This window comes from Pseudomonas sp. 05N433, assembly GCF_056396925.1.
Map to the genome: position 1 here is coordinate 1 of NZ_JBFTML010000032.1, position 56,390 is coordinate 56,390.

Genomic DNA, 56,390 nt, shown 5'->3' on the forward strand with positions numbered 1-56,390 from the left:
GCATTGAAGTCGAAGGCGCGGGTAACGTTAAGGAATCGACTGCGCCAGCGGCTGTTGTTAAAGAAGCACCTGTGGCGGCGCCGAAAGTTGAAGCCGTCGTAGAAAGCGCACCGGCTGCAGCGGCCCCGCGTCCGGCTGCCGCTTGCCAAGGACCGATGGTCGCCCGCGAAGCCGACGAACGTCCGCTGGCCTCCCCGGCCGTGCGCAAGCATGCGTTGGACCTTGGCATTCAACTGCGCCTGGTGCGTGGCAGCGGCCCTGCCGGGCGGATTCTGCACGAAGACCTCGAAGCTTATCTGGCTCAGGGTCAGTCGAACGCATCGACGGCCACCGCCGCTTACGCCCAGCGCAACGACGAACAGCAAATCCCGGTGATCGGCATGCGCCGCAAGATCGCCCAGCGTATGCAGGACGCCACCCAGCGTGCCGCCCACTTCAGTTACGTCGAAGAAATCGACGTCACCGCCGTCGAAGAGCTGCGTGCGCACCTGAACGAAAAACACGGCGCGACCCGTGGCAAGCTGACCTTGCTGCCGTTCCTGGTGCGCGCCCTGGTCGTGGCCCTGCGCGACTTCCCGCAGATCAACGCCCGTTACGACGACGAGGCCCAGGTCATCACCCGCCTCGGCGCGGTGCATGTGGGCGTCGCCACGCAAGCCGACATCGGTTTGATGGTGCCGGTGGTGCGTCACGCCGAAGCCCGCAGCCTGTGGGACAACGCCGCGGAAATCTCCCGCCTGGCAACTGCCGCACGCACTGGCAAGGCCAGCCGCGATGAGCTGTCCGGCTCGACCATCACGCTGACCAGCCTCGGCGCCCTGGGCGGCATCGTCAGCACGCCGGTGCTGAACCTGCCGGAGGTGGCGATCGTCGGCGTGAACAAAATCGTCGAACGGCCAATGGTGATCAAAGGCCAGATCGTGATCCGCAAGATGATGAACCTCTCCAGCTCCTTCGATCACCGCGTGGTCGATGGCATGGACGCGGCGCAATTCATCCAGGCCGTTCGTGGCTTGCTCGAACAACCCGCAACGCTGTTTGTGGAGTAAGGAATGCAACAGACTCTAAATACTACGCTGCTAATCATCGGCGGCRGCCCTGGCGGCTATGTGACGGCGATCCGTGCCGGTCAATTGGGCATTTCGACCATTCTGGTGGAAGGCCAATCGTTGGGCGGCACCTGCCTGAACATCGGCTGCATTCCGTCCAAGGCGTTGATCCACGTCGCCGAACAGTTCCATCAGACACAGCACCACAGCCAATACTCGGCGCTGGGCATCAGCGTATCGGCGCCGACCCTGGACATCGGCAAAAGCGTCGAGTGGAAGGACGGCATCGTTGATCGCCTGACCACTGGCGTCTCCGCGCTATTAAAGAAGCACAAGGTCCAGGTCATCCACGGCTGGGCGAAAGTGATCGACGGTAAAACCGTTGAGGTCGGCGACACGCGGATTCAGTGCGAGCACCTGGTGCTGGCCACCGGTTCGACAAGCGTCAACCTGCCGATGCTGCCGATTGGCGGGCCGATCATCTCCTCCACTGAAGCCCTGGCGCCGAAAAGCGTGCCTAAACGGTTGGTTGTGGTCGGCGGCGGTTACATCGGTCTGGAGCTGGGGATTGCTTATCGCAAGCTCGGCGCCGAGGTCAGCGTAGTCGAGGCGCAGGATCGTATTCTGCCGGCCTACGATGCCGAACTGACCCATCCGGTGCACGAAGCACTCAAACAACTCGATGTGAAGCTTTACTTGAAGCACAGCGTTGAAGGTTTTGACTCACAAAGAAATTCCCTGCAAGTTCGCGACCCGAATGGCGACATCCTGAATCTAGCAACCGATCAGGTGCTGGTGGCCGTTGGTCGCAAACCCAACACCCAGGGCTGGAACCTCGAAACCTTGAACCTGGACATGAACGGTTCGGCGATCAAGATCGACAACCGTTGCCAGACCAGCATGCGCAACGTCTACGCCATCGGCGACCTCAGCGGCGAACCGATGCTCGCCCACCGGGCCATGGCCCAGGGCGAGATGGTTGCCGAACTGATCAGCGGCAAACACCGCGAATTCAACCCGACCGCCATTGCCGCCGTGTGTTTCACCGACCCGGAACTGGTGGTGGTCGGCAAGACCCCGGACGAGGCCAAGGCTGCGGGGCTGGACTGCATCGTGTCCAGCTTCCCGTTCGCCGCCAATGGCCGGGCGATGACACTGGAGTCCAAAAGTGGCTTCGTGCGGGTCGTGGCGCGGCGTGACAATCATCTGATTATTGGCTGGCAGGCGGTGGGTGTGGGTGTTTCGGAGTTGTCGACGGCGTTCGGTCAGAGCCTGGAAATGGGCGCGCGGCTGGAAGACATCGCTGGCACCATCCACGCGCATCCGACGCTCGGCGAGGCGGTGCAGGAAGCGGCGTTGCGTGCGTTGGGTCACGCGCTGCATTTGTAACCGCTCAACTGTGGCGAGGGAGCTTGCTCCCGCTGGGCTGCGAAGCGGCCCCAACCGCGTCACTGCGATTTGCCTGATACACCGCAGTGTTCGGTTTTACCAGTGCTGCGCACCGGAACGGGAGCAAGCTCCCTCGCCACAGGGTTTCGAATGATGAAAGATCGGCGACAAGTTTCATGAGCTGGCTAAGAAATCTGCCAATCACCCGATAGTCCGGGCTGCGATTTAGGCCCGGAATGAAGTATTGTTGTCCCCATCCAGAAAAATGTCAGAAGCCTTGAACCGTTTCGACGGTTGTTAAGTGATAGAGGGTGTCATGGGTAACGAAAGCATCAATTGGGACAAGCTGGGTTTTGACTACATCAAGACAGACAAGCGCTATCTGTCGCACTGGCGTAATGGCGAGTGGGACAAAGGCACCCTGACCGAAGACAACGTGCTGCACATCAGCGAAGGCTCGACTGCCCTTCACTATGGCCAGCAGTGCTTCGAAGGCCTGAAGGCCTACCGTTGCAAGGACGGTTCGATCAACCTGTTCCGCCCGGACCAGAACGCCGCCCGCATGCAACGCAGCTGCGCGCGCCTGCTGATGCCGCAAGTGTCCACCGAACAGTTCATCGAAGCGTGCAAGGACGTGGTCCGCGCCAACGAGCGTTTCATTCCGCCTTACGGCACCGGCGGCGCGCTGTACCTGCGTCCGTTCGTGATCGGCGTGGGTGACAACATCGGCGTGCGTACCGCACCCGAGTTCATCTTCTCGATCTTCTGCATCCCGGTCGGCGCCTACTTCAAGGGCGGCCTGACCCCACACAACTTCCAGATCTCCAGCTACGACCGTGCCGCTCCACAAGGCACCGGCGCGGCCAAGGTCGGTGGCAACTACGCCGCCAGCCTGATGCCAGGCTCCCAGGCCAAGAAGGCGCACTTCGCCGACGCCATCTACCTGGACCCGATGACCCACACCAAAATCGAAGAAGTCGGCTCGGCCAACTTCTTCGGGATCACCCACGACAACAAGTTCGTCACCCCGAATTCCCCTTCGGTGTTGCCGGGCATCACCCGTCTGTCGTTGATCGAACTGGCCAAGACCCGTCTGGGCCTGGAAGTGGTTGAAGGTGACGTGTTCATCGACAAGCTGTCCGACTTCAAGGAAGCCGGTGCTTGCGGTACTGCCGCGGTGATCACCCCGATCGGCGGCATCAGCTACAACGACAAGCTGCACGTGTTCCACAGCGAAACCGAAGTCGGCCCGGTCACCCAGAAGCTCTACAAAGAGCTGACCGGTGTACAGACCGGCGACATCGAAGCGCCAGCGGGCTGGATCGTCAAGGTTTGATCTGACGCCACAGTCCGTTTGAACACAAAAGCCCGGCCATCACATTGAAGGCCGGGCTTTTTTTCGCCCGCGTTTCGTGCAAAACGCCACTAGACTTGCCACGTGCAACCGCCATCAACAGGTGCCACCACAACCATGGATAAATTCTGGCGAAAGTATCTGGCCTTGCTGGAAACCGACTTCACCACGCAGGTGTTCGACAACATCAAGAACCTGCTGGTGTGCGCCCTGCTATTCGCGGCGGGCACCAACGCGTTGCACGGCGGTCATCAGCTGTTCATGGGAATGCTCGCCTCAAACCTCGCCGGCTGGGGGTTGATTGCAATATCAGCACTGTTGATGCTGCTCAGTGTCAGCGACGGCTTGCGCCGGCTGTCCAGGTTGCCGTATCACACGGCGTTCCAGATCATCCTGGGTCTGGTTTACCTGGTGCTGGCGGTGCGGGTGGTGGAGATCGTCTGGGATTTCAGAGCGTAGCGGTCACGGCACGAGGTGTCTGCCAACTCAGCTCATCCTGAGCAATCCGGGCAAATAACCACTCCACAAAGATCCGCGTGTGAGCCGTCACGTCCGGCGCAACACCGTAGTAATAACGCGGCAACGGCATGCGCAACTCGGGTAACGGGCAGATCAGGCGTCCGCTCGAGATATGGCTGCCCAACAAAGAGGTCGGGCACAGGGCAACGCCCTGTCCATCCACTGCGGCCTGAAGCACCAGGTGCATGTGATCAAACTGCCGGGTGACCTGAGTGGCTGACTGGCTTTGACCAAAGTGCATGGCCCAATTGTGCCAGTCTTCGCGACGGGCCTTGGCGGTCAGTAACGTATGCCGACTCAGGGACGTGAGGTCTTCAAGTGGCAGGCGCTCGATCAGCGCAGGGGCCGCGACCAGCAACAGTTCGTCTTCGAACAGCGCTCGCGCCTCAATCGCCGGTGCCCAATCGTCACGACCACGGCGAATGACGATATCGAACCCGTCGCGTGCCTGATCGGGTGCCTGGGTCTGGGTGATCACCTGCGGCTTGATGCCGGGGTGCCGCGCAACGAAATCCGCCAGCCTGGGCGTCAGCCAAAGCATGGCGAAGGACGGACGTACATTGATCTTCACGGTAGGCAGCGAGGCATGCTGCTTGAGCGCAGTGGCGGCATTGGCGATCTGCGACAGCCCGGCGCTGACCTGCTCATAAAAGCGCTGGCCGGCCGGCGTCAGCACAGATTGCCGGATACGCCGCTCAAACAGCAGCACCCCCAGGTATTCCTCGAGCAATTTGATATGCCGGCTGACGGCACTGTGGCTGACATGCAGCTCTTCAGCCGCCAGGCTGAAGCTCTGATGACGAGCAGCAACGGCGAAGGCGCGAACAGCATTAAGAGGCGGTAGTGGATTCATGCGTCTAATTTAGTCACCTATGCGCTGTAATTAAAGCGTTTGTCACGCCCTCCTCGCCACGCCAATCTGCCAGCACGCAGCCAATGCCACCTGACGGAGCAAGCCATGAACAGTTACGGACTCTTTGTACTCTTCGCCACCCTGACCATTTTGAGCCCGGGACCTGGTGTGGTCCTGACCCTGTCCAACGCGGTGCGCCACGGTTGGAGGGGGGCCGTGCCGGGCATTCTGGGAATTGCGTCGGGGGCGTTTGTGGTCGCTGCCATCAGCGCCACCAGTGTTGGCCTGATACTCAGCACCTCCGCGAATGCCTTTACCGCATTGAAATACGCAGGGGCTGGCTATTTGTTGTACCTGGGCTACAAAAGCTGGCGCTCGGATCGTTTCAGCACGCTGCTTGAAACACGCCCCTCAAGCCCGGGTTATCGCTTCCTTGAAGCGGCTTCGATGCAGCTTCTGAACCCCAAGGCGGTGTTTTTCTTTTTGGCGGTGTTCCCGCAATTCATCGACACTTCGGCGCACTTCTACAGCCAGTTCATCAAGCTGGTCGCCTCCTACGGCGTACTGGTGATCCTGGTGCATGGCAGCTATGCCTTGCTCGCCAATGCCGCCAAAGGCTGGTTGTCGAGCCCGAAAGGTTCCTGGCTGACCGCAAAAGTTTCGGGCGTGACCTTCGCCGGTTTTGGCGTGCTCATGGCCTCGGCCAGTCGCTAAGTCGCAGGACTGGCGATCGCGCGGCGCCTGTTCCCGGTGAACGTGAGTGGCGCTGTCATTCCCTGAATCGGCAGTTCAACGGCGAACCGGTGACCGAGTTCCTTTCGCCCCACCGCCGTCAACGCCAACGCCCGACTGTCCAGATCCTGCGTCACCCATTGGCGTTTGATCGCCGTTTGCAGCAACGCCGCGCCCAAGGCACCGCCCAGGTGCGGCCGACGCATGCTCCAGTCCAGGCACGGGCAGGCAAAGCGGCGGCGCAAAGTGCCGAGGTCTTTGACGTCGATGCCCAATCCTTCGAACAACGCTTCACCACTGTCGCTCAATCGATAAGCCTGCTCATCGGTTTGCAGCAACCACCCCGCGTCGATCATCCGGTCATGCAGCACCACTGCCAACGTGCCGGCCATGTGGTCGTAGCAGGTGCGGGCGAATTGCAGGCGGTCCGGGGTGCGCGGGTTGAACGTCGGCGCTGCGTTCTGGCCGATCACCATCAGTGCTTCGAGTGCCTGGGCCACGCGTTTGTCCGCGAGGCTGTAATAGCGATGGCGGCCCTGAACGTGCAAACGCACCAGCGCCAGTTCCTTGAGCTTGGCCAGGTGTGCGCTGGCGGTCGAGGCGCTGACTTCGGCAACCGCCGCCAGCTCGGTGCTGGTGCGGGCATGGCCGTCCATCAGCGAACAGAGGATTTTCGTCCGCGCAGGCTCTGCAATCGCTGCGGCCACTTGAGAGATGCCAACGTCGTGTTGCTCTGCGTTCATATTTCGCTCCCGGACGAATCAAGGCCCCTTCGGACTGGAGATAGTAGCAACACTTTTCAACCATCGATAAGGCTGCGACCCATGGACCCGATCATCGCTGCGACTCACGCCGATCCTTACCCCTACTACGCGCAACTGCGTGCCGAGGGTGGACTGGTTTTTCATCAGGGACTGAAACTGTGGGTGGCCAGCAGCGCCCGAGCGGTCGCCGCCGTGCTGGCGCATCCGGATTGCCATGTGCGGCCGGCGCATGAGCCGGTGCCCAAGGCAATTGCTCAGGACATGGCGGGCAAAGTGTTCGGTCAGCTAATGCGGATGAACGAGGGTGAGCGGCAGCGTTGCCCGAGGGCAGCGATTGAGCCGGGGCTGACGCTGATTGATGGGAATGACGTCAATTCACTGGTCAGCGCTCGGTTGATTACCCCTGGAGCCGATGGGTTGTACGCGGCGATGTTTCGCGGGCCGGTCTGTGTAGTGGCGACGTTGCTGGGCTTTTCTCCGGCTCAGGGCCGGGCCATCAGCGAGCTGACCGCTGACTTCATCGCCTGCCTGTCACCCCTCAGCGACCAGGCCCAACTGGACGCTGCCCATGTTGCGGCAGAACAGCTGAAGGGATATTTCATCGAGCTTCTGGCTGATCCGAACAATCGAAGCGCCGTGCTCGCCGGTATCCGGCAGCGCTTCGCCACCTCGACCGACCCGGAAACCTTGATCGCCAACCTGATCGGCCTGTTCTCCCAGACCTACGAAGCCACCGCCGGGCTGATCGGCAATGCGCTACTGGCGTTGAGCCGAAACCCGCAGATCGACCCAACTCAAGCCAACGACCTGATCGCCGAAGTGCAGCGCTTCGATCCTTCGGTACAGAACACCCGCCGCTTCGTCGCAGCGCCCTGCGAAATCGACGGCGTGAACCTGAACCCCGGCGACGTCATTCTGGTACTGCTGGCCTCGGCCAATCGTGATCCGCTGCTCAATAACGATCCCGATACATTCCTGCTCGAACGCCCAAACCGCCGAAGCTTCACCTTCGGCGCCGGCCGTCACCAATGCCCGGGGCAGGTACTGGCCTTGAGCATTGCCAGCGCGACGCTGACTCAGATCCTGATGATGAAACCGGCTTTGGATCGGTTGACCTGGCACTACCGCCCTTCCCTTAACGGGCGCATTCCGCTCTTTGCCTGAAAAACACCTCAAGCGTTGCGATATTCGACCGTCAGGTGAGACAACTCATGAACCGGCGCCAGACGTTCGCGGATGGCGTCGGCACTGACGCTCGCCGCAGCCACGACACTGACAATCGCCGCCCGCGCCTGGGGCCCGACTTGCCAGACGTGAAGGTCGCTGATGCGAACATCGTCCGTCGATTCAAGCAGCTCACGAATTTCGGCGGCGACGTGCTCGTCGGTGGCGTCGAGCAATACCGCGGCGCTATCGCGCATCAAGCCATAGGCCCATTTCGCGATAACAAGGGCTCCGACGACGCCTATCACCGGGTCCAGCCAGACCCAACCCAAATAGCGCCCGGCCAACAATGCCGCGATAGCCAGTACCGACGTCAATGCATCGGCCAGCACATGGACATACGCCGAGCGCAGGTTGTTGTCGTGATGATGGTGACCGTGGTTATGGTTGTGATGATCATGGCCGTGATCCCCATGGTTGCCTGCCAGCAGCAATGCGCTGACGACATTCACCGCCAGCCCCACCACCGCAATCACCGTCGCTTCGGTGAAAGCCACGGTGATAGGTTGAAACAGCCGCAGGATCGATTCGCCGGCGATGCCGATCGACACCAGGCCCAGCACCATGGCAGAAGCAAAAGCCGCCAGATCCCCGACCTTGCCGGTACCGAAGCTGAAGCGCGAATTGTTGGCGTGTCGCCTGGCAAAACTGTAGGCCGCCGCGGCAATGCCCAAGGCCACGGCGTGGGTCGCCATATGAAAGCCGTCCGCCAGTAACGCCATGGAGCCGGTGATATAACCAGCGGCAATCTCGCCAATCATCATCACGAACGTCAGCGCCACCACCCACAACGTGCGGCGAGCATTTTCATCGTGGGCGGCCCCCAGAAACAGGTGATCGTGGGTAAAACGCGAAGCTTGAGGTGTCAGTGTCATGGGGCGGGCCTCTATTTCGAGTAACGGCGGATGGCTTGCAACAAGTCTTCCACGCCTTCGGCGCGCGCTTCGTCGCTGAGGCCGGGACGCGCCACATGTTCACGGGCATGGGCGTCGATGAACTGGTCCATCAAACCGTTGACCGCACCGCGAATTGCCGCGACCAGGTGCAGGGTTTTGGCGCACTCGGCATCGGACTCCAACGCCCGCTCCACCGCCTGAACCTGACCGGCAATGCGCCGGACGCGATTGAGCAAATCGTCTTTGTGTTCGTGGATGTGCGACATACCTATACCCCCTACCCCTATTTAGGTGGGCATGGTTACCGATATTGCCAGGGCTGGCAAGTCGGGTTGACTGCGTCATGGCTCATCGGCTTGTATCGCGGTAATAGCGGCTGAATTGTGGCGAGGGAGCTTGCTCCCGCTCGGGTGCGCAGCAGCCGCAAAACTGGCGAGTGGAGATTCCCTGACACGCCGCATGCACAGGTTTCAGGGTCGCTGCGCAACCCAACGGGGGCAAGCCCCTCGCCACAGATAGCAAAAACCCCGCTCTCTCCTCTCAGAAACAGCGGGGTTAATCATTTCAATTCACTCGCCCATCAATCATCCCGCGTCAGCACTTCTAGCAATTCAATCTCGAAAATCAGATTCGAATTCGGCGTAATCGCCCCCATCGAGCGCTCGCCGTAGGCCAGGTGCGCCGGCACCAGCAGCTTGCGCTTACCGCCGACCTGCATGCCCATGATTCCCTGGTCCCAGCCCTTGATTACCCGCCCGGTGCCAATCACGCATTGGAAAGGCTTGCCCCGGCTGTAGGAGGAGTCGAACTCAGTGCCGTCTTCCAGCCACCCACGATATTGGGTGGTGATCAGCGCGCCTTTGACGGCGGCTTTGCCGTCGCCCACTTCAAGGTCGATTACCTGCAACTCATCATTCATTACATTCACTCTATCTGTGCGCTTGCCCGAACGGGCTTGATGGGCGCCGTTTTCCCAGAAATGCGGGCCATTGGCAACCGTTTCGCTCTGTATCCGGCAGTGGTCGTGAACTAATATACCCGCCACCTCCCCCACGGTTCGATACGCCATGAGCGCAATTCCTCAATGAGTCAGCTCTGGACCGACGTCACCATCGGCTCGCTGACCCTTGCCCTGATCGTCGCGCTGATTTGGCGCGATCGTTCGCTGCAAAAGCAGTTGGCCGAGTGCCGCGCGCTGATCGACAGCCTCACCGAGGGACAAAGTATCCACCAGGAAGGCGACGCCGAGCGCTTCAAACGCAGCCAATACTTCGCCCGCATCGGCACCTGGGACTGGGAGGTTGATACCGACAAGCTCTATTGGTCGGATGCAATCTACGGGATGTTCGGGTTCAAGATCGGCGAGGTGACGCCCTCCTACGCCCTGTTCTGTTCCTGTGTGCACCCGGACGACCGGGTCAAGGTCCGCGCCGGTGAATTGCGTTGCCTGGAAACCGGCGAAAACCACGACGAGGAATACCGCGTGGTCTGGCCGGACGGCAGCATCCGCTGGCTGCGGGAGACCGGCAATGTGGTCAAGAATGAGCATGACGCAACGATCAAGATGATGGGCGTGGTCCGCGACATCACCGAGGAAAAAGCCTCCGCCAGCTACCTGCAACACCTGGCCCATTACGACCCGCTGACCGGCCTGCCCAATCGCCTGGTGCTCGAAGAGCGCCTGTCCGCTGCCCTGGAACACGCCCGCCTCAGCGCCACGCGGGTGGCACTGGTATTTGTCGACCTCAATGGTTTCAAGGCGATCAACGACCACTACGGCCATGCGGCCGGCGACCGCGTGCTGATCACCACCGCGACACGCCTGAAGAGAATCCTGCGCTCAACCGACACCGTTGCCCGGATCGGCGGCGACGAGTTCGTGGTCATCCTCCAAGGACTTCCCCAAGGCAACAGCCTGCAAGACGAAGCCCGCAGCATCTGCCAGAAAATCTTCATCGAACTCGCACCGCCAGTGACCATCGGCAACGACCAGCGCCACATCGGCAGCAGCCTTGGGGTCGCGGTGTTCCCGGACCATGCGCCGAGCATGGACCGGTTGATTCATATTGCCGACCTGGCGATGTATGAGGCCAAGCGCAGCGGGAATAATCAGTATCGGTTGGGGAACATCAGCCCGATACGCGTACACAGCGAATAGCCTTGGGTAAACGCCGCGTCTCTGGGTCGGCAGCATTGATCCGCTTCATGCATCAATACATACCAACTATGCAATTAACATATCGATGTCCCTGCTCCACTATCCACCCCAATAAGAACCGTGCACCGCGTCCAGGTAGTGCACGTCATAAAAGCGGTGGAGTACACGTCAATGACAGCATCAATCCATTCCGGTCGCTCCCGGACCAGTGCGATTTTCCGAGTGACCTCGGGCAACTTCCTCGAGCAATTCGATTTCTTCCTTTTCGGCTTCTATGCCACGCAGATCGCTGCCGTATTTTTCCCTGCCAGCAGCGAGTTTGCGTCCCTGATGATGACGTTCGCGGTGTTCGGCGCGGGCTTCCTGATGCGTCCGTTGGGCGCCGTGATACTGGGCGCTTACATCGATGATGTGGGGCGCCGCAAAGGGCTGATCGTCACCCTGTCGATCATGGCCAGCGGTACGATTCTGATTGTGCTGGTGCCCGGATACGAAACCATCGGGCTGTTCGCCCCGGCCATCGTGCTGATCGGCCGATTGCTGCAAGGCTTCTCGGCCGGTGCGGAACTGGGCGGTGTATCGGTGTACCTCGCGGAGATCGCCACTCCCGGCAACAAAGGTTTCTTCACCAGTTGGCAATCCGCGAGCCAGCAAGTGGCGATCATCGTCGCGGCGGCTTTGGGCTATGGTCTGAACCAATGGATGGCGCCGACGATGATTGCCGATTGGGGATGGCGGATTCCGTTTTTCGTCGGCTGCATGATCGTGCCTTTCATCTTCTTCCTGCGCCGTAACCTGGAAGAAACCGAAGAGTTCACCGCCCGTAAACACCGGCCAAGCATGGGCGACGTGTTCCGCACCCTGGGACAGAACTGGGTCATCGTGTTCGCCGGGATGATGATGGTCGCCCTGACCACTACCGCGTTCTATCTGATCACCGTGTACGCGCCGACCTTCGGCAAAACCGTGCTGCACCTCAATACCTCCGATGCGCTGTTGGTGACCTTGCTGGTGGGCGTTTCGAATTTTTTCTGGTTGCCGATTGGCGGCGCGCTTTCAGATCGCATCGGTCGTCGCCCGGTACTGATCGCCATGGCGTTGCTGACGTTAGCCACGGCCTACCCAGCGCTGACCTATCTGGTGCAAGCACCGAGTTTCATCAACATGCTGTTGGTGCTGCTGTGGCTGTCGTTCATTTATGGCTTGTACAACGGCGCAATGATCGCCGCACTGACGGAAATCATGCCGGTCGAGGTTCGGGTCGCAGGTTTCTCTTTGGCTTATAGCCTGGCGACGGCGGTGTTCGGCGGTTTCACACCGGCCATATCGACCTTCCTGATCCAGTACACCGGCGATAAGGCCGCACCCGGTTACTGGATGAGTTTCGCCGCGTTCTGTGCCCTGTGCGCGACGCTGTTTCTCTATCGCCGTGCCTCTGGCCGCCTGCAACCGGCCGTGTCGTGAACCACCCAACCTCTAACTGCGAGAGCTACTTGATGAAAAGGTTTTTCAACTTTACCGCCCTGGCCCTGGTGGCCAGTCTCGGTCTGAGTTCGATCGCCCAGGCTGAAGAAATCCGTGTAATGACCTCCGGTGGTTTCACGGCGGCCTACAAAATCCTCGGTCCGAAATTCGCCGAGTCTAGCGGCAACACCCTGGACACCGCCCTCGGTCCATCCATGGGAAAGGCCCCGGAAGCGATTCCCAATCGTCTGGCCCGCGGTGAGAAAGCCGACGTGGTCATCATGGTCGGCTATGCCCTCGACGACCTGATCAAGCAAGGCAAAGTCGATCCCGCTTCACGGGTCGAACTGGCGGATTMGCGGATCGGCATGGTGGTGCGTGAAGGTGCGCCGAAGCCGGACATCAGCTCGGTGGAAGGCCTGAAAAAAACCCTGCTCGACGCCAAGTCAGTCGCCTACTCCGACAGTGCCAGCGGCGTGTATATCGAGGATCAACTGTTCAAGCGTCTGGGCATCGAAAACCAGCTCAAACCCAAATCGAAGATGATCCCGAAAATCCCGGTGGGCTCGGTGGTTGCCACCGGCGATTATCAACTGGGCTTCCAGCAGGTCAGCGAATTGCTACCGGTGCCTGGGGTGAGTTTTGTGGCGAAAATTCCGGAATCGGTGCAATCGGTCACCCGTTTCGCCGCCGGTATTCCGGTCAATGCGCAACACCCGGCCGAGGCCAAGGCGCTGCTTGAGTACCTGGCCTCCAGCGCAGCCCAGCCGGACGTAAAAGCGACGGGGCTGGACTCAGTCAGCCACTGACCGAAGGTTGCTGGACTTTCATTTCCACTACAAGACGCTCCAACGCCAATGCCGCCGGGGTTAACGTACGACCCCGGCGCTTGATCAACCCGACATTGCGCATCACCTGCGGATCGGTCAACGGTACCCGCGTCAGAATCGGGTGGTCCGCCGCCGGCATCGCCATCAACGGCACGGCAGCCACGCCCAACCCGGCCTCCACCAGACCGATCATGGTCGTCACATGACGGGTTTCGCAGATGCTCGGCCGCTGCGGCACCACGCCAGCCAGCGCTTGATCCAGCAAAAAGCGATTGCCCGAAGTCTTGTCCAGCGAGATGTAATCCTGCTGATAAAACTCATCCCATGTCACGCTGCTGCGTCCTGCAAGGGGGTGATCTCGTCTGCACGCCACCACATAACCTTCCTGCACCAGCGGCTCGAATTCGACTTCGGCCTCCAGGGTGCCCATGAAGCTCAAGCCGAAGTCCGCTTCACCGTTGACCACGGCACTCAATACCTCGTGAGCACTGGAGTCGAGCACCTTGACCTTGATCCGCGGAAATTGCCGATGGTAGTGGGCGATCACACGCGGCATGAAGTAGTACGCCGCCGACGGCACACAGGCGACGGTGACATGCCCGAGCCGGGTCGAGGCGACTTCGCTGATGCCCAGTAGCGCCACGTCCAGGTCATCCAGCAGGCGTTCGACGCTGGGCATGAAACCACGCCCGGCCTGAGTCAGGCTGACCCGGCGAGTCGTGCGTTCGAACAATTTCACGCCCAGAGCGTCTTCGAGCTTTTCGATCCGCCGGCTGAGGGCTGGTTGGGAGATGCGTACGGTGTCCGCAGCCTTGCGAAAGCTGCCCTGCTCCACCACGGCGCGAAAGGCTTGCAGATCGTTAAGGTCGAAGTTGATGGTCATGGTGCGCACTCGGGAACGAACAGTTTGATCAGCTTATCCTATGAATGTCACTAATTGATGCTAAATGTAACGACATCTTGGGTGCCTGCAAAATTGCCATCGCGAGGCCCAAACATTTTCGTTCATGGCTGACGCATCCGGCTCCAGCCTTTATCCTTATCGCCCCCGCCGTATCGAGTTTTTGGAGTTTCACATGCCCCATGAAGGCAACCTGTTACAAGCCGCTGTCGTCTTTTTGTTCGCGGCGGTGCTCGCCGTTCCCTTGGCCAAGCGCCTGCAATTGGGGGCGGTGCTCGGCTATCTGTTTGCCGGGGTGATCATCGGGCCGTCGGTGCTGGGTTTGATCGGTAATCCACAAAGCGTCAGCCACATCTCCGAACTCGGGGTGGTGTTGTTGCTGTTCATCATCGGCCTTGAGCTGTCGCCGCGACGTTTGTGGGTGATGCGCAAATCGGTGTTCGGCGTGGGCCTTGCGCAGGTGCTGTTGACCGGTTCGGTGATTGGTGTGCTGGCGTTGTTCGTGTTCGGCCAGTCCCTGAACAGTGCCATCGTGTTGGGCCTCGGCCTGGCGTTGTCGTCCACCGCGTTTGGCTTGCAAAGCCTGGCCGAGCGCAAGGAGCTGACCAGCCCCCATGGGCGGTTGGCGTTCGCGATTTTGCTGTTCCAGGACATCGCCGCGATCCCTTTGATCGCGATGGTGCCGTTGCTGGCCGGCGGTGATCACACCAGCAGCGCGGCCGAAGATTTGAACCATGGCTTGCGGGTGCTGGGCAGCATCGCGGTGGTGGTGATCGGCGGGCGTTATCTGTTGCGTCCGGTGTTTCGCGTGGTGGCCAAGACCGGTCTGCCGGAGGTGTCCACCGCCACCGCATTGCTGGTGGTGATCGGCACGGCGTGGTTGATGGATCTGGTGGGCGTGTCCATGGCACTCGGCGCGTTCCTCGCCGGTTTGCTGCTGGCGGACTCCGAATACCGTCACGAACTGGAAGCGCAGATCGAACCGTTCAAGGGCCTGCTGCTGGGGCTGTTTTTCATCAGCGTCGGCATGGGTGCCAACTTGAGTCTGCTGCTCAGTGCGCCGGTCGTGGTGCTGGGGCTGACCCTGCTGCTGATCGCCATCAAGCTGCCGCTGCTGTTTGTGGTCGGTCGACTGGCCGGAGGGTTGGGCAAGGTCAATGCGATTCGTCTGGGGATCGTGCTGGCGGCCGGTGGTGAGTTTGCCTTCGTGGTGTTCAAGATCGGTCGGGACCAGGGCTTGTTCGAGCCGCGCCTGTACGACTTGCTGGTGCTGACCATCACCCTGTCGATGGCGCTGACGCCGCTGTTGCTGCTCGCCTGCGCACGCCTGGTCAAACCCAAGGTGCAACCGGTGGAGGTGCCGCAGAAGTTCCGCGAAATCGACGCCGACACGCCCCGCGTGGTCATCGCGGGCATGGGCCGCATGGGTCAGATCGTGGCGCGGATTCTGCGGGCGCAGAACATCAAGTTCATCGCCCTCGACACCTCGGTGGAAACCATCGAACTGTCCCGCAGCTTCGGCGGCGTGCCGGTGTTCTACGGCGACCCGATGCGCCCGGAAATCCTCAGCGCGGCCAAGGTCGAGCAAGCGGAGTTCTTTGTGATCGCCACCGATGATCCGGACACCAACATCAAGACGGCCGAGGTGGTGCACAAGCTGTATCCGCACATCAAAATCATCGCCCGCGCCCGTAACCGTCAGCATGTGCACCGTTTGGTGGATGTCGGGGCGCAGGCGGTGCGGGAAACCTATTACTCCAGCCTGGAAATGACCCGGCGCACCCTGGTTGGCCTGGGGCTGACCCAAGCCCAGGCGGATGCGCGGATCAAGCGCTTTACCCATCACGACGAACAGGTGCTGGAGGCTCAGCACGCGGTGTATGACGATGCGGCCAAGGTGATGCAGACGGCGCAGGAAGCGCGGGCGGAACTGGCGAAGTTGTTTGAATCGGATCAGCTGGAAGAGCAAGCGGGCAAGGTTTGAGGTGACAGTGATGACTTCATCGCGAGCAAGCTCGCGATGAACGATAACGCAGTGTTCGAGGCAGCCCGAACGTCCAGGGAAACTTATCGCTGACGCTCGTTGACACCCGCACCAAAGCCCTTGGGCAGCATGCGCGTGAGCGTGTTGTCGCGAACCCAGTAGTGATGGACCAACCCCGCCGCCGCGTGCAAACCGATCAGCCAGTAACCGGCACTGCCGAGCCACTCATGCCAATGCTTGAATTGCTTGGCCAGCACGGGATCAACCGCCACCGGCGCCGGCAGGAAGAAATCGAAATACGGCATTGGCTTGCCGCCGGCGGCCAGCATCAACCAGGCCAATAGCGGTGTTGCAATCATCAGCACATACAGCGCCAGGTGCATGAGGTGCGAGACGCCGGTCTGCCAGGTTGACAGAGCCGGGGTAATCGGTGGCCGGGGGGTGAGGCGCCCGAGCAGGCGGACCCAGACCAACGCAAAAATGCTCAATCCGAATAAGCCGTGAAGCCCCAGAAAAAGACCCCTCAAATCACTTCCACGGGGCAGTAGCCCTTTGATCTCGATGCAGCCATAAACGCCGACGAACAGCGCCAACATCAGCCAGTGCAAGGTGATCGAGAGTTTTCCATACCGGTGTACTGCTGAATCTCGGGTCATACAGAGCCTCTTGAAGATCGGTGGCGGCTGCCGACTCATTTCGTGCAGCCTGGATCCGGTTTCGTCGAACCGACCGGCGCCACCCTGCCTGTCCAGTCTTAAGACAATCTGAAGATAACCTTCAGACTTCGTTAAGAATCGCCTTTGATACTCCCCCCAAACTGACTCGGGGAGGCGTTCTTACCCATGCACGATTTTGACTGGAACATTCCTCTGCCCCTGCACTTCGGTCAAGCCGAAACCTCGCAGATGAGTCTGGYCAGGGCCTTGCCGGACGATACCCAGCGACCCGTCTTCGAAGCTTTTATCCAGCAGCGTTTTCGCAAGGCCCATGGCGCCGATATCCGCCATTTCATGCCACAACTRTTCGGCCTGAGCGATGAGTCCGACACGCTGTGTGCGGTGGCCGGCCTACGACTGGCCAGTGCCGAACCCTTGTTTCTGGAGCGTTACCTGGACGAGGCGATCGATCCGCTGATCAGCGCCGCTGCCGGCCAACCGGTGGACCGGGCCGGGATTGTCGAGGTCGGTAACCTCGCAGCCAGCGATACCGGTAGCGCGCGGCTGAGCATCGTCGCCATCACCTATCTGTTGGCCATGGGCGGGCTGGAATGGGTGGCGTTCACCGGCAACATCGGGCTGGTAAACAGTTTTCATCGCCTGGGTTTGAAGCCGGTGACGCTCTGCGCCGCCGATCCCGAGCGGTTGGGCGACGACCGTCACCACTGGGGCAGTTATTACGAGAGCCAGCCATGGGTGCATGTCGGCAACATCCGCGCCGGCTTCATTCATTTGCGCAACATCGGCCTGTTCAATCGCCTGGGGCTGCCAACCTCCCTTGAGGAGTCCAGCCATGTCGCCTGAAATGGAGCGTTTCAAACAAACCCTGCGCCATCACGCCGAACACAAAGGCAACGCCGTCGCCCTGTGGGGCGATCAGTTGAAACTCGACTACGCCACGCTGTACGCCGAGGTCACGGATCGCCAACAGCGTCTTCGTGATGAGCACGTCAAAGTGGTCGCGCTGGCCCTGGACAACGGTACCGAGGCGATGCTCTGGGACCTGGCCATCCTGTTCGAAGGCCTGACCTGCCTGACGTTGCCGCCCTTCTTCAGCCCGGCACAACGCATTCATTGCCTGCAACAGAGCCAGGCCGAACGGGTGATTGCCGAGCCGGAACTGGGCGCCGAACTGCAAGGGGCCGGCTACGAACACACAGGCGAATTCTGGCGTCGTTCCTTCAGCGGCCCGAACCTCATCCCCGAAGGCACCGCCAAACTCACCTTCACTTCCGGCACCACCGGCACACCCAAAGGTGTATGCCTGAGCGCCGAAAGCCTTTTGCGAGTGGCCCGTGAACTGGATCAGGCGAGCAAGCCCACCCATCCGCGACATCACTTGGCACTGCTGCCCCTGGCGATCCTGCTGGAAAACCTCGGTTGTTATGCCGCGCTGTATGCCGGCGCGACCCTGAGCGTGCCGAGCCAGAAAACCCTGGGCATTCAGGGGGCCAGCGGTGTCGATGTGCCGCGCTTGTTGGGGTGTCTGGCCTCCCGCGCGCCCGAGAGCTTGATCCTGGTGCCACAGTTGCTGCTGATGCTGGTCAGCGCCGCCGAGCAAAAAGCGTTCAACCCCCAATCGTTGCGTTTTGCCGCCGTGGGCGGTGCGCGGGTTTCCGAAGAACTGCTGCATCGTGCCCAACGCATCGGCATGCCAGTGTATGAAGGTTACGGATTGTCAGAATGTGCGTCGGTGGTGTGCCTCAATCGCCCCGGAGCACACCGCCCCGGCAGCGTCGGCCGGCCCCTGCCCCATGTCGAAATTCGCCTGGCCGACGACGGCGAAGTGCTGGTCAAGGGCTCGACCCTGCTCGGCTATCTGGGGCAAGCGCCCTACCACGATGAATGGTGGCCGACCGGCGATCTCGGCGAGTTCGACCCGGAAGGTTTTCTCTACCTCAACGGGCGCAAGAAGCATCAGTTCATCACCAGTTTCGGCCGCAACGTCAACCCGGAATGGGTCGAGGCCGAACTCACCCAGCGTCGCCACATCGCCCAGGCGTTCGTCTACGGCGAAGCGATGCCGAGCAACCACGCCCTGCTCTGGCCCCATCGGCCGGACTGCACCGATGAAGAACTGGCCACCGCCGTGGCCCAGGCCAATGAGGCCTTGCCCGATTACGCTCAGGTTCATCACTGGACCCGTCTCGATCAACCGTTCACCCCCGCCAACGGCTTGCTGACCGCCAATGGCCGACCGCGCCGCGATGCCATTGTCGAACGTTACCGGGCGCTGCTCACTGAATCCGTTTTCCCCGAGGTATCTGCACCATGAGTTTTTTCGACACGCTGCAAGAAGCCACCTATCAAGAACGCCACGAGCTGTTCAATCTGCCGATCATCCGCGATGCCCTTGAGGGCAACGTGAGCCTGGACAGCTACCGCGCCTTCCTCACCCAGGCCTACTACCATGTGCGCCATACCGTGCCGTTGATGATGGCGTGCGGCGCACGTCTGCCGCAGCGTCTGGAATGGCTGCGCAAAGCGGTGTGCGAGTACATCGAGGACGAATACGGCCACGAACAGTGGGTGCTCGACGACATCGCAGCCTGTGGCGGCGACAAAGACGCCGTGCGTGATGGTCGTCCATCGCTGCCGATCGAGTTGATGGTCAGCTTTCTTTACGACCTGATTGCCCGGGACAACCCGGTGGGCCTGTTCGGCATGGTCAACGTGCTGGAAGGCACCAGCATCGCCCTGGCCACCCACGCGGCCGGCAGCATCCGCGAACGCCTGGCGCTGCCGGAGACCGCCTTCAGCTACCTGAGCTCCCACGGCTCACTGGATATCGAACACATGCAGACCTACCGCCGCTTGATGAACCTGCTCGAAGACCCGGCCGACCAGGCTGCGGTGATTCATGCCTCAAAGGTCGTGTACACGCTCTACACCGACATGTTCCGTGGCCTGCCGCGCGATGGGGAGAATCTGCATGCGCCCGTCTGAGGCTCGCGTGGTATTGACCGGCGCCAGTGGCGGCATCGGCCTGGCCATCGCCGGCACCCTGTGTGCCAGTGGTGCACACGTATTGGCCGTGGCCCGGCATCGAGAGTCGCTGGAGCCCTTGCTCGAGCGCTACCCGGAGCAGTTGCGCTGGGTCGGGGCGGACCTGACCCTGCCCGACGACCGGCGCAAAGTGCTGGCGGCGGCCGAGGCCATCGGCGGCATCAACCTGCTGATCAATGCCGCGGGCGTCAATCACTTCGCCATGCTCGAACAACTCGATGACAGCGAGATCAACGCCATGCTCGCGGTGAACGTCGGCGCGCCGATCAGCCTGACCAAGTTATTGCTGCCGCTGCTCAAGCAGGCCGAGAGTGCCATGGTGGTGAACGTCGGTTCGACCTACGGCTCCATCGGCTACCCCGGTTACGCCAGCTATTGCGCCACCAAGTTTGCCCTGCGCGGTTTCTCCGAAGCCCTGCGCCGGGAACTGGCCGATACCCGGATCAACGTGCTCTACGTCGCCCCCCGAGCGACCCGCACCAGCATGAACAGTGCGGCGGCCCAAGCGCTGAACGATGCGCTCAAAGCCAATGTCGACGACCCGCAAACCGTTGCCTCGGCGGTCATCCACGCCATTGCCGGTGACCGTCGCGACTTGTACCTGGGCTGGCCGGAACGCTTTTTCGTGCGCCTGAACAGTCTGTTGCCGCATCTGGTGGACCGTGGCTTGCGCAAGCAATTGCCGCTGATCCGTCGCCTGAGTCAGAAGCCCGATAAGGAGAGCCTCAAACCATGAAGAAAATTCTCACTTGCTTGTTGCTCGCCGTGCTGAGCCAAAGCGTCTGGGCGCTGGAAGCCGCCGATCAGCAGCGCCTCAATGCCATTCAACAAAGCTGGGCGCACATCCAGTACGAATTGCCTGCCGAACAGCGCAGCGCCGCCTTCGAAAAACTCGCAGCCCAGGCCTCGGCGTTCACCCGGGAACGCCAGTCCCTGGCCGAAGCGTGGATCTGGTCCGGCATCGTCACCAGCAGTTGGGCCGGCGCCCAGGGAGGCCTCGGTGCCCTGAGCAAGGCCAAGGCCGCCAAAGTCGATCTGGAAAAAGCCCTGGCCATCGATCCCAAGGCCCTGCAAGGCTCGGCCTACACCAGCCTCGCGGCGCTGTATGATCGGGTGCCCGGCTGGCCTATCGGTTTCGGCGACGCCGACAAGGCCGAAAAACTGTTGAAGCAGGCCTTGGACCTGAACCCGACCGGCATCGACAGCCTGTACTTCTGGGGTGATCACCTTTACCGTCAAAAGCGCTATGGTGAAGCTCGGGATGCCCTGCAAAAAGCCCTGCACGCCGCGCCCCGTCCTGGCCGGGAAAGYGCCGACGCCGGGCGTCGCAAAGAGATCGAAGCATTACTGGGTGACGTGAACAAGAAACTCGACTGACAGGAGTCCCGTGTGCGCTTATTACTGATCGAGGATGACGTAGCCCTTGGCGAGGGCATTCATCAGGCCCTGGGCCGTGAGGGTTACACCGTCGACTGGCTGCAGGACGGCAGCAACGCCTTGCATTCACTGCTCAGCGAAACCTTCGATGTGGCCGTGCTCGACCTCGGCCTGCCGCGCATGGACGGTCTGGAAGTGCTACGCCGCTTGCGTGACAGCGGTTCGAACCTGCCGGTGCTGATCCTCACCTCTCGGGATGCCACTGAAGACCGCATCGCCGGGCTGGATGCCGGCGCCGACGATTACCTGGTTAAACCCTTCGATCTGGCCGAACTCAAGGCTCGCCTGCGAGCTTTGTTGCGCCGCAGTGCCGGTCGCGCGCAAGTGCTGATCGAACACGCTGGCATCTGCCTGAACCCCGGCACCCAGCAAGTCAGCTATCAGGGCGAACCGGTGGCGCTGACGCCCAAGGAATATCAACTGCTCCATGAATTGCTCTCGCCTCCGGGCCGGGTCATGACCCGCGATCACCTGATGCAACTGCTTTACGGCTGGAACGAAGAAGCCGAAAGCAACACCCTGGAAGTGCACATCCATCACTTGCGCAAGAAGTTCTCCACCGACCTGATCCGCACCATTCGTGGGGTGGGTTATCTGGTGGAGGAGCGTCGATGACTTCGATCCGGCGTCGCACCCTGACGCTGATCATCGGCCTGATGCTGACGGGGTTGGCAATCCTCAGCGTGTTCAACCTGCACGACAGCAATCACGAAATCGCCGAAGTCTACGACGCCCAACTGGCGCAGAATGCCCGGCTGCTGCAGGGTGTGATGCGCATGCCGCTGGCCAGCCATGAACACGCCGAACTGTATCAAGCGTTCAACAAGGCCTTGAGTGAAGCGGTGCCGGGCGTCGATGGTCACCCCTATGAAGGCAAAATTGCCTTTCAGGTGTGGAATAGCAAAGGCGAAGTGCTGGTGCACACCGCCAGCGCCCCCTCCTTCACCGTGCCGCCGACGACACATGGTTTCAGCGATGTGGTGGATTTGAGCAGCCGTCATTGGCGGGTGTTCGTGCTCGAAGACAAAGAGAATGACCTGCGCATCTGGGTCGGTGAACGGGACGACGTGCGTGCAGACCTGGTCGACCGGATCGTGCGTCACACCCTGTGGCCCAATGTGCTGGGCAGCCTGATGCTGGCGGCCATGGTCTGGCTGGCCATTGGCTGGGGGCTCAAACCCCTGGCCGATATGGCGGCAACGTTGCGGGCACGGCACAGCGGTTCTCTGGAGCCGTTGCAACTGACCCCGTTGCCCAGCGAACTGGAACCGATGCAAGCGGCGCTCAATCGGATGCTCGCGCAAATTCAAGAGGTGCTTGGCCGTGAGCGGCGCTTCATCGCCGACGCCGCCCACGAATTACGTACGCCACTGGCCGTGTTGCGGGTGCATGCGCAAAACCTGCTGGAAGCCGGCACGGAACAGGAGCGTCGTGAGTCCCTGGCGTTTCTGATTGCCGGGGTCGACCGCGCCAGCCGTCTGGTCAATCAATTGCTGACCATGGCCCGTCTCGAACCCAAGGCTGTGACGCCGGTGCTGCACAGCATCGACCTGAGTGAAATCGTGCGCGCCAGCCTGGCCCAGCTCACACCCTGGTTACTGAGCAGGAACCTGGAACTGGCTTTCGACGCCGAGGATCGGCCTTTCAAAGTCCTCGCCGACGCCGGCACCATCGACATCGCCCTGAACAACCTGGTCACCAACGCGGCGAATTTTTCGCCGGAGCATGGCGTCATCACCGTGCAATTGAGCCAGGACGACGGGTTCTACAATTTGAGCGTCCAGGACCAGGGACCGGGCATCGACGAAGCGGATCGCGCACGATTGTTCGAACGCTTTTACAGCCGTGGAAACACCGGCGGCGCAGGCTTGGGCCTGGCCATCGTCAACACCATCGCGACACGGCTGGGTGGGCGGATTACCCTGGTCAATCCGCCAGAAGGTGGGTTGCGGGCGACGCTGTCCATTCCTGTTGACCAGCACCATTGAACACTCTGTGGCGAGGGAGCTTGCTCCCGCTGGGCTACGTAGCGGCCCCAAAATCTGAACAATCGCCGATTTTTATGAGTGCTACGCACTCAAGCGGGAGCAAGCTCCCTCGCCACAGGTTTCTCACTGACTCAAGATTCCATTACCCGAGCGAGGCTAGCCCGCGAAGAACGATAACGCGGTGTGCCAGACCTGACGCCTTCGCAGGCAAGTCGGATCGCAGCACCGCTCGCTCCTACAAAGGAATGGAGCCTCGCAGCAGAGCCTGCTCACGCTCACACAACTCCACCACGTAATCCCACAACACCCGCAGCCGCACCGACTTGTGCAGCTCGCGCCGCGTACTGATCCAATAACTGCGCTGGATGCTTTCGTCCGGCAGCAACGGCACCAGTTCAGGATCAGCGCTGGCCATGTAGCACGGCAGCACGGCGATCCCCAGACCCGAGCGTGCGGCCTGTTGTTGGGCGATGACGCTGGTGCTGTGAAACACCACCTGGGGGTTGCGGCAGAAGCTGTTGAGGAACATCAGTTCCTGGCTGAATAACAAGTCGTCGACGTAGCCGATCCACGCATGGCGGCCGAGGTCTTCGCGGCTGCGCAGTGGTGGCGAGCGGTCCAGATAGGCTTGGCTGGCGTAGAGCGCCAGTCGATAGTCGGTGAGTTTGCGGGTGACCAGCATGTCGGCGGCCGGGCGTTCCAGGTGAATGCTGATCTCCGCTTCACGGTTGAGGATGCTGACGAAGCGCGGCACCGCCACCAGTTCCACTTCCAGCCCCGGATAGCGTTCGAACAAGCCGTTCATGCGGCTGGCGAGGAACATGATGCCCAGCCCCTCCGTTACCCCGACGCGGATCTTGCCCAGCGGCGCGGTGGATTGGGTGATTTCTTCCTGGGCCAGTAGCGCGACGTTTTCCATGGCCTCGGCGTGCTTGAGCAGCGCTTCGCCAGCCGGGGTCAATTCGTAGCCTTGGGCATGCTGGACGAACAGCGCGGTGCCGAGGCTTTTTTCGATGGCCTCGATGTGCCGGGCCACGGTGGCGTGGGTGGTGTTCAAGCGGCGGGCGGCGGTCAGCAAGCGGCCGCTGCGCTGCAATTCAAGAAAAAACCGCAGGTCATTCCAGTCGAACATGAACCATCCTTGACGTTATGCCGTTAACAACGCTGTTTAAAAACGCACAGCAGCTGCGCAAAAACTAACATTCTTTTAACGAAAGCTAACAACTAGGATGACTGACAACAAGAACAACAATACGAGGTCAGGGATGCAGACTTCCCTTGATGAATACGATTACATCGTGGTCGGCGCCGGGCCGGCCGGGTGTTTGCTGGCCAATCGACTGTCAGCCAACCCGCAACACCGCGTGTTGCTGCTCGAAGCCGGCGGCCGCGACAACTATCCGTGGATTCACATCCCCGTGGGTTACCTGTTCTGCATCGGCAACCCGCGCACCGACTGGTGTTTCAAGACCGAGTCGCAACCGGGCCTGCAAGGCCGCGCCCTGAGCTACCCGCGCGGCAAGGTACTCGGCGGCTGTTCCTCGATCAACGGCATGATCTACATGCGCGGCCAGGCTGGCGACTACGATGGCTGGGCGGCCGAGGGTAATCCTGGGTGGGGCTGGCAAGACGTGCTGCCGCTGTTCAAACAGAGCGAAAACCATTTTGCCGGCGATTCGGAGTTTCACGGCGCCGCCGGCGAATGGCGGATCGAGCGGCAACGTCTGTCGTGGCCGATTCTCGATGCCTTCCGCACTGCTGCCGAACAAAGCGGCATTGCCAGCATCGATGACTTCAACCAGGGCGACAACGAAGGCTGCGGCTATTTCCAGGTCAACCAGAAAGCCGGGGTGCGCTGGAACGCGGCCAAGGCGTTTCTCAAACCGGTCCGTCACCGCACCAACCTCACGGTGCTGACTGATGTTGAAGTCGACCGCGTGCTGCTGGAAAACGGCCGTGCCTCGGCGATCAGCGCCCGTTGGCAAGATAAGGCGAAAACCTTCAAGGCGCGCAAGGAAATCATCCTGTGTGCCGGCTCCGTCGGTTCACCGGGCATCCTCCAGCGTTCCGGCATCGGCCCTCGCCCGCTGTTGCAACAACTCGGCATCGGCGTTGCCCATGAACTGCCCGGCGTGGGCGGCAACCTGCAGGACCACCTGCAACTGCGGCTGATCTACAAACTGGAAAACGCCCGCACCCTGAACCAGATCGCCGGCACGTTGTGGGGCAAGATGGGCATGGGCCTGCGTTATCTGTATGACCGCAGCGGCCCATTGTCCATGGCCCCAAGCCAACTCGGCGCCTTCGCCCGTTCGGGGCCGGAACAGACCTCGGCGAACCTCGAATACCACGTGCAACCCCTGTCGCTGGAGCGTTTTGGCGAACCGCTGCACGCCTTCCCCGCCTTCACCGCGTCGGTCTGCGATCTGCGCCCGCAAAGCCGTGGGCGCATAGACATTCGTTCCGCCGACCCGCGAGAAGCGCCGCTGATTCAGCCCAATTACCTGAGCCATCCCGAAGACTTGCGCGTGGCAGCCGACGCCATCCGCCTGACCCGCCGCATCGTTCGCGCCCCCGCCCTGCAAGCGTTCAAACCGGTGGAATACCTGCCCGGCGACAGTTTGCAGAGCGAAGAGCAATTGCACGAAGCCGCCGCCCGCATCGGCACCACCATTTTCCACCCGGTGGGCACCTGCCGGATGGGCAACGACGCGGACGCAGTAGTCGACGCTGAGCTGCGCGTGCATGGAATCCCCGGCCTGCGCATCGCCGACGCCTCGATCATGCCGCGCATCACCTCGGGCAACACCTGCTCGCCGACATTGATGATCGCCGAGAAAGCCGCGCAACTGATCCTCGAAACAACCGCAAGGAGTTTTGCCCCTGACGAAAAAGCACTGACCGCAGTCTCTTGAGCAAAGGAATAGCGGCACCCGCCCACAAGGCTGGCGTCGACAGTGGAACAACAAAAACAATCACTGTGAGGGATACCGATATGTCAGAACATGTTCAGCCCCTGGAAGCCGTCCGCAGCGCGGGCACCAGTCAGGAAACCCAGAAAGTCATCTTCGCCTCGTCCCTGGGGACGGTGTTCGAGTGGTACGACTTTTTCCTCTACGGCGCCCTCGCGGCGGTCATCAGCAAACAGTTCTTCGCCGGGGTCAACGACACCACGGCGTTCATTTTCGCGCTGATGGCCTTCGCCGCCGGCTTCATCGTGCGCCCATTCGGTGCGTTGGTGTTCGGACGGTTGGGGGACATGATCGGGCGTAAATACACGTTCCTCGCGACCATCGTCCTCATGGGCCTGGCAACCTTTTGCGTCGGTTTGCTGCCGACCTACGCGAGTATCGGCATCGCTGCGCCGATCATCCTCGTGGTGCTGCGCATGCTCCAGGGCCTGGCGCTGGGTGGTGAGTACGGCGGCGCTGCCACTTACGTCGCCGAACACGCACCGATCGGCAAGCGCGGCTTCCACACCAGCTGGATTCAATCCACCGCCACCCTCGGCTTGCTGCTGTCGCTGCTGGTGGTGCTCGGCTGCCGTTACTTCACCGGCGACCAGTTCGAAGTCTGGGGCTGGCGTATTCCGTTTCTGTTTTCGATCGTGCTGCTGGGCATTTCCACCTGGATTCGCCTGAGCCTGCACGAGTCGCCTGCGTTCGTGAAAATGAAAGAGGAAGGCAAACTCTGCAAGTCGCCGCTGCGCGACTCCTTCGGCAAATGGGAAAACCTTAAAGTGGTGCTGATCGCCCTGTTCAGCATCAACGCCGGGCAAGCGGTGACCTTCTATGCCGCGCAGTTCTACGTGCTGTTCTTCCTCACGCAGTTCCTGAAAATGGACCCGGCCCTGGCCAACAGCCTCCTGATTGTCAGCGTGATCATTGGCGCACCGTTCTTCATTTTCTTCGGCTGGCTGTCGGATAAAGTCGGGCGCAAACCGGTGCTGATGATCGGCCTGCTGCTGGCGACTGCACTGTACTTTCCGATCTTCAAGTCCATCGCCCACTACGCCAACCCGGCCATCGACCAGGCCAGCCGTCAGGCACCTATCACCGTGCTGGCCGACCCGGCCACCTGCACCTTCCAGTTCGACCCGGTGGGCAAGGCGAAATTTGATAGCCCGTGCGACAAGGTCAAAACCTTCCTGGTCAAACAAGGCCTGCCCTACAACAGCGAAGCGGCCCCGACCGGCAGCGGCGTGCAGGTGAGCGTCGGTGACGTGAAGCTCGACGGCTTTGACGAAGCGGCCCTGCGTGGCGCAGTGACCCTGGCCGGGTATCCGTCAAAAGCCGACATCCAGCTGATCAATAAACCGATGATCGTGGTGTTGATCGTCGCGCTGATCATCATCTCCGCCATGTGCTACGGCCCGCTGGCGGCGCTGATGGTCGAACTGTTCCCGACCCGCATTCGCTACACCTCGATGTCCCTGCCCTATCACATCGGCAACGGCTGGTTTGGTGGTTTCCTGCCGACGGTGTCGTTTGCCCTGGTGGTGTACACCGGGGACATCTTTTACGGGTTGTGGTACCCGGTGGTGATTACCGGGGTGAGCCTGGTGGTGGGGATGATGTGTTTGCGCGAGACGAAAAACGTGGACCTCGATAAAAACTGAGCGCTAACGGGAGGTTAGTTTGTGGCGAGGGTGCAAGCCCCCTCGCCACAAAATGTTTTCTGCACATCAGGTCTTGAGCACCTCAAACGTCACTTCGTCAGGATAGAACGCCACATACCCGCCAATCTGCGCAACCGACACCTTGGGGTGCTCATAACTCCATACCGCATTGGCACCTTCATGCCCGGGGATCTGCAGGCTGTAATAGCTGGCATCGCCCTTGTACGGGCAATAGCTGGTGTGGTCGGTGCGGGCGAAATACTGTTCGGCGATGTCCTCCCGCGGGATGTAGTACACCGGAGGATAATTGGTCTCATGCATGACCAGCGCCCGAGTGGACGACGCCACTTGAATGCCATGGAACTTCACCACCACGCAGCCGGGTTGGGGGACGATGGAGATGGGACTACCGGCACCTGGGACTTTCATGAAGTAGGTTCCTCTGTTGCTGTTGTGCGGTTTCCGCGCCCCAACAGGTATACCCCATGTTCTGGTATCGCGAGTACTTCGCAGCCGAACGGAGCGTGCTTCAGTCGCTGGATTGACCGCTGTCATCAAACGCAACAGCTCAAGCTGTACATCCATACAGATAAAGATTGCTCCATCGCTCATCAACCGCCATTCTGTGCACCTCTCGAACACTGATCGATGATGGTGGTTATGCGGCTGTACCTCTGTGAAAAACCTTCCCAGGCCAAAGATATCGCGGCCGTGCTCGGCGCCAGGCGTCGAGGCGACGGCTGCTGGCTGGGAACGGACGTCACGGTGACCTGGTGCATCGGCCACCTGCTGGAAACCGCGCCGCCGGATGCCTACGACGCGCGTTACAAACGTTGGGTGCTGGCGGATCTGCCGATCATTCCCGAAAAATGGAAAATGACCGTCAAGCCGCGCACGGCCAGCCAGTACAAGGCAGTCAAACGCCTGCTCGGCGAGGCCAGTGAACTGGTGATTGCCACCGACGCCGACCGTGAGGGCGAGATGATCGCCCGGGAACTGGTGGAACATTGCCGTTATCGCGGGCCGATCCAGCGGCTGTGGTTGTCGGCGCTGGACGATGCATCGATCCGCAAGGCGCTGGCGGCGCTCAAGCCGGGGGCCGAGACGTTCAGCCTCTATCATTCGGCGTTGGGGCGCTCCCGGGCCGACTGGTTGATCGGGATGAACATGAGTCGGCTGTTCACCCTGCTGGGGCGTCAGTCCGGCTATCAGGGCGTGTTGCCGGTCGGTCGGGTGCAGACGCCGACTTTGCGCCTGGTGGTGGATCGCGACCGCAGCATTGCCGATTTCGTCCCGGTGGCCTACTGGGCCATCGACGTGCAACTGCTGCACGATGGCACTGCGTTCACTGCCCAGTGGCGCGCGGCGTCCGATGCTTGTGACGATCAGGATCGCTGCCTGAACCAGGCGCTGGCCCAGCAGGCGGCTGCAGCCATTGGCAATGCGGCGAGCGCTCGGGTGATCAAGCTACGTACCGAGCGCATGCGCGAAGTCGCGCCGCTGCCGTTCGACCTGGGTACTTTGCAGGAAGTCTGCTCGAAAAAACTCGGGCTCGGCGCCCAGGAAACCCTCGATATCGCCCAGGCCCTGTATGAAACCCATAAAGTCATCACCTACCCGCGCAGCGACTGCGGCTACCTGCCCCTGAGTCAGCACAGCGAAGCGCCGGGTATTCTGGCGGCGCTCCGGCAAGCCGATCCGGCCCTGAACGCCTTGCACGATTATCTGGAGCCGCAACGCCGATCGCGGGCCTGGAACGATGCCAAGGTCAGCGCGCACCACGGCATCATTCCGACCGCCGCGGCGAAGAATCTCGATCGACTGGTGGGCAAGCAACGGGCGGTCTACACCCTGATTCGTGCGCGTTATCTGGCGCAGTTCCTGCCCAATCATGAGTACGACCGCACCCAGGCCGACTTCGACTGCGCCGGTGAAGCCTTGCGCGCCGTGGGCAAGCAGATTGCCGAGCCCGGCTGGAAACGCGCCCTGCCCGAAGCCCTCGCGCCCGCCAAGGGCCGCGAAGCACCGGCACCGCAAACACTGCCGACACTGGCCGAAGGGCGTGACTGCGCGGTGGCCGACGTGAAGCTCAAGGACCTCTGGACCCAGCCGCCCAAGCCATTCACCGAAGGCGATCTGATCAAGGCAATGAAGAACGTTGCCAAACTGGTGGAAGATCCGCTGCTCAAGCAAAAGCTCAAGGACACCACCGGCATCGGCACCGAAGCCACACGCGCCTCGATCATCCAGGGCCTGTTGGATCGTGGTTATCTGATCAAGAACGGCAAGGCCCTGGCCGCGACGCCGGCGGCTTTCAGCCTGATCGATGCGGTGCCGCGCGCGATTGCCGACCCCGGCACCACGGCGATCTGGGAACAGGCGCTGGACATGGTGCAGAGCGGTGAAATGAGCCTGGAAGAATTCGTCACCAAACAGGCCGCGTGGATGAGCAAGCAAGTGGCACGTTGCGCCGGCCTGAACCTGACCATCAGCGGGCCGGCAAGCCCGGCCGGGCGTGGCGCCACACCGTGGAAAAACAAACGCAAACCCGCCAAACGCAAGCCTTCGACTGGAACCAAGCGCGCGGCGAAACCGGCGGGCAAGGTTTGAGGGCAGCGAATCGAAATGGTCTAGTGTTCTTCAATGTCAGTTAAGACACCGAAGGTACGACCATGGCGACAATCAGGAGCCAGCCCTCGATAGAACTGCACGCCGCCCAGCGCGACGAACTGGAAACCATCGAAAACCTGATGCAGTTCTACATGTACGATTTCAGCGAATGGCTGCCGCTGAAGCTCGGGGAACATGGTTACTTCAACATCCAGCCCAGACTGGACTACTGGCGCAACCCGGCAACCCGGCCGTTTCTGATCAAGGTCGACGGCGAGCTGGCAGGGTTCGTGACCGTGGATAACCAAACCCATATCGTCGGCGCCGAGTACAACATCGGCTACTTTTTTGTCAGTCGACGCTTTCGTGGCCAAGGTGTCGCGAAGTTTGTCGTCTCTGCCCTCTTGAGCCGCTTCCCCGGTCAATGGCAGATTTTCCACATCGATGCCAACCAGCCTGCGCGGCTGTTCTGGGCCAGGGTGATGCCCGATCTCACGGCCGGAGTGTTCACCGTGCATCAGCTGCCGATCGACGGTTATCCATGCACCGTTTACCGCTTTGAAAGATCGCAGCCCTCGGCAACGCCTACGGGGCCGGGGTAAGCGCTGCCGAAGATTCCAAACGGYGGCCACGCTGACTTTCTAATTCCAAAACCACTTTGTCCGACAATATGTAGTGAACAAAAATAATCACTACAAAACCGTTGACGCCTCCGATTTGCCCTTGCATGATGCAGACGTCTCCCCGATCGGGAGTACAGGCAACACGTTTGAGCAAGTTCGTCTGACCGCCGAGCTGTTTTTCCCGGATACACGCTGCCCACAAGGCAGATTGAAGAAGCTGACCTGGCCTGAACGTCCAGTACAAGGGCGAGAAACGCTAGCGATCAATCCTCATGAAGCTTGTGGCCGACCCTGAAAACGTCGGCAGTGGCCTCCAGGTTTTCGCTGCTTCTCTTCGTTGTGACGCTATTGCGTAGCAGTTATTCAACACGACTACATGCAACAGATGCGCGACCCCGTCGTATTGACGGTCGACCGCTGACGTCCTGGTTTCGGTGCCAGGGATCAACTAACCGATGGGCTACCTGTATTAGCGAATCAACTTTGAAAGATCACCAAATGGTCAAGGGGCTTACAATGAATCTGAACAATCAACCTACTATCGATGAACTGGCTCGTTTGTTCGCTGCGCAAAAAGACAGCCATGACAGCCATATTCTGTGGATCAGCAAATCGGGCCAGGTCCATATCGACTGCCTGTCGCCCCATGCCCACGAAGAAGAGTTCGACAAGAACAACCAGAACCTGCTGGCCCGCATGAAGATGTACCGTCGCGGCCAGGGCTATGTCGGCAAGAAAGCCGCGGCCGACAAGGACTTCATCGGTAATGTGCTGCAAACGCTGACACAGGCGTGGGCCTCGCTGCAGAACCAGAATGAAGTTCGGGTGATTGATCGGTTGTACTGATCTCTCCCAAACACAAGAAGGCCCCGCTCGTTTATCGAGCGGGGCCTTTTTTTGTTTCTTGTTTTTGCACCTCTAACTTCGTACCGGGTCAAAAGAACAAGGCTATGGTTAACAGTGCGCTGGACATCGGTTTATCCGCTGGAGGTCTGCGATGAAAACAACCCTGACATTCATGCTACTGGCATTGGCGAGTGCAGCCCATGCGAATAGTCTCCCCGGCATTCCCGCCTTCGATGTGGACTGTCCCGGGAAAATCATGGTCCACGCCGACCAGGATGGTCCGGTGATGATCAACAGCAAAGAAGCCCAGACCAAAATGATCAATGATCGCCTTTTCGAGGCCAAGGGGCCGGATGTGACGATCTCGATCAGCATCGCGGATGACGACACGGTAGCCGTGACCTATACCAGCAAGAAAGGCGGCAATGGCATCTGCCAGTCGGTGGATGATTGATTCACACGCTGGTGCTGCCGGCCATCACCAGGTTCGCGAACGCCACAGACGCGGCACTGTGATAGTTGTTCTTCCTGCGCAGCAATGCCGCGTCGCGCCGGGGTGCCTCGCCCTGTAATTCAATTCGGCGCAATGCCCGTTCCGCCGTGGCGATGGGCTCCGGGAGGATGGTGGCCATCGGCGTGTGGCGAATGACCTCCAGCAACGTACTCACCGAATTCACCTCGATCGCCACCTTGGGCGTGATGTTCTGCTGCCGAAAATACTCGTCGACTGAGGATCGGGTGATGAAGTCCGGCGTCAGCAACGCGAAATCCAATTGCGCCATTTCCTTGGGCGATAGCGGGATCTGCCGTTCGTACAACGGATGACGGTGCCCGACCACCACACCCAGAGTCTCGACAAACGCCGGCACGCACTCGATATCCGGGCTCCTCACCGGGGTGAAGGCAATGGCAATGTCCAGCGAGTCATCAAGCAACCCCGCCTCGATGTCATCCATCGACAACTCGAAAATCTGCAGATGGATGTTCGGAAACTTCGCCGCGTAATCGCGCACCAGCGGCCCCACCAGATACGCCATGAACGTCGGCGTCATGGCCAGTCGCAAGGTGCCGCGAGACAAGTCCTTCACATCATGCAGCGCGCGTTTGCCCGCTTCCAGTTCCACCAGCACCCGCCGGGCGCATTCGATATAGGCCTGCCCCGCGTCGGTCGCTCTGACCGTGCGCGAGGTGCGGTCGAACAGGCTGACACCCAGGGTTTCCTCCAGTTGCCGGATCTGCTGGGACAGTGTCGGTTGGGAGACGTGCAATGCCTCCGCGGCGCGGGTGAAGCCGCCGTGGTCGGCGACCGCCAGCAGGTAGCGCAAATGTCGGAGCAGCATGGGGCTCATCATCTATAGGCAGGACTTATGCAAAGCATTGTATATCGATCTTGGACGCTATGGATCAATCAACCGAAGATGGCTCCACTTTCCAGCCACAACCGATAGGAGTCACACCATGCAACAGTCCCACGCTTACCAGGACACCAGTCTGGCCCTGACCACTTCGATCCTCGATGCCAAGGCGCGCAAGAATTTGTCCTGGCAGGATCTGACTGACGGCACCGGCCTGGGTCTGGCCTACGTCACCGCCGCCCTGCTCGGTCAGCATCCACTGCCGGAAGCCGCCGCCAGAGTAATCGGCGAAAAACTCGAGCTGGACGCCGACTCCGTGGCCCGCCTGCAAATCATCCCGCTGCGCGGCAGCCTGTCGGGTGTTCCGACCGACCCGACCATCTACCGTTTCTACGAAATGATCCAGATCTACGGCACCACGCTCAAAGCCCTGGTTCACGAGCAGTTCGGCGACGGCATCATCAGCGCGATCAACTTCAAGCTGGACCTGAAAAAGGTCGAAGACCCGGAAGGCGGCTCCYGTGCCGTGATTACCCTGGACGGCAAGTTCCTGCCGCTGCGCCCGTTCTAAGTAACTGGCCACCTTTAGCAAGCGATACCCCGTAGCAGCTGCCGAGCCTGCGAGGCTGCTACGCCCCCTCATTCATTGCAAGGAAGTCCGCCATGAAAGCGCTCATCGAAGGTTTATTGAAGTTTCAGAAAGAAGCGTTTCCGCAACGTACCGACCTGTTTAAACACCTGGCCACCACCCAGCATCCCGGCACCTTGTTCATCACCTGTTCCGACAGCCGCGTGGTACCGGAACTGCTGACCCAGCAAGAGCCCGGCGAACTGTTCGTGGTGCGCAACGCCGGCAATATCGTGCCCTCTTACAGCCCGCATCCGGGCGGCGTGTCGGCCACGGTGGAATATGCGGTCGCGGTATTGGGCGTGACAGACATCGTGATCTGCGGGCATTCGGACTGTGGCGCCATGACCGCCATTGCCCAGTGCAAATGCATGGATCACCTGCCCGCCGTCAGCGGCTGGTTGCAGCACGCCGAGTCGGCCAAGGTGATCAACGAAGCCCGCCCTCATGCCAGCGACGCGGCCAAGGTCAGTTCGATGGTGCGGGAAAACGTCATCGCCCAACTGGCGAATATCCAGACCCACCCGAGCGTGCGCCTGGCCCTGGAAAAAGGCCTGTTGAACCTGCATGGCTGGGTCTATGACATCGAAACCGGCTCGGTCGATGCCCTGGATGCCGGCAGTCACAGCTTCGTGTCGCTGGCCGAACACCCCGGCACTTGCGCCGTGCACGGCAAAACGGTCGAAGCCGCCTGAAGGTGTCGACCGCACAAGCTGCACCAGGCTTGGCGCAGCGTTACAAAGTGGACACGCGCGCTACTGCGCCCGTCCTCGTTTCCCGGCCGGGAATGTGACACTCACACGGTCGCCCTGGTTATTTGTCGTCCGTCTTGGCTGACGATTGTGGCCGACGTTCAGGTGTGTCTTCAGCGTTGGGCGCTTCTGGAAAACTGCCTGGGGTGAACACATGAGTGAGCAATTCGCTGGCATCGATGTTGACGACACCAGGAACCGAACGGGCCAGAGCAACAGCGTGCTCACACTGTCTATGGGTATTGACGCGACCGCTCAATGCCACCGCACCCGCATGGGTTTTGACATGGACATTCAGGCCAAGAGTGGTATCGGCCAAGGCCAGGGCCGACTTTACCCGGGTGGTAATCCACGTGTCGTGAACGACCGTTTCCAGACCATGGGAGTAATGTTGGAAGTCATGAAGTTTCATGGCGCAATCCTCTCACACGTAATCAGATGCGCTGTCCGTCCCCGCGCGGGCACGGACACACAATAAGTATAGTGCGTGCCGTTGCCTGCGGCCGGCGGCTCCTGATGAGCGATGAAAATCCTCTGGGAGCAGCTTTACTTACCGCTCTCAGCGTTTGACCGACAGGCTCGTCTGGGTCATGCGGCTGCGGATCGTGAACACGCCATCACCCGAGAGAATCGCGCTGCGCGCAAACAGGCGACCGCTCTCCCAGTTCGAAAGCCCCAGTTCCGGCTTGTTCAGCGCGTACTGTCCGTCGACCCAGCGGGTGATCCCGTTGCCGACAAAAGGCGCGTTGACCGCGTTGTAGAACCGCGCCTGCGCCTGGGTATCTTCACTGATCAGAGACACGGTGAATTGCGGGCTGTAGCGGTTGAACAAGGCAATGGCCTGATCCAGATCGTCGACGATCTTCAGGCTGACTTCCGGGGTTTCTTCCCATTCCCACTCGCGGCCCAATTGGTCCTCGGGCAGCGGTTCGGCCTGTGCTTCGGTCTGATAGCCTTCGGCGCGGTACACCTCGACGCTCGCGGTGCGCCAATCGCTCGGCAAATGCTGCTCGCTGCCCTCGACGATGTGCAGTTTGCAGCCTTGGCCTCGCGCGGTGCCGGCCTGTTGCAGTGCATCGAGAAACAGCGGCACCAGTTCGGCTGCTCGGTCGCGATGGATCAGGCAAACGTTCAAGGTGTTGCAGACTTTGCGGTCCAGCGAATTGCGCACCACGGCGGCGAAGCGCTGGGCATCGGCATCTTTATTCGCGATCAGCCAGGCGCCACCGGTGCCATGCAGGCTGACGGCGGTGCCGGCCTGTTGCGCGATGCTGCCCAACTGGCTGACCGCATGCCCCGAACCACGGGCCACGGCCAGCGACAGGCGCCGGTCGGCGAACATTGCCCAGCCGGCGGCGTGATTGACACTTTCGACCAGCGACACCGCACCGCTCGGCAACCCGGCATCGGCCAGTGCCGGATTCAATGCATGGGTGACGATGGCCTGAGCGGTGCCCAACGCGTCGCTACCAATACGCAGCACCGCGGTGTTGCCAGTGCGCAATACACCGGCGGCGTCGGCAAAGACATTGGGCCGGCCTTCGAACACAAAAGCGACGATGCCCAGCGGCGAAACCACCTGCTCGACTTTCCAGCCGTCGTGCTCGACGCAGCTCACGACTTGACCGCGGGTGGCCGGCGCATCGCGCCAGGCCCGCAGGCCGGCAATCATGTCGCGGCGCATGCGCTCATCAGCCAGCAATCGCGTGGTGGAACGCCCGCGTGCCTTGGCCCGCTCGATGTCGGCCAGGTTGGCGGCTGCAATCAAGGCCCAGCATTCCGGGGTTTCCAGGCGTTGCGCGAAGCGATCGAAGAACTCGCTGATGGCGTGATCCGAAACGCTGGACATTGCGGCAAACGCCGCCTCGGCGCGCTCGATGGCGACCGTCGCCGCCTGCTGATCCGCCACCGGGATCAGCAACAACTCGCCGCTGACCTGCTCCACCAGCAGATGGTCGCCGGGCTGAAAGCGCGCCGCCAGTTCGGGGCTGACGACCGTGACACGATTACCGGCAAATGGGATCGGCGTGCCAGCGACTAGACGTTCGAGCGCAAGAGACATGAAGCGGTTTCACCATGCAGGGGGGCGGTCGGAAAATGTATAGGAAAATCCGTGGAGCGTCATTCACCGGGACGCGGTGGTGGTTACTTTTTCGCAAGTCGAAATACGTCCTGCTCCAGTCCATTGCTACCTTGTTTACGCTTGTCCGAATTCACGTCATAAACCACCAGCAACAAGGGCTCTTCTACACCATCGGTGCCTATAAAGGTCATCCCTTCGGCATGATCGCAGCCTTTATCTTCTCCTTGCCCGTAAGGAACCTCCAGGACCGACGTCAATTGTTCGCTGAAAACGAAACCTTCATCTGCTGGCCTGGCGCCGTCGCGCCATCGAAATACAGTGACGGGCCCGTCGAGGTCCATCGTCGGTCCAGCCAGGATCAACATATCGTCACCATCGAGGCATAAGTCCCTGACGCCGAGTCCATTCAGCTGGAAAAAATGCTTTCGATACTTTCGCCCACCCGGCCCGATTTTCTTCAGCCTCAGTGTGTGAGCAAGCTTGGGATGGTCTTCGGGTTCGACCTCCAGAATGATTGCCCATCCCCGCAGCACAGGCCCTCGCAACCCGATAAAAACACGCTTGCCGTTGACCTCGAGGCCTTCGGTATCGAACCCGTTGTCCTTGCCGGGAATGTGCAGGAATGCCCCAACATGTTCGTCGTCCTTGAGTTCATCGAGCAATTCGTTACCCAGTTGATTGCCGGCCAATTGAGCGGCGACTCGATCATCGCTGGTGGTGCTCTTCACCAAAGTGAACGTCCCGTTTTCTTCGACCAGCGGAATCCGGGCCAGGAGAAAACGATTGCCATCACGGCTGACAGTGGACAGACGCTCGGCGTTTTTCTTCAGGGACTTGGTGCTATCGGGCTTTTTCCGTTTCAGGCTGTGAGAGCCCACGATCCAGAGATACCCTGTGTCGCGGTCGTAACTCATGCCTTCCAGGTCGGCTTCAACGTCTTCTTTGCCAACGTCCGGCATGACCGGCAGCGTCAACAGGGATGCCAACGGGAACCGCTTCTGCTGATCAAACAGAAATTCGCCCGGGCTGGCGCGCTCGCGCTGGGTGAAACGTTCAAGGCTCAAGGATTCATCATTGGCGACCCACAGGGTATTGCCAATCTGCACCACGGCAGACAACCCGTCGCGCAAATGAGCGTCCGTCTCATTGAAGACGAGAAGCGCGGAACCGAACTTCATCATGGAATCACCCGCGCCTCCACCCGATCGGGTGAGCAGTCAAAAGATCTACTTCACGTTAGCGACCACCCGGTGCAAGTCAAGGAGCGCCATCAGAACACCGACCAGCCAATCCGCTGACTCAACAACTCCAGCGCCGCCATGCCCGCGAGCGAGTTACCGGCGGCATTCAATTCCGGTGACCAGACGCACACCGTGAATTGCCCCGGCACCACCGCGACGATGCCCCCGCCCACGCCGCTCTTGCCCGGCAGACCGACGCGATAGGCAAAGTTGCCCGCTTCGTCGTACAGCCCGCTGGTGGCCATGATCGAGTTGACTTGTTGGGTCTGGCGGGCGCTGAGGATCTGTGCGCCGCTGTGTTTGCAGAAGCCGTCGTTGGCCAGGAAGCAGAACGCCCGGGCGAGGTCCACGCAACTCATGCGCAGCGCGCAATGGCTGAAGTAGCTGCGCAGCACCGCCTCGACATCGTTATGGAAGTTGCCGAACGACTGCATCAGATACGCCATGGCCGCGTTACGCGCGCGGTGCTGGTATTCGGATTCGGCGACCTTGCCGTCCACCATGATGTTCGGGTTGCCGGACAAGCGCCGGACAAAATCGCGCATCGACAATGCCGGCGCGGCAAAGCGCGATTGATTGATGTCGCAGATCACCAGCGCACCGGCATTGATGAAGGGATTGCGCGGGCGCCCGCGCTCGAATTCCAGTTGCACCAGCGAGTTGAACGGCTGGCCGGATGGCTCGTGGCCCAGGCGTTCCCAAATCGCTTCGCCGGAGTGTTCGATGGCCTGCACCAGGCTGAACACCTTGGAAATACTCTGCACCGAGAACGGCGTGTCGGCGTCCCCCGCGCAAAACAACTCGCCATCATTGCCATACACGGCAATGCCCAATTGATTGCCCGGTACCTCGCCGAGGGCGGGAATGTAGTCAGCCACTTTGCCCTGACCGATCAACGGTCGGACTGCGTCAAGGATCTCGTTCAACAGCGCTTGCATGCCGGGTTCCGAAGTCTCGCCCCATGGGATTGCGGGGACACTGTCGCTAGACGCCGCTGGGCGGCGCTGAATCACAGTTTTGTATGGGAATGTATCTTTCACCACCCGGGATACACCAACTTGCACCGGGGGGCCTTTCAGACATATCGCCAATACAGCTGATTGCAACACTTCTGTCGTCCGCTGACCACCGGCAAACCGGGTCGGCCCTTGCTCAGGAGTGTTGTCATGATGACCCAAGTCCCCCGTTACCATGGCTGGTCGCTGTTTGGCCTGCTGGCCATGCTGGTGCTGTTGATGACCGGCCTGATTCTGCTGCTCAACCCCGATCTGGTGGAAGCCACCCGCAGCGCCATTCGCGCCACCGCACGCACTTCGTTTGCGCTGTTTCTCGCCGCGTTCACTGCATCGGCCCTGGCGGTGCTGGTGCCCTCGCCTTTCAGCCACTCGCTGGTGCGTGAACGACGCTTCATCGGCCTGGCCTTCGCGTTTTCCCATCTGGTCCACGCCATTCTGATCTACAGCTACGGCCAACTGAACCCCGAGTTCTGGCCCGGTCGCACCACCGTCGGCAATATTCCGGGTTCGGTCGGTTACCTGTTCATTCTGTTGATGGCATTGACCTCATTCAAAACCACGGCGCGCCTGATCGGCCCCAAAGCCTGGAAAACCCTGCACACCTGCGGCATGTGGGTGATCGCGGCGGTGTTCGCCTTTTCCAACTTCAAACGCATCCCCCTGAGCGCCTGGTACGTCCTGCCGTTCGGCCTGATGTTTTCGGCGATTGTCATTCGGCTGCTGGGCACGATTGCGCAGAAGTACAAACGTAGCCTGCCCCGCGCCTATCCCCTGACCAACAACACCCCGTAGCAGCTCTGCGCTCGCTGTAGCAGCTGTCGAGCCTGCGAGGCAGCTGCTACAGCGGCTACGGGTGATTGCCTGCCAACGATCAAACTCACGGAGATCAAACCCATGAACACTTCCCTTTCATCAGCCGTCAAAGGCCTGCACCTGAACCTCGACCGCGTCGGCAACTGGATCGCGCCCCTCACCCTGCGGCTGTTTCTGGCCTGGGAGTTTTTCGAGTCTGGCCTGGAAAAATGGAACGGCCAGAACTGGTTCGCCGACATCCAGGACCGCTTCCCGTTTCCCTTCAACCACGTTCCCGCCACGCTGAACTGGGAACTGGCGATGTGGGCCGAGCTGATCTGCGCCCTCACCCTGCTGGCAGGCCTCGGGACACGGCTCTCGGCGATTATTCTGGTGGTGGTCACGGTCGTCGCGACCGCTGCCGTCCACTGGCCGGCCGATTGGTCTACATTGAGTGAACTTGCCCAGGGTTATGCCATCAGCAACAAAGGCCACGGCAACTTCAAGCTGCCGTTGATCTACCTCGCAGCCCTCATGCCGTTGTTGTTCTCGGGGGCCGGCAAACTCAGCATGGACGCGTTGTTGGCTCGACTCTTCTGGCGGCGCAGTCACCGCTGAGGCGCCAGCGTCTCGATACCCCATCCAACTTATGCAAAGGAGCCATCATGAGCGTAACCAGCCAATGGATCGAAATCAGCAGCCCCGAAGGCACCTTCGGCGCTTACCTGGCCATCCCCCACACCCGTAAAGGGCCGGGGATCGTGCTGATTCAGGAAATCTTCGGGGTCAACGAGCACATCCGCTCGGTCGCCGAGCAATACGCCGCCGATGGCTATCTGGTCATAGCGCCGGATCTGTTCTGGCGCCACGGCCACCGTATCGAACTGGGCTACGACGAAGCCGGCTGGAAACGCGCCGTCGAATTGATGAACGCCACCGACCGCTATAAAGCCCAGGCTGACATCAAACTGGCCATCGATACCCTGAAGACGCATACCGGGCTCGACGGCAGGATCGCCTCCATCGGTTACTGCTTCGGCGGCATGCTGTCGTACAACACCGCAGCCAACGGTTTCGTCGACGTGGCGATCGCCTATTACGGCGGCGGCATTCAGAACCAACTGGATCGGGCCAGTGAAATCAAGGTGCCGCTGCTGATGCACTTTGGCGAACAGGATAGCCACATCCCCATCGACGCCGTGAAGCAAATCGCCGAGCGTTTCGAGTTCAACGACGATGTCGATATCGAGGTGTATCCGGGGGCCGAACATGGTTTCAACTGCTCGCACCGTGACAGCTACAACCAACGGGCGGCGGCCGAGGCGCATGGCAATACGTTGATCTTTTTAAGTCAGAACCTTTGATAGCCGAGGTTGGCGCTATCAATACTCGATGAGTATTCAGCCCGGAAACCAGCATGGACAACCTAGCAAAACCCAGACCAGCCTCACTGCGTATCCCCTCCACGGTCTGGGCCCTGGGTTTTGTCAGCCTGTTCATGGACCTTTCGTCAGAGCTGGTGCACAGCCTGTTGCCGGTATTTCTGGTCACCACTTTAGGCGCTAGCGCACTGACCGTCGGGGTGATCGAGGGCATCGCCGAGGCGACGGCGATGGTGGTCAAGATATTCTCCGGCGCCATCAGCGACTTTATCGGCCGGCGTAAAGGCCTGCTGTTGATGGGCTACGGTCTGGCGGCGTTGTCGAAGCCGCTGTTTCCCCTCGCGCACTCGGTTGATGTGGTATTTACCGCGCGCTTTCTGGATCGCATCGGCAAAGGCATTCGTGGCGCGCCGCGCGATGCGCTGGTCGCCGATGTCGCCCCCGCCGAAATCCGTGGTGCCTGCTTCGGCTTACGCCAGTCGATGGACACCGTGGGGGCGATTCTGGGTCCGGTTCTGGCGATCGTGCTGATGCTCTGGCTCGGGCAGATCCATCTGGTGTTGTGGTTTGCGGTGATCCCGGCGGTGATATCGGTGGCGCTGATTGTCGGTGGAGTCAAAGAACCAACCGATGTCGCCGGGAAACACACCTTTCGCTCGCCTATCCACTGGAAGGTTCTGCGGGAGTTTTCCCGGGGTTACTGGTGGGTAGTGATCGTCGGCGGGCTCTTCACGCTGGCCCGTTTCAGCGAGGCCTTTCTGGTCTTGAAAGCGCAGCAGACAGGCCTGACGGCCACTTGGGTGCCAATGGTGATGGTGGTCATGTCGCTGCTGTATGCGGTGTCGGCCTACCCTGCCGGCTGGTTGTCCGACCGGATCAGCCGCACCAAGTTGCTGTGTGTCGGCATGGGGCTGCTGATCCTGGCGGACCTGCTGCTGGCGCAAGCGGATTCAATCATGACCATGCTGGCGGGCGTAGCCCTGTGGGGCCTGCACATGGGCTTCAGCCAGGGCATTCTCGCGACGCTGATCGCCGACACTGCACCCGAGCATCTCAGGGGCACGGCCTTCGGCCTGTTCAATCTGATCAGCGGCGTGTGCCTGTTGATCGCCAGCGTACTGGCTGGCGCGCTATGGGAAACCTCGGGCTCCGCCAGCACTTTCATCGCCGGGGCGGTGCTGGCGGCTGCGGCGTTGGCGTTGCTCCTGTTGCGCAAGTCCTAGTCCTCGATCGCGGTGAACCCGCGTTGCAAATCCTCGATCAACGCGTCGACATCTTCCAGGCCAATGTGCAACCGCAGCACCGGGTTCAATGCGCGATCTGCCGCACTGTTGCGATCCTGGGTGTCGGCGACGGTGACCAGGCTTTCATAGCCGCCCCAGGACGCGCCCAGACCAAACACTTGCAACGCATCGATGAAGCGCTCTACATACGTAGCGTCGGCATCACGCAGTTCGAAGGACAGTAAGCCGTTACTGCCCGTGAAGTCCCGTCGCCACAGGGCATGATGGGGATGATCGGCCAGCGCCGGATGGAACACCCGTTTCACCTGCGGTTGCGCTTGTAGCCAATGAGCGATTTCCAGGGCCTGGCGTTCGTGCACCTCCAGGCGTGGCGCCAGGGTTCGGGCGCCGCGCAGCACCAGCCAGGCGTCGTCAGGGCTGACGGCGCTGCCAAAGGTGTCGCTCATGGACGCCAGCGGCTGCCAGACTTCTTGCCGGGTACAGACGCTGCCCATGACCACATCGCTGTGGCCGCACAGGTACTTGGTCAACGCCATGATCGAGATGTCCGCGCCCAGCGTCAGCGGCCGGTACAGGTAGCCCGAACCCCAGGTGTTATCGACGGCCAGCAGGATGCCCCGTGGTTTGCACAGTGCGGCGATGGCCGGCAGGTCGCTGAGTTCATACAGCAGCGAGCCGGGCACTTCGGTGTAGACCATTTTTGTATTGGCTTGCAGTTGCCCTTGCAGGCCGCTGCCGTCAGGCGCGAAGTAGCCGACCTGGATGCCGAACGGCCCAAGCAGCTCCCGAGCCAGACGCCGCACGGGCGCATACACCGCGTCGGTGATCAGCACATGATCGCCGGGCCGCAGGTAGGCCAGGAACGTCTGCGCCACCGCCGCCAGCCCGGTGCCAAACAAGCGGGTGCGATAACCGCCTTCCAGCTCCGTCACCAGGTCTTCCAAGGCAAAAGCGGTCGGATTGCCCCGAGCGCCATAGCTCAGCACCCGCTCCCGGTCACGGCGAGCACGGGCATCGCGCATCTGCGCCAGGTTGTCGAACAGCACCGTGCTCAAACGAGTGACGGGCACGTTGACACCTCGACTGCCACTGCCCTTTTCGGTACGCGCCGCCTGCACTAGACGGGTACGCACCCGCGCATCACGAGTCGCTTGAGACGGCGCGCGCAGCGGTTTCAGGCTGGCGATTTCGTCTGCGCTCATTTGCGCCAACAGGCCGATTTCCCAAGCCAGGTACTGACGAGCCGCGTCTTTGTTACCGGCGTGGCGATCATGGGTAAAGAACAGAAAATCGATGCACTGCTGATCCGGCGGCGTGTTGGCATCCTCTTGCAACGCAAAACCCGCCTCGCGCCAGGCGTCAACGCCGCCGCTCAACAGCCGGGTTTGCGCACGTTGAACATCGGGTAATTCCAGCGCCGCGAACGCTGCCAGCTGCGGGTCATCGGCCAGCAACACCAGGGGTCGCTGTTCACCGGCCACTTCACTTGCCAGCAACGAACGAATCGACCAGCGCGAGCCGGCGATATGACCTTTGCGGAAGGTCATGCTCGGGCGCAGGTCAATCAATGCCACCGCGTCATCCTTCAACGCATCGGCCAGGGCTTGCGCGGTGGTCACGGGCAATGTTTCGTGAACGGATACCTCAAGCGCGGGCAATGCCAGACCGCTACTCACCCCACCTTCCAGCACATAAGCTTCATGCCCCAACTGCCGAAGCCAACTGGCAACGATCGGCGCCCGTATGCCATCGCTGTCGATCAGCACCAACCGCGCCTGACGCACGCCGATATACAGGTCGGTAGACTGAATCAACTGTCCGCCCGGCGTGTGTTGCGCACCGGGCAAACTGCCGGCGACAAACTCCTCGGCGGTGCGCACATCGCACAGAAACAAACTGCGTGCGGCCTCCTCGGCCCACTGCTCGACCTGCGCCGCCGTAACGGTGTTTACCCCGGCCCGTGCGGCCAGTTGTACCGCGGCGAGGCGTTGTTGCGGCAAGGTCTTGGATGACACCTCATCGGCATAGCGGCGGGTGCTGCCATGTTCCAGCCGGAAATCTTCCAGGTACCAGCCCTGCGTACCGTTTTCCAAGGCGTAGACCGGATTCTTCAATCCCAGATTGATCAGGGTCTGGGCGCCAATAATGCTGCGGGTTCGACCGGCACAATTGACCACAATCGGCGTGCTGTCGTCCGGCACCAGATCCTGTACGCGATAGCCCAGCTCGCCGTTCGGGCAGCAGACAGAACCGGGGATGGTCATCTTGCGGTATTCGTCGAACGGCCGACCGTCCAGCACCACCAGAGGCTCGCCCCGGGCTTGCCATTCAGCCAGCTGCCTGGCGGTGACATGCGGTGTATCACTGGCCTCTTCCACCAACTCGCCAAAGGCTTTGGACGGCACATGCACACCCGCGAACAGTTGCAGGCCTGCCGCCTGCCAGGCATCGGCACCGCCGTCGAGAATATGCACGCAGCTGTACCCCAGCGCCTGCAAACGCCGAGCAGAGCGCACCGCGATGTCCCCGCCGTTCTGGTCATAGATCACCAGCCGCACCTGAGGATTCGGCGCCAGGCGTCGGACCTCCAGCTCCAGGCGACTGTAGGGCAGGTTCACCCCGTGAAACAGGTGAGCTTCGCCATATTGGCCATGCTCACGCACGTCAAACAGGGCAATTTCCTGCCCGTCGAACAGCCATTGCTGCAGTTGCCCTGGGGTTACGGTCTGGCTCATGTGTAGGCCTTGATCGACGGCGCCATTTGCGAGGCGTTGTAATTGAGAATGCGCCCGTCGGCCTCGACCCCATAACGGCCATTGAGCGATTCCAGCGGCAAACCGTACAGGTGGAAATGCAGGGTCGGCTGCTCGCCTTCGACACGGATGCCATGCAGGTCTTCACCGAGAAACGAGATCGACGTGCCGGGATGCACGATCACTTCTTTTTCCAGGTGCAACGTGGTGAACCCAGGCTCGCGGCCCTCGTCATCACGGGTGTAGACGTAATTGATTTCCTGACCTTCGATGGCGCTGATGATCGCCCAGGTTTCGTGGTTGTGCGGGATCGTACTTTTACCCGGCAGCAATGAGTTGAGGTACAGCGTCGGCGTGTCGCCATCGTCGTTGAGGCGGTAGCGGAACGCGGTGCTGCCCTGCCCCGGCACGGGCGCCGGGAACGCGTCGAAATTAAACAGATCACGGCGCTCGGCCAGGGTTTCGAGCAAGGCGACGATCTCCGTCAACGCGGCGCGGTCGACGCCACGCTGATGGATGACGCGGATTTTCTTGAGGAAATCCTCGATGACGGCGGCACGGCTATTGGTACTCATGAACAGACTCCTCGGTATTAGACGGACAGGCTGTAGYGGCTCAGGTTACTCAACAGATACGGATCGTTGGCGACACGGGGACGGCGTCCCGGATCGCCCAGGGCGTGACGCAGAAACTCCCGGGTCCGCTCGCTGGTGGGGTGCTGGAAGATCTGCTCGGCACTACCGCGCTCGACGATCACGCCGTTTTCGGTGAAGTAGACGATGTCGCTGATCTCTTCGGCAAAACGCATTTCGTGGGTCACCAGCACGCAGGTCATGCCCTCTTCCGTGAGTTCGCGAATCACCGTAAGCACCTCACCAACGGTTTCCGGGTCGAGGGCAGAAGTCACCTCATCGAACAGAATCAGTTCCGGGCGCATGGCCAACGCCCGGGCAATCGCCACCCGCTGTTGCTGACCGCCGGAGAGTTGCCCCGGATAGGCATCGGCCTTGTGCTCCATGCGCACCTTGGCCAGCAAGGCGCGGGCGTCTTTTTCGGCCTCGGCGCGGTTGCGCCCGAGCACTTTGCGCGGGGCGATTACCAGGTTCTCCAGCACCGACAAATGCGGAAACAGGTTGTACTGCTGGAACACAAACCCCACACGCTTGCGCAATTCGATACGCTGGCTTTCCTGGGCCAGGGTGTGAACCTCGGTGGCGCCGACGCGGATGCTCCCGCGCTGGGGCTGCAACAGGCCGGTGATGCAGCGCAGGATCGTCGACTTGCCGGAGCCGGACGGGCCAATGATCGACACGGCCTGGCCGCGATGCACGTCGAGGTCTATGCCCTTGAGCACCGGGTTGCTGCCAAATGACAGGTGCAGGTCGCGCAGGCTGACCAAGGGTTCGGCGACGGTTTCAGTAGAAGGCATAACGTCGCTCCAGGCGTTGGGTGAGTCGGGAAATCGGGTAGCAGTAAGCAAAGAACAGCACCAGCAGGCTCAGGTAAATCACCACAGTGAAGCCGGTGAGGTTCACCGTGTTGCTGGCGATTTGCGCGGTGTCGATCACGTCATGCACGCCCACCAAAGACGCCAGTGCGGTGCCCATGGTGATCACCGCGTAGAGGTTCATCCACGGCGGCAACATGCGTTTGAAGCACTGCGGCAGGATGATCGAGCGGAAAATCTGCCCGCGAGTGAAAGCCAGGGATCGCGCCGCTTCCCACTGGGTACTGGGGATCGAGGCGACGGCACCACGGAAGATCTCCGCAACATTGGCGCTCGCCGGCAACGCCAGGCCAATCGTGACCTTGACCCAGTCCGGGAACGCGACATAAGCGCTGCCGATGTGGATCTCGAACGGGAACACATAGGTGGTGAAATAGATCAGCACCAGCCACGGCGCGTTGCGAAAAATCTGCACCCAGATCCGCGCCGGCAAGCGCAGCAGCCACAACGGCGACAACGTCAGGGCACCGACCAACAACCCCAGCAACGAGCCCAGCCCGATCGCCACCAGACTGATCAGAATGTTCTGGCCAAACCCGACGACCAAGGCTGGCGACCATTGCAGCAAAGCCTTGAGTACCGGGCTGTGCGGCGCGAAATACACCAGCCAGAGCACGGCCCCCACCAACAGCAGCAACTTGCCGACATGCCGACGCGGCCAGGCCAGCGGCGCGGTGACGGACGATTCAATGGCCATAACCGGGCATCCTCAGGCGCGCTTCGAGCAGGCGCCCCACACAATTGACGGTAAAACTCAGCAGGCCGAAAAACGTCAGGATCAGAATCATCAGCTCCAACACGTTATCGCTCTGGGTCCAGATCATGATCGCCGCGTAGGTGATATCGCCGACGGCGATGGCCGAGGCGACGGCGGTCATTTTCACCAGGTCGATCAGATTGTTGATCAGCGATGGCAAGGCGAAGCGCAAGGCCAGTGGCAGTTGCACATTCCACAACAACTGGCGACTGCTGAACGCCAGCGAACTGGCCGCCTCGATTGTCACTGCCGGCACCGCTTCGATCCCGGCACGCAAGGCTTCGGCATGAAACGCACCTTTGTGCAGCGAAATCACGATCACCACCCAGGCGAACGGCGTCAGCGGGTTGGCCGCGCCAACGGCCTGGGTCAGCAGCATGTTCAGCACCAGAAATGCGCAATACAGCTGCACCAGGGTCGGCGTGTTGCGGGTGACTTCGACAAACACCCGCACAGGTTTTGCCAGCCAGGTTTTACCCGAGGTCAGCATCGCCGCCAAACCGACCCCCGCCAGCAGGCTGCCGACGATGGTGAACAGGCACAGCAGCACCGTGGTCAGCGCGCCCTTCTCCAGGGTTCCGCGCTGATAAGCGTCCAGCAGAAAGCCGTAGTTCAGGCCGAATCCGGCGGCCCAGTGGACGAACAGTTCCATCCGGTGATTCCTTGAGCGACCGCCGAGTTCTTCGACTGCCTGTTGAAAACGATAAGGTGAACCGCTCAGGCGCCGTTGGCCTGGAACTGTTTCTGCAACTCCACCAAGGCCGGTGACGCAGGGGTGATGCGGTTGCGGGCCTGGGCGTCGATCAGCCAGCCGCTGCGGTGCAGTTCCTTGACGATGGGGTCGAGCCGGGCCTGGGTGTCGCGTTCGCCAGGTCGGGTCCAGATCACCGAAGGGGCCGGGTTGAGCTCCGGACTCAGCGCGCGATAGCCCTGCCATTCGGCGTTGTCGGCAATCAGCGGATTGATCAGCGTGGCGTCATGCACTGCCGCGACGCAGTTGTTGCCACGCAGTGCGAGCAAGGATTCCGACGAGCTCTTGAACGCCTTGATCTCCACACCCAGCTCGGTGAGCGGCTTGATGTAGCTGCTGCCCTGGGAGGTGCAGACGGGCTGGCCTTTGAGGTCTTCCCAACGGGTGATCTTGCTGTCCTTGAGCAGCGCCGCGGTACCGCCGACACGGTAGAAAGGCGTTGGCACAAAACCGAGGATCTCACCGCGTTCGGCGGTCCATTCCATGTTGGCGATCAGCAAGTCCACTTTGCCCTGCTGCAAAAACTGCACGCGGTTGGCGGGCAATACCGGCACCAGTTGCACCTCGGCGCCCAACTGCCGACCGAGTTCCTGAGCGAGGTCGACATTCAAGCCCCGTGGTTTCTGAGTACCCGGATCGATACTGCCGAAGGGGCCGCCGGACAGTACGACCCCCACCGTCAGCACATGCCGTTGCTGGATCTTGTCCAGCGTGGCATCAGCCTGAGCCCCGGCACTGGTAGCCAATGAGATCAAGGCGCCCAGCATCACAGGCAACCATCGTTTTACAGGTGAGCGCTCAAGCAACATGGATTTCCCCTCATGGATGATCGGCGTTCCCCGACCTGATGAGGCGGCATCCTAGGTACAGTCCTCAAGTAACGGAAATTCAAATATCTAATATCGTTATAACTTGCTGTGTTTACTCCAAGTAACAACCTTCAAGACACCCGTAATTACTGACACTCCCGACCTGAACACTAAAATATCGCCAAAAACACATAAACAAATGTAATGTTTATGTTTACAGCCTTGATATAAAAATAGCCCCGGAAATGGCCATGCCGACCTCACCCACCCTCGATCTCGAATTACTGCGCACCTTCATTGCCGTGGTCGATCACCACAGTTTTGCCGAGGCCGGCGCGCAACTGGCCCGCACACAATCCTCGGTCACCCAGCACATGCAACGCCTGGAACAACAAGTGGGGGTGAGTCTGTTCGAGAAGCGCGGACGCCAGAAGCAACTGACCGAAGCCGGTTTGCAGTTGTTGCGTCATGCGCGGCAGATGCTTTCGCTCAACGACGATGCGCTGAATTCCCTGCGCGAAAGCAACTTGAGCGGTGTGCTGCGGATCGGCTCGCCCCATGACATCGCCGACACCATCCTGCCGCCGATCCTCAGCCACATCGCCCGCTCGGCCCCGCGCTTGCGCCTGGAGATCGATGTCGGCCGCAGCCCGTTTCTGATGGATGACCTGCACCGGGGCAAGGTCGACATGGTGATCTCTACCCGCGAAGACCCGACGCTCGAAGGCTTCGCCTTGCGCACCTCACCGGTGTGGTGGATCTGCTCGGCACAGTACATTCATACGCCCGAAGAACCCTTGCCGCTGATTCTGGTGGATGAACCGAGTATCTATCGTCGCTACGCCCTGGAAGCGCTGGAGCGCGCGAATATTCCATGGCGCCAGGCGTACCTGGCGTCGAACCTAATTGGCATCAAGGCCGCAACGCGTGCCGGGTTGGGTGTCACGCCCAGAAGCATGGAAATGCTCGGCCCCGATATGCGCGTGCTCGGCGAAAACGATGGCCTGCCACGGCTGCCGGACGTGACCTACCACTTGTGGATTCGGCCCAACACCGTGAACCCGCTGGTGCGTCGGGCCTATGAGTTGATCAGGAGCAGTCGAGGGCTTTGACGCGGCCATTCAGAAGACCCGATCTGCGAGCGGGTCGCGCAGAACCTGCAACGGCTGCGGGGCAAGCGCCATTTGTCCCTCGACGCTCTGGCCCGGCAATGCGGCGTGAGTCGGGCGATGCTGGCGCAGATCGAATCCGGACGCAGCGTGCCGTCGATCAAAGTACTGTGCAAAATTGCCAAAGGCTTGAAGGTTTCGGTGACAGCGCTTCTCGAGCATCGGGCTTTCGAAGGTGTGGCCGTGCTGTCGGCGAGCCAGAGCAAACGCCTGGTCAGCGCCAGTGGCGTCATCAAGAAGACCATCGCGGTGATCGAGCCAGCGGCCATGGGGCATCCGCTGACGATAATTGCTGAGGTCGAGGTCGAGAGTGAGCGGATAGATTTGCTGGATGCCATGAAGCAAAGCTTTGCCGCGTGTCCGCAAGTGCAGCAGCGTTACTACGTCGCGGGCGAGTGGGACTTCGTGCTGATCCTCGCGGTCAGGAGCATGCAGCAGTACACCGACCTGACCCGCGAGTTGCTCTTTGAGAACAATAACGTCAAACGCTTCAAAACCCTTGTTTCGATGAGCACCGTGAAGCTGGGTTTGAATATCCCGTTGGACGTTGAATAGCCTACGGTGCAGGATGCGCAACTATAGCGCTGGGGGGGGCTGCGCCCCATTTCCTCTGTAATTTAACGACGGTATTTCTTTTGTAAAAGATCGATGGCGATCGCTACTGCAAATAAAGCAGCCGCTGCCAAAATCAACATACGAAGATGGTCAGATTGCGTCGAGGTTATATATGAATAAGCCCCGTGATTATTGATCAGGACTTGATGTGTCGCGTCTGGATTTTTCGTGCCCTCCCCCGCATATTGAACAAACAAGCTATTTCGATAAAAAAAGCAGTAAGACACCAGAAGTCCCAGCTAAAAATTTAGAAACCAAAAAAACCATTTTCATGCTCATCACCACGGACATCCAGCCGATCCAGAAACAGCGCTCGTTTGTCCAGCAAAAACCTCCTCACCAGTCTCACCAAATAAATCCTTTCCTGCTTTTCTCAAGCGCTTTCTTTTTTCTCTTTTATTATACCAATCAAAGACCAACCAAGAAAAAAACAGACAACAACCCCTATCGCCGCCGCAACAAGCACGAGAATAGATGAGTTAACTTTATTAGTTGTTGCAACAAGCCTTACCAGCGCAGTAAATGCGACACCACTATAAATACTATTTTGCAAAGTTTTTCTTGGGTTTAATGGTTGCCTTACGATGTAAAATAGCGCCCCAAACATCATTGAAATAACAATTGAGCAGGTAATTATGAGTAGCATCATGTGACCCCATCCTGATTAAAGCAATCATTAAGTGAACTACTGAGACTGAGATGAGCAGGAGGGAACCGCCACCCCCCCGCTTTTGAATAGACAAGCAAATAAGCGCCAATGGCTACTGGGGTCAATCAGGTTGAGTTCACAGGCGATAAAGTATAGATATGATCATTGACGACAGATCTCACGCCAGTGACTTTTAATTTACCACTATCGTAGAAAGTTCTTTCGTCCATGGACTACTCCTACTACTTCTAACGATCCATCTAAAGGCGTTCGTGGCAACTCAATTCAAATAGGCATCATTCTGGGTGATGCTAGTACAGGGCCATCACTCTGTCCAATGACTGCTCTTGGCCCCCGTGACTGGGGGGGACCAACAGGCCTCTTCGTGCGAAAGATTCTGTAACCTCAGCGACCAAGACTATCCGCCAATCTCCTGGCCTGCTGAGTCGCGACCTCACGCGCGCAGAGGTCAACGTCTTCCCCCAGGATGGTCTTCTCTACAGTTACCGAGTGCACATCCGTAACGCCGATAAATTTCAGCCAGGCTTCAACGTAGGGCTTCTGGAAGTCGAAGCGCTCTGCCGGGGTGATCGACTGCGCCGAAAAATCCAGGCCGCGGGCATACATCACCACAGCGGTCTTGTTGTGCAGCATGCCTTCCAGACCGCGCTCCGGGTCGAAGCTGAACAGGATGTCTTTCTGCGACACCAGGTCGATGAAGTGCTTGAGTTTGTACGGGATGCTGAAATTCCACAGTGGCACGGACATCACCAGCACATCCGCGCTGTGCAGATGCGCGGCCAGCGATTTCAAGGTGTTCCAGGCGTCGTCTTGCGCCGGGGTCAAGGACGTGCCGTTGAGTCCGGCGTATTTGGCCTCCATCGCCTGATCATTGAACTCCGGCAACGCCATGGTCCAAAGGTCAAGGGTGATGATTTCGGTGTCCGGGGTGTTTTCCTGATAGCGCGCAATGAAGCTGCGGGCGACTTCAAGGGAGGCCGAGCGCTGTTTGCGCGGGGAACATTCGATATGCAGAAGAGTAGTCATGGCACGCCTCGGGTAATGGGAGATGGGGGGCGGCAAACATTGCAACATAGTTTTATTTGGAATATAAATCGTAAATAAATAAGCCATTAATCACGTATCAAACTATGTTCGATGCTCTGCTACTCAAGACATTTGTCACGGTCGTCGATGAAGAAGGCTTCAGCCGTGCAGCCGAGAAGCTGCACCTGACCCAGTCCGCGGTCAGTGGGCACGTGCGACGACTGGAAGAACAGATTGGTAAACCCCTGTTGAGGCGTACCACCCGTTCCCAGCAACTGACGCCCGATGGCGAACGCCTGGTGGCTTATGCGCGCACGATCCTCGCGCTGAACCGTGATGCCTGGGCAGAACTGACACGCACGCCGTTTCACGGGAGGCTGCGGATCGGGGTATCCGAAGACTTTGTCGAATCGCGATTAATGCGGACTTTTCAGGATTTCGCGGCGCAGTACCCGGGGATGGAGATCGACGTGCAGGTGGGCATTCCGGGCACGTTGCTGGCCTCGATGAAACAAGGGCATCTGGAACTGGTCATCGGCTCTCTGTGCGAAACCAGCGACACGGGGCTGCTGCTATGGCAAGAACCGCTGGTGTGGGCCTGGTCGGCGCAGCCCGTTACCGAGTTACCGACGCCGTTGCCGCTGGCCCTGTTCCCCGAGCCGTGCCCTTATCGCGAGGTGGCCCTGACACAACTGGCTCGGGCGGGGATCGCCCAACGAACGGCGATGTTGTGCAGCAGCACGGCCGGATTGCGAGCCGCGGCGCTTGCTGGCTTCGCGGTAGCGCCCATGCCAGTCAGCCAGTTGGGGCAAGGACTGGCGGTTCTTGGTGCGGAACAAGGATTGCCGGATTTGCCCGATGCGCAGTTTCGGTTGTTCAGCGCTCCTGAAGCGGATCAGGCGATTGTGGCAGCGGTCACTCAACTCATTGTGGAGTATTGCTCTGCGCGCAGRACTTAAGAATCATACCTTGTTGACCCCGTTACTCACTGCTCAGGGAGAGCGCCATGTCTGTAGAAATCCAGCTTTCGGAAAATGCGACCGAAGCAGAGCGACTAGGCATTTTGACCCCATTGCTGGCCCATAACCTGGCCAACGGTGGCGACGACGCCTATGAAACTTTTGCTCTGTTGCTACGAGACGCTGACAGTAACGAAGTTATTGGTGGGCTGTACGGCAAGATCTCTTATCGATGGCTGCTCATCGATCTTGTCAGCGTTCCCGAGTCAATGCGCGGTCAGGGTATCGGAGAACGGCTAATGCGCATGGCTGAAGAAGTCGCGCAGAAAAAACACTGCATTGGTATCTGGTTGGAGACCTTCAGCTTTCAGGCTCCCGGTTTTTATCGAAAACTGGGTTACTCCGAATTCGGACGCTTGGCAGACTATCCACCAGGACATACCCGGCTCTATTACCAGAAGTTGTTGTGCTGACCGCGTTTTCGATCCAGGGCCGTTAGTTGTGCTTTACAGCGGACGGCTATCGGCCAACAGCGAACCTTAACGATGGTGAATCAGTCCTCACCTTCATGCGCTCATTTGCCAACCCGGTGCCGTGCAGCTACTGTCAGCGTTATGAATCAGCCACGAATTGCCTTGACCACGACTACCACGACCGCCAGAGGCGGGTCGTGAGAGGTGTCGTGAGCCAATAACACACGAACTTCAAAGGCCCGCCAGTGATGGATAGGGCCTTTTCTTTTGCCCTTGTGTCGCTGGTCCAAACGCAAGGAAAAGCACTATGTATGCACTGTTGATTCTCGATATGCAGGTTGGGTTGTTTCATGGTCCGGAAAAACCATGGGCTGGCGAAGCGCTGCTAGACACGTTGAATAACCTGTTGAGTAAAGCCCGGCGTGCAGGTGCGCCGATTTTTCTCGCACGCCATATTGGTCCACCTGGTTCGCCTATCGAGTCCGGAAGTCCGTTGACGCAACTGGTGCAGGAACTGGAGCTACAGGGTGACGAAGTGATCTTCGAGAAAAGCCGACCCAACGCCTTCACCAAGACTGCTCTGGCCGATCAGCTACGAGCTTGTGGCGCTCAGGGCGTGGTCATTACCGGAATGAAGACCCAATACTGTGTCGACAGCACCTGCCGCGCTGCACGGGATTTTGGATTCGATGCAGTGCTGATCGCCGATGGCCACACCTGCAACAGCACCCCTGCGCTGAAGGCTGAAGAGATTGTTGCTCATCACAATGCGACTCTGGCAGGACCATTCTGTCGCGTCGTATATGCTGAGGACTGGTGTTTCTAACCGCCATCGACAGACCGGTCCGAGTCAGGACCGATCTGCCCACTTTGGGTCAACAGCAGCCGTCGCCGAGTGGCAACGGTCGTGGCCCGCCCCTATCGCCCCCCCTGCTGCGCCCTCTTCACGCTCACACCTGATCCATAGCCTCGACCACTCCCTGATCCTCACCCAGAAACCCGCCGCTTTGATGCTGCCACAGCCGCGCATAAATCCCGTTCTTCCCGAGCAATTCGGTGTGGGTGCCCTGCTCGATGATGCGTCCGTTGTCCATGACGATGAGCCGGTCCATGGCCGCAATGGTGGACAGTCGATGGGCGATGGCGATCACCGTCTTGCCCTGCATCATTTCATCGAGGCTTTCCTGTATGGCCACTTCGACTTCCGAGTCCAGCGCGCTGGTGGCCTCGTCAAGAAGCAGGATCGGGGCATTCTTGAGCATCACCCGGGCAATCGCGACGCGTTGGCGCTGGCCGCCCGACAGCTTGATGCCGCGCTCACCCACAAGGGTGTCGTAACCGGTATGGCCTTGCCGGTCGCTCAGTTGGCTGATGAACTCGTCGGCCTGGGCATTGGCCGCGGCGCTGYGGATTTGCGCGTCGGTCGCATCGGGGCGGCCGTAGGCGATGTTGTCACGAATGGAACGGTGCAGCAGGGAGGTATCCTGCGTGACCATACCGATGGCGCCGCGCAGGCTGTCTTGCGTCACTTTTGCGATGTTCTGGCCGTCGATGCGGATCTCCCCGCTGTCGACGTCATAAAAGCGCAGCAGCAAGTTGATAAGTGTGGATTTGCCGGCGCCAGAGCGGCCAACCAGACCGATCTTTTCGCCCGGACGGATGTGCAGGCTCAGGCCATCGAGCACCTGACGTTCGCCATTGTAGTTGAAGCTCACCTTATCGAAGGTGACCGCGCCGCCGGAGGTCACGAGCACGCCCGCGTCCGGTGCATCCTGCACCTTTGGGCCCCGGGTAAAGGTTGCCATGCCATCCTGCACGGTGCCGATGCTCTCGAACAGCGAGGTCATTTGCCACATGATCCAGTGCGACATGCCGTTGATACGCAACGCCATGGCGGTGATTGCCGCCACGGCTCCTGCGCCGACCTCACCCTGGTGCCATAGCCACAGGGCATACCCCCCCGCCGCCATGATCAACGCCACCACCAATGCCTGGTTGACGATCTCGAACTGGCTCACCAGACGCATCTGACGAAAGCCGGTTTGTTTGAAATCCTCCATCGCTGCACGCGCGAAATGCGCTTCACGATTGGAGTGGGAGAACAGCTTCACCGTCGTGATGTTCGTGTAGGCGTCTGAGATACGCCCGGTCATCATCGACCGCGCATTGGCCTGCTCCTGCCCGACTTTCCCCAGGCGGGGCACGAAGTACCACATGGCCAGCCCGAACAACACGACCCAGGCAATGAAAGGCAGCATCAGTTTCAGGGCGAAGCCGCCGGCCAGTGCGATGATCGCGATGAAATATACCCCGATCCCGGGTGCGATCTCGATAAGGGTGAATAGCATGTCGCGCACCGCCAGCGCAGTCTGCATCACCTTGGTCGTGACCCGGCCGGAAAACTCATCGGAAAAAAACGAAAGGCTTTGCCGCAGCATCAAGCGATG

At 60.3% G+C, this 56,390-nt stretch carries 57 protein-coding genes (1 of these 57 running past the window's edge); 34 read left to right on the forward strand and 23 right to left on the reverse strand.

All coding sequences use genetic code 11. The annotated features are described in order from the left end of the window. From AC1DIS_RS17490 to AC1DIS_RS17505, 4 genes are all read left to right on the forward strand, one after another. On the forward strand, window positions 1-1,049 hold a 1,049-nt coding region (locus tag AC1DIS_RS17490), incomplete at its 5' end, for a dihydrolipoamide acetyltransferase family protein (protein ID WP_477780990.1). 3 nt (window positions 1,050-1,052) lie between these two features. After that, window positions 1,053-2,438 (forward strand): dihydrolipoyl dehydrogenase, encoded by a 1,386-nt coding sequence (gene lpdA / locus AC1DIS_RS17495; protein ID WP_477780991.1) that lies wholly within the window; start codon window positions 1,053-1,055, stop codon window positions 2,436-2,438. Between the two features lie 316 nt (window positions 2,439-2,754). Further along, entirely contained in the window at window positions 2,755-3,774 is a 1,020-nt protein-coding gene (locus AC1DIS_RS17500; RefSeq protein WP_018929727.1) for a branched-chain amino acid aminotransferase, read from the forward strand. 135 nt (window positions 3,775-3,909) lie between these two features. Further along, window positions 3,910-4,251, forward strand: coding sequence for a hypothetical protein (locus AC1DIS_RS17505; RefSeq protein WP_138867763.1), 342 nt, complete (start codon window positions 3,910-3,912; stop codon window positions 4,249-4,251). Here AC1DIS_RS17505 and AC1DIS_RS17510 read toward each other — a convergent pair. Next, window positions 4,241-5,164 carry a LysR substrate-binding domain-containing protein gene (locus AC1DIS_RS17510; protein WP_018929729.1) on the reverse strand — a complete coding sequence of 308 codons (924 nt, stop codon included), beginning with the start codon at window positions 5,162-5,164 and terminating at the stop codon, window positions 4,241-4,243. The two genes, AC1DIS_RS17505 and AC1DIS_RS17510, sit on opposite strands and share 11 nt — an antisense overlap. 105 nt (window positions 5,165-5,269) lie before the next feature. On the opposite strand from AC1DIS_RS17510, the gene AC1DIS_RS17515 reads away from it, so the two are divergent. After that, window positions 5,270-5,878: a LysE family translocator gene (locus tag AC1DIS_RS17515; RefSeq protein WP_477742947.1), complete on the forward strand. Its 609-nt coding sequence runs from the start codon at window positions 5,270-5,272 to the stop codon at window positions 5,876-5,878. Here the strand turns inward: AC1DIS_RS17515 and AC1DIS_RS17520 are convergent. Next, complete coding sequence (locus tag AC1DIS_RS17520; protein WP_477742946.1) at window positions 5,875-6,639, reverse strand: ArsR/SmtB family transcription factor; 765 nt, start codon at window positions 6,637-6,639, stop codon at window positions 5,875-5,877. The two genes, AC1DIS_RS17515 and AC1DIS_RS17520, sit on opposite strands and share 4 nt — an antisense overlap. 81 nt (window positions 6,640-6,720) lie before the next feature. Between AC1DIS_RS17520 and AC1DIS_RS17525 the strand changes: the two genes are divergently transcribed. After that, window positions 6,721-7,824, forward strand: coding sequence for a cytochrome P450 (locus tag AC1DIS_RS17525; RefSeq protein ID WP_477742945.1), 1,104 nt, complete (start codon window positions 6,721-6,723; stop codon window positions 7,822-7,824). Window positions 7,825-7,832: 8 nt separating this feature from the next. On the opposite strand, the gene dmeF is transcribed toward AC1DIS_RS17525, so the two are convergent. The 3 genes from dmeF to AC1DIS_RS17540 all read right to left on the reverse strand — a co-directional run bounded on the left by dmeF (window position 7,833) and on the right by AC1DIS_RS17540 (window position 9,699). Beyond that, a complete protein-coding gene (gene dmeF / locus AC1DIS_RS17530) occupies window positions 7,833-8,759 on the reverse strand; it encodes a CDF family Co(II)/Ni(II) efflux transporter DmeF (RefSeq protein ID WP_436275449.1) in 927 nt (308 codons plus the stop codon). An 11-nt stretch (window positions 8,760-8,770) separates the two neighbouring features. Beyond that, the gene (locus AC1DIS_RS17535; RefSeq protein WP_019648873.1) at window positions 8,771-9,046 is read right to left on the reverse strand and encodes a metal/formaldehyde-sensitive transcriptional repressor; all 276 of its coding nucleotides are present in this window, start codon (window positions 9,044-9,046) and stop codon (window positions 8,771-8,773) included. A 314-nt stretch (window positions 9,047-9,360) separates the two neighbouring features. Further along, a complete protein-coding gene (locus AC1DIS_RS17540) occupies window positions 9,361-9,699 on the reverse strand; it encodes an FKBP-type peptidyl-prolyl cis-trans isomerase (RefSeq protein ID WP_018929733.1) in 339 nt (112 codons plus the stop codon). A 165-nt stretch (window positions 9,700-9,864) separates the two neighbouring features. Between AC1DIS_RS17540 and AC1DIS_RS17545 the strand changes: the two genes are divergently transcribed. From AC1DIS_RS17545 to AC1DIS_RS17555, 3 genes are all read left to right on the forward strand, one after another. Next, window positions 9,865-10,938: a diguanylate cyclase domain-containing protein gene (locus AC1DIS_RS17545; protein WP_477742944.1), complete on the forward strand. Its 1,074-nt coding sequence runs from the start codon at window positions 9,865-9,867 to the stop codon at window positions 10,936-10,938. Window positions 10,939-11,109: 171 nt separating this feature from the next. Further along, window positions 11,110-12,402 carry an MFS transporter gene (gene tcuC / locus AC1DIS_RS17550; RefSeq protein WP_018929736.1) on the forward strand — a complete coding sequence of 431 codons (1,293 nt, stop codon included), beginning with the start codon at window positions 11,110-11,112 and terminating at the stop codon, window positions 12,400-12,402. A 32-nt stretch (window positions 12,403-12,434) separates the two neighbouring features. Continuing rightward, window positions 12,435-13,211, forward strand: a complete 777-nt coding sequence (locus AC1DIS_RS17555) for a substrate-binding domain-containing protein (protein ID WP_477780992.1) — start codon at window positions 12,435-12,437, stop codon at window positions 13,209-13,211. Here AC1DIS_RS17555 and AC1DIS_RS17560 read toward each other — a convergent pair. Beyond that, complete coding sequence (locus AC1DIS_RS17560; RefSeq protein WP_018929738.1) at window positions 13,201-14,115, reverse strand: LysR family transcriptional regulator; 915 nt, start codon at window positions 14,113-14,115, stop codon at window positions 13,201-13,203. The genes AC1DIS_RS17555 and AC1DIS_RS17560 overlap by 11 nt on opposite strands. A gap of 193 nt (window positions 14,116-14,308) precedes the next feature. Between AC1DIS_RS17560 and AC1DIS_RS17565 the strand changes: the two genes are divergently transcribed. Continuing rightward, window positions 14,309-16,117 (forward strand): monovalent cation:proton antiporter-2 (CPA2) family protein, encoded by a 1,809-nt coding sequence (locus AC1DIS_RS17565; protein ID WP_018929739.1) that lies wholly within the window; start codon window positions 14,309-14,311, stop codon window positions 16,115-16,117. Between the two features lie 83 nt (window positions 16,118-16,200). On the opposite strand, the gene AC1DIS_RS17570 is transcribed toward AC1DIS_RS17565, so the two are convergent. Next, window positions 16,201-16,773: a cytochrome b gene (locus AC1DIS_RS17570; RefSeq protein WP_064618341.1), complete on the reverse strand. Its 573-nt coding sequence runs from the start codon at window positions 16,771-16,773 to the stop codon at window positions 16,201-16,203. Window positions 16,774-16,959: 186 nt separating this feature from the next. On the opposite strand from AC1DIS_RS17570, the gene AC1DIS_RS17575 reads away from it, so the two are divergent. From AC1DIS_RS17575 to AC1DIS_RS17605, 7 genes are read left to right on the forward strand one after another with little or no spacing between them, the layout of a single operon-like run. Further along, window positions 16,960-17,637 carry a thermostable hemolysin gene (locus tag AC1DIS_RS17575; protein ID WP_477780993.1) on the forward strand — a complete coding sequence of 226 codons (678 nt, stop codon included), beginning with the start codon at window positions 16,960-16,962 and terminating at the stop codon, window positions 17,635-17,637. Continuing rightward, window positions 17,627-19,108, forward strand: coding sequence for an AMP-binding protein (locus tag AC1DIS_RS17580; protein WP_477742943.1), 1,482 nt, complete (start codon window positions 17,627-17,629; stop codon window positions 19,106-19,108). Before AC1DIS_RS17575 ends, AC1DIS_RS17580 begins: the two co-directional genes overlap by 11 nt. Then, entirely contained in the window at window positions 19,105-19,779 is a 675-nt protein-coding gene (locus AC1DIS_RS17585; protein WP_018929743.1) for an iron-containing redox enzyme family protein, read from the forward strand. Before AC1DIS_RS17580 ends, AC1DIS_RS17585 begins: the two co-directional genes overlap by 4 nt. Next, window positions 19,766-20,575 (forward strand): SDR family oxidoreductase, encoded by an 810-nt coding sequence (locus tag AC1DIS_RS17590; RefSeq protein ID WP_477742942.1) that lies wholly within the window; start codon window positions 19,766-19,768, stop codon window positions 20,573-20,575. The genes AC1DIS_RS17585 and AC1DIS_RS17590 overlap by 14 nt, the downstream gene beginning before the upstream one ends. Next, complete coding sequence (locus AC1DIS_RS17595) at window positions 20,572-21,216, forward strand: tetratricopeptide repeat protein (RefSeq protein ID WP_204123811.1); 645 nt, start codon at window positions 20,572-20,574, stop codon at window positions 21,214-21,216. Before AC1DIS_RS17590 ends, AC1DIS_RS17595 begins: the two co-directional genes overlap by 4 nt. A gap of 12 nt (window positions 21,217-21,228) precedes the next feature. Next, window positions 21,229-21,891: a response regulator gene (locus AC1DIS_RS17600; protein WP_018929746.1), complete on the forward strand. Its 663-nt coding sequence runs from the start codon at window positions 21,229-21,231 to the stop codon at window positions 21,889-21,891. Continuing rightward, complete coding sequence (locus AC1DIS_RS17605) at window positions 21,888-23,264, forward strand: sensor histidine kinase (RefSeq protein WP_477742941.1); 1,377 nt, start codon at window positions 21,888-21,890, stop codon at window positions 23,262-23,264. The genes AC1DIS_RS17600 and AC1DIS_RS17605 overlap by 4 nt, the downstream gene beginning before the upstream one ends. A gap of 235 nt (window positions 23,265-23,499) precedes the next feature. Here AC1DIS_RS17605 and AC1DIS_RS17610 read toward each other — a convergent pair whose 3' ends face one another. Beyond that, a complete protein-coding gene (locus AC1DIS_RS17610) occupies window positions 23,500-24,396 on the reverse strand; it encodes a LysR family transcriptional regulator (protein WP_018929748.1) in 897 nt (298 codons plus the stop codon). 133 nt (window positions 24,397-24,529) lie between these two features. Here AC1DIS_RS17610 and AC1DIS_RS17615 point away from each other — a divergent pair, with 133 nt between their 5' ends. Next, window positions 24,530-26,179, forward strand: coding sequence for a GMC family oxidoreductase (locus AC1DIS_RS17615; RefSeq protein ID WP_064618346.1), 1,650 nt, complete (start codon window positions 24,530-24,532; stop codon window positions 26,177-26,179). A gap of 80 nt (window positions 26,180-26,259) precedes the next feature. After that, window positions 26,260-27,882 carry an MFS transporter gene (locus AC1DIS_RS17620; RefSeq protein WP_096480041.1) on the forward strand — a complete coding sequence of 541 codons (1,623 nt, stop codon included), beginning with the start codon at window positions 26,260-26,262 and terminating at the stop codon, window positions 27,880-27,882. A 66-nt stretch (window positions 27,883-27,948) separates the two neighbouring features. Here AC1DIS_RS17620 and AC1DIS_RS17625 read toward each other — a convergent pair whose 3' ends face one another. Next, window positions 27,949-28,311 carry a DUF427 domain-containing protein gene (locus AC1DIS_RS17625; RefSeq protein ID WP_018929751.1) on the reverse strand — a complete coding sequence of 121 codons (363 nt, stop codon included), beginning with the start codon at window positions 28,309-28,311 and terminating at the stop codon, window positions 27,949-27,951. 231 nt (window positions 28,312-28,542) lie between these two features. Between AC1DIS_RS17625 and AC1DIS_RS17630 the strand changes: the two genes are divergently transcribed. The 4 genes from AC1DIS_RS17630 (at window position 28,543) to AC1DIS_RS17645 (ending at window position 32,415) form a co-directional block, all read left to right on the forward strand. Continuing rightward, window positions 28,543-30,492 (forward strand): DNA topoisomerase III, encoded by a 1,950-nt coding sequence (locus tag AC1DIS_RS17630; RefSeq protein WP_064618348.1) that lies wholly within the window; start codon window positions 28,543-28,545, stop codon window positions 30,490-30,492. Window positions 30,493-30,554: 62 nt separating this feature from the next. Beyond that, entirely contained in the window at window positions 30,555-31,094 is a 540-nt protein-coding gene (locus AC1DIS_RS17635) for a GNAT family N-acetyltransferase (protein WP_477742940.1), read from the forward strand. Between the two features lie 537 nt (window positions 31,095-31,631). Beyond that, complete coding sequence (locus AC1DIS_RS17640; RefSeq protein ID WP_018929754.1) at window positions 31,632-31,961, forward strand: hypothetical protein; 330 nt, start codon at window positions 31,632-31,634, stop codon at window positions 31,959-31,961. A gap of 151 nt (window positions 31,962-32,112) precedes the next feature. Continuing rightward, a complete protein-coding gene (locus tag AC1DIS_RS17645) occupies window positions 32,113-32,415 on the forward strand; it encodes a hypothetical protein (protein ID WP_018929755.1) in 303 nt (100 codons plus the stop codon). Window position 32,416: 1 nt separating this feature from the next. On the opposite strand, the gene cynR is transcribed toward AC1DIS_RS17645, so the two are convergent. Beyond that, entirely contained in the window at window positions 32,417-33,301 is an 885-nt protein-coding gene (gene cynR / locus AC1DIS_RS17650; RefSeq protein WP_477742939.1) for a transcriptional regulator CynR, read from the reverse strand. Window positions 33,302-33,419: 118 nt separating this feature from the next. Between cynR and cynS the strand changes: the two genes are divergently transcribed. After that, on the forward strand, window positions 33,420-33,887 hold the full coding sequence (cynS, locus tag AC1DIS_RS17655; protein WP_477780994.1) for a cyanase: 468 nt from the start codon (window positions 33,420-33,422) through the stop codon (window positions 33,885-33,887). Window positions 33,888-33,979: 92 nt separating this feature from the next. Next, window positions 33,980-34,639 (forward strand): carbonic anhydrase, encoded by a 660-nt coding sequence (locus AC1DIS_RS17660; RefSeq protein WP_018929758.1) that lies wholly within the window; start codon window positions 33,980-33,982, stop codon window positions 34,637-34,639. A 118-nt stretch (window positions 34,640-34,757) separates the two neighbouring features. Here AC1DIS_RS17660 and AC1DIS_RS17665 read toward each other — a convergent pair whose 3' ends face one another. From AC1DIS_RS17665 to glsB, 4 genes are all read right to left on the reverse strand, one after another. Next, window positions 34,758-35,108: a BON domain-containing protein gene (locus AC1DIS_RS17665; RefSeq protein ID WP_081625598.1), complete on the reverse strand. Its 351-nt coding sequence runs from the start codon at window positions 35,106-35,108 to the stop codon at window positions 34,758-34,760. A 147-nt stretch (window positions 35,109-35,255) separates the two neighbouring features. Then, the gene (locus AC1DIS_RS17670; RefSeq protein WP_477742938.1) at window positions 35,256-36,758 is read right to left on the reverse strand and encodes an aldehyde dehydrogenase family protein; all 1,503 of its coding nucleotides are present in this window, start codon (window positions 36,756-36,758) and stop codon (window positions 35,256-35,258) included. 83 nt (window positions 36,759-36,841) lie between these two features. After that, the gene (locus tag AC1DIS_RS17675) at window positions 36,842-37,960 is read right to left on the reverse strand and encodes a DUF3616 domain-containing protein (RefSeq protein ID WP_477742937.1); all 1,119 of its coding nucleotides are present in this window, start codon (window positions 37,958-37,960) and stop codon (window positions 36,842-36,844) included. An 89-nt stretch (window positions 37,961-38,049) separates the two neighbouring features. Next, on the reverse strand, window positions 38,050-38,958 hold the full coding sequence (gene glsB / locus AC1DIS_RS17680; protein WP_018929762.1) for a glutaminase B: 909 nt from the start codon (window positions 38,956-38,958) through the stop codon (window positions 38,050-38,052). A gap of 228 nt (window positions 38,959-39,186) precedes the next feature. Between glsB and AC1DIS_RS17685 the strand changes: the two genes are divergently transcribed. From AC1DIS_RS17685 to AC1DIS_RS17700, 4 genes are all read left to right on the forward strand, one after another. Then, complete coding sequence (locus tag AC1DIS_RS17685; protein ID WP_086946210.1) at window positions 39,187-39,828, forward strand: ferric reductase-like transmembrane domain-containing protein; 642 nt, start codon at window positions 39,187-39,189, stop codon at window positions 39,826-39,828. Between the two features lie 102 nt (window positions 39,829-39,930). After that, a complete protein-coding gene (locus AC1DIS_RS17690; RefSeq protein WP_086946252.1) occupies window positions 39,931-40,446 on the forward strand; it encodes an HvfX family Cu-binding RiPP maturation protein in 516 nt (171 codons plus the stop codon). Between the two features lie 47 nt (window positions 40,447-40,493). Then, entirely contained in the window at window positions 40,494-41,192 is a 699-nt protein-coding gene (locus tag AC1DIS_RS17695; protein ID WP_064618362.1) for a dienelactone hydrolase family protein, read from the forward strand. A 53-nt stretch (window positions 41,193-41,245) separates the two neighbouring features. After that, a complete protein-coding gene (locus AC1DIS_RS17700) occupies window positions 41,246-42,433 on the forward strand; it encodes an MFS transporter (protein ID WP_258612259.1) in 1,188 nt (395 codons plus the stop codon). On the opposite strand, the gene metC is transcribed toward AC1DIS_RS17700, so the two are convergent. The 6 genes from metC to AC1DIS_RS17730 form a co-directional block, all read right to left on the reverse strand. Further along, complete coding sequence (metC, locus tag AC1DIS_RS17705; protein ID WP_477742936.1) at window positions 42,430-45,189, reverse strand: cystathionine beta-lyase; 2,760 nt, start codon at window positions 45,187-45,189, stop codon at window positions 42,430-42,432. The genes AC1DIS_RS17700 and metC overlap by 4 nt on opposite strands. Further along, complete coding sequence (locus AC1DIS_RS17710) at window positions 45,186-45,782, reverse strand: cysteine dioxygenase family protein (protein ID WP_477742935.1); 597 nt, start codon at window positions 45,780-45,782, stop codon at window positions 45,186-45,188. Before AC1DIS_RS17710 ends, metC begins: the two co-directional genes overlap by 4 nt. Before the next feature lie 17 nt (window positions 45,783-45,799). Next, on the reverse strand, window positions 45,800-46,636 hold the full coding sequence (locus tag AC1DIS_RS17715; RefSeq protein WP_477780995.1) for an amino acid ABC transporter ATP-binding protein: 837 nt from the start codon (window positions 46,634-46,636) through the stop codon (window positions 45,800-45,802). Beyond that, on the reverse strand, window positions 46,623-47,411 hold the full coding sequence (locus tag AC1DIS_RS17720; RefSeq protein WP_111453457.1) for an amino acid ABC transporter permease: 789 nt from the start codon (window positions 47,409-47,411) through the stop codon (window positions 46,623-46,625). The genes AC1DIS_RS17715 and AC1DIS_RS17720 overlap by 14 nt, the downstream gene beginning before the upstream one ends. Further along, the gene (locus AC1DIS_RS17725) at window positions 47,401-48,123 is read right to left on the reverse strand and encodes an amino acid ABC transporter permease (protein WP_477742932.1); all 723 of its coding nucleotides are present in this window, start codon (window positions 48,121-48,123) and stop codon (window positions 47,401-47,403) included. The genes AC1DIS_RS17720 and AC1DIS_RS17725 overlap by 11 nt, the downstream gene beginning before the upstream one ends. Window positions 48,124-48,188: 65 nt before the next feature. Then, window positions 48,189-49,031, reverse strand: a complete 843-nt coding sequence (locus AC1DIS_RS17730; protein ID WP_477742931.1) for a transporter substrate-binding domain-containing protein — start codon at window positions 49,029-49,031, stop codon at window positions 48,189-48,191. 251 nt (window positions 49,032-49,282) lie between these two features. On the opposite strand from AC1DIS_RS17730, the gene AC1DIS_RS17735 reads away from it, so the two are divergent. Together AC1DIS_RS17735 and AC1DIS_RS17740 are read left to right on the forward strand one after the other, a co-directional pair. Continuing rightward, complete coding sequence (locus AC1DIS_RS17735) at window positions 49,283-50,143, forward strand: LysR substrate-binding domain-containing protein (protein ID WP_018929776.1); 861 nt, start codon at window positions 49,283-49,285, stop codon at window positions 50,141-50,143. Window positions 50,144-50,164: 21 nt separating this feature from the next. After that, window positions 50,165-50,755 (forward strand): Lrp/AsnC ligand binding domain-containing protein, encoded by a 591-nt coding sequence (locus AC1DIS_RS17740; protein WP_477743225.1) that lies wholly within the window; start codon window positions 50,165-50,167, stop codon window positions 50,753-50,755. A gap of 433 nt (window positions 50,756-51,188) precedes the next feature. Here AC1DIS_RS17740 and AC1DIS_RS17745 read toward each other — a convergent pair whose 3' ends face one another. Continuing rightward, window positions 51,189-51,464: a hypothetical protein gene (locus tag AC1DIS_RS17745; protein WP_138867785.1), complete on the reverse strand. Its 276-nt coding sequence runs from the start codon at window positions 51,462-51,464 to the stop codon at window positions 51,189-51,191. A gap of 405 nt (window positions 51,465-51,869) precedes the next feature. Continuing rightward, the gene (locus AC1DIS_RS17750) at window positions 51,870-52,511 is read right to left on the reverse strand and encodes an FMN-dependent NADH-azoreductase (RefSeq protein WP_477748731.1); all 642 of its coding nucleotides are present in this window, start codon (window positions 52,509-52,511) and stop codon (window positions 51,870-51,872) included. 104 nt (window positions 52,512-52,615) lie between these two features. Between AC1DIS_RS17750 and AC1DIS_RS17755 the strand changes: the two genes are divergently transcribed. The 3 genes from AC1DIS_RS17755 to AC1DIS_RS17765 all read left to right on the forward strand — a co-directional run bounded on the left by AC1DIS_RS17755 (window position 52,616) and on the right by AC1DIS_RS17765 (window position 54,769). Further along, a complete protein-coding gene (locus AC1DIS_RS17755; protein ID WP_064618384.1) occupies window positions 52,616-53,470 on the forward strand; it encodes a LysR substrate-binding domain-containing protein in 855 nt (284 codons plus the stop codon). 47 nt (window positions 53,471-53,517) lie between these two features. Further along, the gene (locus AC1DIS_RS17760; RefSeq protein WP_018929784.1) at window positions 53,518-53,943 is read left to right on the forward strand and encodes a GNAT family N-acetyltransferase; all 426 of its coding nucleotides are present in this window, start codon (window positions 53,518-53,520) and stop codon (window positions 53,941-53,943) included. A gap of 307 nt (window positions 53,944-54,250) precedes the next feature. Next, on the forward strand, window positions 54,251-54,769 hold the full coding sequence (locus tag AC1DIS_RS17765) for a cysteine hydrolase family protein (RefSeq protein ID WP_105345673.1): 519 nt from the start codon (window positions 54,251-54,253) through the stop codon (window positions 54,767-54,769). Window positions 54,770-54,893: 124 nt separating this feature from the next. Here the strand turns inward: AC1DIS_RS17765 and AC1DIS_RS17770 are convergent, their stop codons facing one another. Then, window positions 54,894-56,390, reverse strand: the 3' portion of a protein-coding gene (locus AC1DIS_RS17770; RefSeq protein ID WP_477780996.1) for an ABC transporter ATP-binding protein. 363 nt of this gene lie beyond the right edge of the window; only the last 1,497 of its 1,860 coding nucleotides appear in the window; the start codon falls outside the window, past its right edge; its stop codon occupies window positions 54,894-54,896.

Coding starts and splice junctions, on each gene's coding strand:
- AC1DIS_RS17545 (WP_477742944.1), top strand. CDS start 9,865: ATGAGTCAGCTCTGGACCGACGTCACCATCGGCTCGCTGACCCTTGCC.
- AC1DIS_RS17565 (WP_018929739.1), top strand. CDS start 14,309: ATGCCCCATGAAGGCAACCTGTTACAAGCCGCTGTCGTCTTTTTGTTC.
- AC1DIS_RS17685 (WP_086946210.1), top strand. CDS start 39,187: ATGATGACCCAAGTCCCCCGTTACCATGGCTGGTCGCTGTTTGGCCTG.
- AC1DIS_RS17520 (WP_477742946.1), bottom strand. CDS start 6,639: ATGAACGCAGAGCAACACGACGTTGGCATCTCTCAAGTGGCCGCAGCG.
- AC1DIS_RS17540 (WP_018929733.1), bottom strand. CDS start 9,699: ATGAATGATGAGTTGCAGGTAATCGACCTTGAAGTGGGCGACGGCAAA.
- AC1DIS_RS17750 (WP_477748731.1), bottom strand. CDS start 52,511: ATGACTACTCTTCTGCATATCGAATGTTCCCCGCGCAAACAGCGCTCG.
- cynR (WP_477742939.1), bottom strand. CDS start 33,301: ATGCTGCTCCGACATTTGCGCTACCTGCTGGCGGTCGCCGACCACGGC.
- AC1DIS_RS17525 (WP_477742945.1), top strand. CDS start 6,721: ATGGACCCGATCATCGCTGCGACTCACGCCGATCCTTACCCCTACTAC.
- glsB (WP_018929762.1), bottom strand. CDS start 38,958: ATGCAAGCGCTGTTGAACGAGATCCTTGACGCAGTCCGACCGTTGATC.
- AC1DIS_RS17765 (WP_105345673.1), top strand. CDS start 54,251: ATGTATGCACTGTTGATTCTCGATATGCAGGTTGGGTTGTTTCATGGT.
- AC1DIS_RS17605 (WP_477742941.1), top strand. CDS start 21,888: ATGACTTCGATCCGGCGTCGCACCCTGACGCTGATCATCGGCCTGATG.
- AC1DIS_RS17590 (WP_477742942.1), top strand. CDS start 19,766: ATGCGCCCGTCTGAGGCTCGCGTGGTATTGACCGGCGCCAGTGGCGGC.
- AC1DIS_RS17620 (WP_096480041.1), top strand. CDS start 26,260: ATGTCAGAACATGTTCAGCCCCTGGAAGCCGTCCGCAGCGCGGGCACC.
- AC1DIS_RS17695 (WP_064618362.1), top strand. CDS start 40,494: ATGAGCGTAACCAGCCAATGGATCGAAATCAGCAGCCCCGAAGGCACC.
- AC1DIS_RS17730 (WP_477742931.1), bottom strand. CDS start 49,031: ATGTTGCTTGAGCGCTCACCTGTAAAACGATGGTTGCCTGTGATGCTG.
- AC1DIS_RS17670 (WP_477742938.1), bottom strand. CDS start 36,758: ATGTCTCTTGCGCTCGAACGTCTAGTCGCTGGCACGCCGATCCCATTT.
- AC1DIS_RS17660 (WP_018929758.1), top strand. CDS start 33,980: ATGAAAGCGCTCATCGAAGGTTTATTGAAGTTTCAGAAAGAAGCGTTT.
- AC1DIS_RS17625 (WP_018929751.1), bottom strand. CDS start 28,311: ATGAAAGTCCCAGGTGCCGGTAGTCCCATCTCCATCGTCCCCCAACCC.
- AC1DIS_RS17505 (WP_138867763.1), top strand. CDS start 3,910: ATGGATAAATTCTGGCGAAAGTATCTGGCCTTGCTGGAAACCGACTTC.
- tcuC (WP_018929736.1), top strand. CDS start 11,110: ATGACAGCATCAATCCATTCCGGTCGCTCCCGGACCAGTGCGATTTTC.
- dmeF (WP_436275449.1), bottom strand. CDS start 8,759: ATGACACTGACACCTCAAGCTTCGCGTTTTACCCACGATCACCTGTTT.
- AC1DIS_RS17635 (WP_477742940.1), top strand. CDS start 30,555: ATGGCGACAATCAGGAGCCAGCCCTCGATAGAACTGCACGCCGCCCAG.
- AC1DIS_RS17585 (WP_018929743.1), top strand. CDS start 19,105: ATGAGTTTTTTCGACACGCTGCAAGAAGCCACCTATCAAGAACGCCAC.
- AC1DIS_RS17515 (WP_477742947.1), top strand. CDS start 5,270: ATGAACAGTTACGGACTCTTTGTACTCTTCGCCACCCTGACCATTTTG.
- AC1DIS_RS17700 (WP_258612259.1), top strand. CDS start 41,246: ATGGACAACCTAGCAAAACCCAGACCAGCCTCACTGCGTATCCCCTCC.
- AC1DIS_RS17510 (WP_018929729.1), bottom strand. CDS start 5,164: ATGAATCCACTACCGCCTCTTAATGCTGTTCGCGCCTTCGCCGTTGCT.
- AC1DIS_RS17725 (WP_477742932.1), bottom strand. CDS start 48,123: ATGGAACTGTTCGTCCACTGGGCCGCCGGATTCGGCCTGAACTACGGC.
- metC (WP_477742936.1), bottom strand. CDS start 45,189: ATGAGCCAGACCGTAACCCCAGGGCAACTGCAGCAATGGCTGTTCGAC.
- AC1DIS_RS17570 (WP_064618341.1), bottom strand. CDS start 16,773: ATGACCCGAGATTCAGCAGTACACCGGTATGGAAAACTCTCGATCACC.
- AC1DIS_RS17535 (WP_019648873.1), bottom strand. CDS start 9,046: ATGTCGCACATCCACGAACACAAAGACGATTTGCTCAATCGCGTCCGG.
- AC1DIS_RS17710 (WP_477742935.1), bottom strand. CDS start 45,782: ATGAGTACCAATAGCCGTGCCGCCGTCATCGAGGATTTCCTCAAGAAA.
- AC1DIS_RS17560 (WP_018929738.1), bottom strand. CDS start 14,115: ATGACCATCAACTTCGACCTTAACGATCTGCAAGCCTTTCGCGCCGTG.
- AC1DIS_RS17580 (WP_477742943.1), top strand. CDS start 17,627: ATGTCGCCTGAAATGGAGCGTTTCAAACAAACCCTGCGCCATCACGCC.
- AC1DIS_RS17500 (WP_018929727.1), top strand. CDS start 2,755: ATGGGTAACGAAAGCATCAATTGGGACAAGCTGGGTTTTGACTACATC.
- AC1DIS_RS17690 (WP_086946252.1), top strand. CDS start 39,931: ATGAACACTTCCCTTTCATCAGCCGTCAAAGGCCTGCACCTGAACCTC.
- AC1DIS_RS17645 (WP_018929755.1), top strand. CDS start 32,113: ATGAAAACAACCCTGACATTCATGCTACTGGCATTGGCGAGTGCAGCC.
- AC1DIS_RS17665 (WP_081625598.1), bottom strand. CDS start 35,108: ATGAAACTTCATGACTTCCAACATTACTCCCATGGTCTGGAAACGGTC.
- AC1DIS_RS17640 (WP_018929754.1), top strand. CDS start 31,632: ATGAATCTGAACAATCAACCTACTATCGATGAACTGGCTCGTTTGTTC.
- AC1DIS_RS17720 (WP_111453457.1), bottom strand. CDS start 47,411: ATGGCCATTGAATCGTCCGTCACCGCGCCGCTGGCCTGGCCGCGTCGG.
- AC1DIS_RS17675 (WP_477742937.1), bottom strand. CDS start 37,960: ATGATGAAGTTCGGTTCCGCGCTTCTCGTCTTCAATGAGACGGACGCT.
- AC1DIS_RS17610 (WP_018929748.1), bottom strand. CDS start 24,396: ATGTTCGACTGGAATGACCTGCGGTTTTTTCTTGAATTGCAGCGCAGC.
- AC1DIS_RS17615 (WP_064618346.1), top strand. CDS start 24,530: ATGCAGACTTCCCTTGATGAATACGATTACATCGTGGTCGGCGCCGGG.
- AC1DIS_RS17735 (WP_018929776.1), top strand. CDS start 49,283: ATGCCGACCTCACCCACCCTCGATCTCGAATTACTGCGCACCTTCATT.
- AC1DIS_RS17760 (WP_018929784.1), top strand. CDS start 53,518: ATGTCTGTAGAAATCCAGCTTTCGGAAAATGCGACCGAAGCAGAGCGA.
- AC1DIS_RS17745 (WP_138867785.1), bottom strand. CDS start 51,464: ATGATGCTACTCATAATTACCTGCTCAATTGTTATTTCAATGATGTTT.
- AC1DIS_RS17630 (WP_064618348.1), top strand. CDS start 28,543: ATGCGGCTGTACCTCTGTGAAAAACCTTCCCAGGCCAAAGATATCGCG.